At 70.1% G+C, this 56871-nt stretch carries 47 protein-coding genes (1 of these 47 only partly in view); 20 read left to right on the forward strand and 27 right to left on the reverse strand.

The window, feature by feature from the left end:
- The 5 genes from HV824_RS05660 to polA form a co-directional block, all read left to right on the forward strand.
- On the forward strand, positions 1-308 hold a 308-nt coding region (locus HV824_RS05660; RefSeq protein WP_368738025.1), incomplete at its 5' end, for a prepilin peptidase.
- Between the two features lie 35 nt (positions 309-343).
- Complete coding sequence (locus HV824_RS05665) at positions 344-1792, forward strand: type II and III secretion system protein family protein (RefSeq protein WP_163785805.1); 1449 nt, start codon at positions 344-346, stop codon at positions 1790-1792.
- Between the two features lie 163 nt (positions 1793-1955).
- A complete protein-coding gene (locus tag HV824_RS05670; RefSeq protein ID WP_176419615.1) occupies positions 1956-3737 on the forward strand; it encodes an ATPase, T2SS/T4P/T4SS family in 1782 nt (593 codons plus the stop codon).
- A 7-nt stretch (positions 3738-3744) separates the two neighbouring features.
- Positions 3745-5973, forward strand: coding sequence for an FHA domain-containing protein (locus HV824_RS05675; RefSeq protein ID WP_176422843.1), 2229 nt, complete (start codon positions 3745-3747; stop codon positions 5971-5973).
- Between the two features lie 45 nt (positions 5974-6018).
- Positions 6019-8745 carry a DNA polymerase I gene (gene polA, locus HV824_RS05680; RefSeq protein ID WP_176422844.1) on the forward strand — a complete coding sequence of 909 codons (2727 nt, stop codon included), beginning with the start codon at positions 6019-6021 and terminating at the stop codon, positions 8743-8745.
- Between the two features lie 330 nt (positions 8746-9075).
- Here the strand turns inward: polA and HV824_RS05685 are convergent, their stop codons facing one another.
- The 4 genes from HV824_RS05685 to HV824_RS05700 form a co-directional block, all read right to left on the reverse strand.
- Positions 9076-9618, reverse strand: coding sequence for a hypothetical protein (locus HV824_RS05685; protein ID WP_140790842.1), 543 nt, complete (start codon positions 9616-9618; stop codon positions 9076-9078).
- A gap of 163 nt (positions 9619-9781) precedes the next feature.
- The gene (locus HV824_RS05690; protein ID WP_176418407.1) at positions 9782-10981 is read right to left on the reverse strand and encodes a peptidase MA family metallohydrolase; all 1200 of its coding nucleotides are present in this window, start codon (positions 10979-10981) and stop codon (positions 9782-9784) included.
- Between the two features lie 77 nt (positions 10982-11058).
- Entirely contained in the window at positions 11059-11586 is a 528-nt protein-coding gene (locus HV824_RS05695) for a DivIVA domain-containing protein (RefSeq protein ID WP_163787238.1), read from the reverse strand.
- Positions 11587-11691: 105 nt separating this feature from the next.
- Complete coding sequence (locus HV824_RS05700; protein WP_176418406.1) at positions 11692-12213, reverse strand: HEAT repeat domain-containing protein; 522 nt, start codon at positions 12211-12213, stop codon at positions 11692-11694.
- 103 nt (positions 12214-12316) lie between these two features.
- Between HV824_RS05700 and HV824_RS05705 the strand changes: the two genes are divergently transcribed.
- Positions 12317-12826: a J domain-containing protein gene (locus HV824_RS05705; protein ID WP_176418405.1), complete on the forward strand. Its 510-nt coding sequence runs from the start codon at positions 12317-12319 to the stop codon at positions 12824-12826.
- On the opposite strand, the gene HV824_RS05710 is transcribed toward HV824_RS05705, so the two are convergent.
- Both HV824_RS05710 and HV824_RS05715 read right to left on the reverse strand, forming a co-directional pair.
- Positions 12760-13752, reverse strand: coding sequence for a stage II sporulation protein M (locus HV824_RS05710; protein ID WP_176418404.1), 993 nt, complete (start codon positions 13750-13752; stop codon positions 12760-12762). The genes HV824_RS05705 and HV824_RS05710 overlap by 67 nt on opposite strands.
- A gap of 1 nt (position 13753) precedes the next feature.
- Complete coding sequence (locus HV824_RS05715; protein ID WP_176422845.1) at positions 13754-14518, reverse strand: RDD family protein; 765 nt, start codon at positions 14516-14518, stop codon at positions 13754-13756.
- Positions 14519-15045: 527 nt separating this feature from the next.
- Here HV824_RS05715 and HV824_RS05720 point away from each other — a divergent pair.
- Entirely contained in the window at positions 15046-15735 is a 690-nt protein-coding gene (locus HV824_RS05720) for a response regulator transcription factor (RefSeq protein ID WP_002640682.1), read from the forward strand.
- Positions 15736-15829: 94 nt separating this feature from the next.
- On the opposite strand, the gene HV824_RS05725 is transcribed toward HV824_RS05720, so the two are convergent.
- The gene (locus tag HV824_RS05725; protein WP_176418402.1) at positions 15830-16045 is read right to left on the reverse strand and encodes an MbtH family protein; all 216 of its coding nucleotides are present in this window, start codon (positions 16043-16045) and stop codon (positions 15830-15832) included.
- A 111-nt stretch (positions 16046-16156) separates the two neighbouring features.
- Between HV824_RS05725 and HV824_RS05730 the strand changes: the two genes are divergently transcribed.
- Positions 16157-17167, forward strand: a complete 1011-nt coding sequence (locus tag HV824_RS05730) for a DUF4105 domain-containing protein (protein WP_176422846.1) — start codon at positions 16157-16159, stop codon at positions 17165-17167.
- A 13-nt stretch (positions 17168-17180) separates the two neighbouring features.
- Here HV824_RS05730 and HV824_RS05735 read toward each other — a convergent pair whose 3' ends face one another.
- From HV824_RS05735 to HV824_RS05745, 3 genes are all read right to left on the reverse strand, one after another.
- Positions 17181-17900: a hypothetical protein gene (locus HV824_RS05735; protein WP_176422847.1), complete on the reverse strand. Its 720-nt coding sequence runs from the start codon at positions 17898-17900 to the stop codon at positions 17181-17183.
- Positions 17901-17989: 89 nt separating this feature from the next.
- Positions 17990-18946 (reverse strand): ketopantoate reductase family protein, encoded by a 957-nt coding sequence (locus HV824_RS05740; protein ID WP_176418399.1) that lies wholly within the window; start codon positions 18944-18946, stop codon positions 17990-17992.
- A gap of 148 nt (positions 18947-19094) precedes the next feature.
- Entirely contained in the window at positions 19095-20417 is a 1323-nt protein-coding gene (locus tag HV824_RS05745) for a styrene monooxygenase/indole monooxygenase family protein (protein ID WP_176422848.1), read from the reverse strand.
- A gap of 212 nt (positions 20418-20629) precedes the next feature.
- On the opposite strand from HV824_RS05745, the gene HV824_RS05750 reads away from it, so the two are divergent.
- A complete protein-coding gene (locus HV824_RS05750) occupies positions 20630-21622 on the forward strand; it encodes a hypothetical protein (RefSeq protein WP_255207794.1) in 993 nt (330 codons plus the stop codon).
- A gap of 10 nt (positions 21623-21632) precedes the next feature.
- Here HV824_RS05750 and HV824_RS05755 read toward each other — a convergent pair whose 3' ends face one another.
- A complete protein-coding gene (locus HV824_RS05755) occupies positions 21633-22724 on the reverse strand; it encodes a D-TA family PLP-dependent enzyme (protein WP_176422865.1) in 1092 nt (363 codons plus the stop codon).
- 138 nt (positions 22725-22862) lie between these two features.
- On the opposite strand from HV824_RS05755, the gene HV824_RS05760 reads away from it, so the two are divergent.
- Both HV824_RS05760 and HV824_RS05765 read left to right on the forward strand, forming a co-directional pair.
- A complete protein-coding gene (locus tag HV824_RS05760; RefSeq protein ID WP_176422849.1) occupies positions 22863-23963 on the forward strand; it encodes a winged helix DNA-binding domain-containing protein in 1101 nt (366 codons plus the stop codon).
- 72 nt (positions 23964-24035) lie between these two features.
- Positions 24036-24398, forward strand: coding sequence for a hypothetical protein (locus HV824_RS05765; protein WP_255207796.1), 363 nt, complete (start codon positions 24036-24038; stop codon positions 24396-24398).
- A 69-nt stretch (positions 24399-24467) separates the two neighbouring features.
- Here HV824_RS05765 and HV824_RS05770 read toward each other — a convergent pair whose 3' ends face one another.
- Positions 24468-26678, reverse strand: a complete 2211-nt coding sequence (locus HV824_RS05770; RefSeq protein ID WP_176422850.1) for a prolyl oligopeptidase family serine peptidase — start codon at positions 26676-26678, stop codon at positions 24468-24470.
- 152 nt (positions 26679-26830) lie between these two features.
- On the reverse strand, positions 26831-28315 hold the full coding sequence (gene dacB, locus HV824_RS05775; protein WP_176422851.1) for a D-alanyl-D-alanine carboxypeptidase/D-alanyl-D-alanine-endopeptidase: 1485 nt from the start codon (positions 28313-28315) through the stop codon (positions 26831-26833).
- A 113-nt stretch (positions 28316-28428) separates the two neighbouring features.
- Here dacB and rdgC point away from each other — a divergent pair, with 113 nt between their 5' ends.
- Both rdgC and HV824_RS05785 read left to right on the forward strand, forming a co-directional pair.
- Positions 28429-29073: a recombination-associated protein RdgC gene (rdgC, locus tag HV824_RS05780; protein WP_176422852.1), complete on the forward strand. Its 645-nt coding sequence runs from the start codon at positions 28429-28431 to the stop codon at positions 29071-29073.
- Positions 29060-29749 (forward strand): hypothetical protein, encoded by a 690-nt coding sequence (locus HV824_RS05785; RefSeq protein ID WP_176418393.1) that lies wholly within the window; start codon positions 29060-29062, stop codon positions 29747-29749. Before rdgC ends, HV824_RS05785 begins: the two co-directional genes overlap by 14 nt.
- Positions 29750-29759: 10 nt before the next feature.
- On the opposite strand, the gene HV824_RS05790 is transcribed toward HV824_RS05785, so the two are convergent.
- Both HV824_RS05790 and HV824_RS05795 read right to left on the reverse strand, forming a co-directional pair.
- The gene (locus HV824_RS05790; RefSeq protein WP_176418392.1) at positions 29760-30464 is read right to left on the reverse strand and encodes a TVP38/TMEM64 family protein; all 705 of its coding nucleotides are present in this window, start codon (positions 30462-30464) and stop codon (positions 29760-29762) included.
- Positions 30457-30882, reverse strand: a complete 426-nt coding sequence (locus HV824_RS05795; RefSeq protein WP_176422853.1) for a GAF domain-containing protein — start codon at positions 30880-30882, stop codon at positions 30457-30459. Before HV824_RS05795 ends, HV824_RS05790 begins: the two co-directional genes overlap by 8 nt.
- A gap of 214 nt (positions 30883-31096) precedes the next feature.
- On the opposite strand from HV824_RS05795, the gene HV824_RS05800 reads away from it, so the two are divergent.
- Positions 31097-33298 carry an ATP-binding protein gene (locus HV824_RS05800; protein ID WP_176422854.1) on the forward strand — a complete coding sequence of 734 codons (2202 nt, stop codon included), beginning with the start codon at positions 31097-31099 and terminating at the stop codon, positions 33296-33298.
- Here the strand turns inward: HV824_RS05800 and HV824_RS05805 are convergent.
- On the reverse strand, positions 33286-33693 hold the full coding sequence (locus HV824_RS05805) for a hypothetical protein (protein WP_176422855.1): 408 nt from the start codon (positions 33691-33693) through the stop codon (positions 33286-33288). The genes HV824_RS05800 and HV824_RS05805 overlap by 13 nt on opposite strands.
- 290 nt (positions 33694-33983) lie before the next feature.
- Here HV824_RS05805 and HV824_RS05810 point away from each other — a divergent pair, with 290 nt between their 5' ends.
- Positions 33984-36284: a PQQ-dependent sugar dehydrogenase gene (locus HV824_RS05810; RefSeq protein ID WP_255207797.1), complete on the forward strand. Its 2301-nt coding sequence runs from the start codon at positions 33984-33986 to the stop codon at positions 36282-36284.
- Between the two features lie 43 nt (positions 36285-36327).
- On the opposite strand, the gene HV824_RS05815 is transcribed toward HV824_RS05810, so the two are convergent.
- On the reverse strand, positions 36328-37611 hold the full coding sequence (locus HV824_RS05815; RefSeq protein ID WP_176418387.1) for an endonuclease/exonuclease/phosphatase family protein: 1284 nt from the start codon (positions 37609-37611) through the stop codon (positions 36328-36330).
- A 253-nt stretch (positions 37612-37864) separates the two neighbouring features.
- Between HV824_RS05815 and HV824_RS05820 the strand changes: the two genes are divergently transcribed.
- Positions 37865-38668 (forward strand): hypothetical protein, encoded by an 804-nt coding sequence (locus tag HV824_RS05820; protein WP_176422857.1) that lies wholly within the window; start codon positions 37865-37867, stop codon positions 38666-38668.
- Positions 38669-38672: 4 nt separating this feature from the next.
- Here HV824_RS05820 and HV824_RS05825 read toward each other — a convergent pair whose 3' ends face one another.
- Positions 38673-39464 (reverse strand): hypothetical protein, encoded by a 792-nt coding sequence (locus HV824_RS05825; RefSeq protein ID WP_176422858.1) that lies wholly within the window; start codon positions 39462-39464, stop codon positions 38673-38675.
- A 136-nt stretch (positions 39465-39600) separates the two neighbouring features.
- Here HV824_RS05825 and HV824_RS05830 point away from each other — a divergent pair, with 136 nt between their 5' ends.
- The gene (locus HV824_RS05830; RefSeq protein ID WP_255207798.1) at positions 39601-40602 is read left to right on the forward strand and encodes an AraC family transcriptional regulator; all 1002 of its coding nucleotides are present in this window, start codon (positions 39601-39603) and stop codon (positions 40600-40602) included.
- A 30-nt stretch (positions 40603-40632) separates the two neighbouring features.
- On the opposite strand, the gene xdhB is transcribed toward HV824_RS05830, so the two are convergent.
- From xdhB to HV824_RS05850, 4 genes are all read right to left on the reverse strand, one after another.
- On the reverse strand, positions 40633-44454 hold the full coding sequence (xdhB, locus tag HV824_RS05835) for a xanthine dehydrogenase molybdopterin binding subunit (protein WP_176418383.1): 3822 nt from the start codon (positions 44452-44454) through the stop codon (positions 40633-40635).
- Positions 44451-45296, reverse strand: a complete 846-nt coding sequence (gene xdhC / locus HV824_RS05840) for a xanthine dehydrogenase accessory protein XdhC (RefSeq protein WP_176418382.1) — start codon at positions 45294-45296, stop codon at positions 44451-44453. The genes xdhB and xdhC overlap by 4 nt, the downstream gene beginning before the upstream one ends.
- Positions 45297-45358: 62 nt before the next feature.
- Positions 45359-46471, reverse strand: coding sequence for a spore photoproduct lyase family protein (locus HV824_RS05845; RefSeq protein WP_176418381.1), 1113 nt, complete (start codon positions 46469-46471; stop codon positions 45359-45361).
- 15 nt (positions 46472-46486) lie between these two features.
- Positions 46487-48346 carry a hypothetical protein gene (locus tag HV824_RS05850; RefSeq protein ID WP_368670952.1) on the reverse strand — a complete coding sequence of 620 codons (1860 nt, stop codon included), beginning with the start codon at positions 48344-48346 and terminating at the stop codon, positions 46487-46489.
- 55 nt (positions 48347-48401) lie between these two features.
- Between HV824_RS05850 and HV824_RS05855 the strand changes: the two genes are divergently transcribed.
- On the forward strand, positions 48402-49085 hold the full coding sequence (locus tag HV824_RS05855) for a hypothetical protein (RefSeq protein ID WP_217917132.1): 684 nt from the start codon (positions 48402-48404) through the stop codon (positions 49083-49085).
- A 19-nt stretch (positions 49086-49104) separates the two neighbouring features.
- Here HV824_RS05855 and HV824_RS05860 read toward each other — a convergent pair whose 3' ends face one another.
- The 3 genes from HV824_RS05860 to HV824_RS05870 form a co-directional block, all read right to left on the reverse strand.
- A complete protein-coding gene (locus tag HV824_RS05860; RefSeq protein ID WP_176418378.1) occupies positions 49105-50436 on the reverse strand; it encodes a DUF418 domain-containing protein in 1332 nt (443 codons plus the stop codon).
- 94 nt (positions 50437-50530) lie between these two features.
- Entirely contained in the window at positions 50531-51163 is a 633-nt protein-coding gene (gene nth / locus HV824_RS05865) for an endonuclease III (RefSeq protein WP_176418377.1), read from the reverse strand.
- 129 nt (positions 51164-51292) lie between these two features.
- Positions 51293-52180 (reverse strand): LysR family transcriptional regulator, encoded by an 888-nt coding sequence (locus tag HV824_RS05870; protein ID WP_176422860.1) that lies wholly within the window; start codon positions 52178-52180, stop codon positions 51293-51295.
- A 119-nt stretch (positions 52181-52299) separates the two neighbouring features.
- Here HV824_RS05870 and HV824_RS05875 point away from each other — a divergent pair, with 119 nt between their 5' ends.
- On the forward strand, positions 52300-52704 hold the full coding sequence (locus HV824_RS05875) for a RidA family protein (protein WP_176422861.1): 405 nt from the start codon (positions 52300-52302) through the stop codon (positions 52702-52704).
- A gap of 37 nt (positions 52705-52741) precedes the next feature.
- Here the strand turns inward: HV824_RS05875 and eutB are convergent, their stop codons facing one another.
- Complete coding sequence (eutB, locus tag HV824_RS05880) at positions 52742-55066, reverse strand: ethanolamine ammonia-lyase subunit EutB (protein ID WP_176422862.1); 2325 nt, start codon at positions 55064-55066, stop codon at positions 52742-52744.
- A gap of 250 nt (positions 55067-55316) precedes the next feature.
- Between eutB and HV824_RS05885 the strand changes: the two genes are divergently transcribed.
- Complete coding sequence (locus HV824_RS05885) at positions 55317-56210, forward strand: 1,4-dihydroxy-2-naphthoyl-CoA synthase (RefSeq protein WP_176418372.1); 894 nt, start codon at positions 55317-55319, stop codon at positions 56208-56210.
- 516 nt (positions 56211-56726) lie between these two features.
- Here HV824_RS05885 and HV824_RS05890 read toward each other — a convergent pair.
- A protein-coding gene (locus tag HV824_RS05890; RefSeq protein ID WP_255207799.1) for a hemolysin III family protein crosses the window boundary here: on the reverse strand, positions 56727-56871 show its end. The gene runs 530 nt beyond the window's last position; the window shows 145 of its 675 coding nt (coding positions 531-675); its start codon lies off the right edge, out of view; the stop codon is at positions 56727-56729.

Below are 56871 nucleotides of genomic sequence, written 5' to 3' on the forward strand. Positions count from 1 at the left end.
TTCGTGGGCGGATGGGGTGGGGCGACGTGAAGTTGATGGGAGGGGTCGGAGCCGTGCTGGGCTTCCCGGCGGTGCTCGCGGCCGCGGCCTTCATCTCACTGGTGGGAGCGCTTCAGGCGGTGGTGACACTGCTCTGGCAAGGCGCGGTTTGGGACACGCTGGCGGCAGTGGTGCGCCGGTGGGCGGTGCGGGTGCGTTTGGCCAGCGCGGACGCGCAGCCGGCGCCCCAGCGCCACATCCCCTATGGAGTAGCCATCGCGCTCGGCACCGTTTGGGCGCTGTGGTGGCAGCACGGAACGTTGGGTTAGCTCGGACTTCTGGAAGAGAAGAGGGGACACGGACGATGTTCACACGCATCACGCATGCCGCGGCGCTAGGCGCCCTCATCGCACTGGTGGCGGGCGGCAGCGCCCTGGCGCAGGATGGCACCACCGTCAGCCTCGGCGTGGGTTCCCAGAAGGTGATCACCATTCCGGGCCTCAGCCGCGTGGCGCTCGGTGATCCGAGCGTCGCCGAGGTGAAGACGCTCGGCTCCGGCCAGCTGCTCATCACCGGTCAGGCTGAAGGCAAGACGACGCTGCTCGTCTGGAAGTCCTCGGGCCAGCGCGTGAGCTACCTGGTGGCGGTGCGCAAGCAGGACCCCAACGAGGTCATCTCCGAGATCCGGCGCCTGCTGGGGGAGATTGAAGGCGTCTCCGTCCGCATGGTGGGTGATCGCATCTACCTGGACGGTCAGGCCTACACCACGCAGGACGCCGACCGCATCGAGCAGGTGGTGGGCCTCTACCCGAACGTGAAGTCGTTCGTGAAGATCGCCCCCAACGCCAAGAAGCTGGTGGCCCAGAACCTCAACGCGGCCTTCCAGAAGGCGGGCCTGAAGAACGTCCAGGCCAACGTGGTGGGCGCCACCATCTTCCTGGAGGGCTCGGTGGAGAGTCAGCAGGACCTCCAGAAGGCGGAGCTCATCACCAAGGCCATCGGTGAGAAGGTGGAGAACCTCCTCGTCGTCGGCATCAAGCGGATGATCCTCTCCGAGGTCCAGTTCGTCGAGATCCGCCGCAACAGCCGCGACCGGTACGGCATCCGCTACCCGACCGACATCACCGGTACGGCGACGGCCATCGCCAACATCTCCCAGGAGCTCTTCCCGGGCACCTTCGGCTCGGGCGTTTCGACGCTCGCGCTCAACGCGGGCGCGGACTTCTCCTTCGGCTTCCAGGGCAACGACGGTTACGGCCGCCTGCTCGCGCAGCCCAAGCTGGTGTGCGCCAGCGGTGAGAAGGCGGAGTTCCTCGCCGGCGGCGAGGTCCCCATCCCGCTCATCACGAACAACCAGTTCACGGTGGAGTTCAAGAAGTACGGCGTCATCCTGAACCTGCGCCCCACCGCGGACCGCAACGGCAACATCCAGACGGAGATTGAAGCGGAGGCCTCCGAAATCGACACCTCCGTGGCGGTGTCCTTCGGTGGTTCGGCCTCCATCCCCGGCTTCCGGACCCGCAAGGTGAAGACGAACGTCACCGTGCGCCACGGGGAGACCATCGTCCTGTCCGGCGTGTTCAGCCACGACGAGCAGAAGTCCGTGTCGAAGCTCCCCGGCCTGGGTCACATCCCGATTATCGGTGAGCTCTTCAAGAGCCGCGGTTTCGACTCCACCAAGCGCGAGCTGGTCATCTTCGTCACCCCGCGCATCGTCAACCCGGACTCCGACAAGGTCCGGACCATCATCGAGGACGTGAAGAGCCGCTACAAGCAGGCCCGGTCCGAGGTGAACTTCAACATCTTCGACTGAGGTGGGCGCCCCGGGCGCCGCCTGAGACGGGCCTTTGGGGCCCACGGCACGGGTCGGCTTCTTCCCTTCCAGGGGCGGTTGCCGGCCCGTCGCCTTGCGGGCAAGCATGCAACCCGGTTCTCACGCTTTGAGGACGAGGGGGGGCTTGCTAGCATCCGTCCCCATGTTTCTCATCACCCTCGCGGAAAAGGGCGGCGGGACCGAGCAGCGCGAGTATCACAAGAATGAAGTCACCATCGGCCGTCTGCCGGGCAATGACATCATCCTCGCGAAGGGCAACGTCTCCAAGTACCACTCGCGAATCGTTGCCAAGGACGGGAAGTTCATCATCGTGGACATGAAGTCCACGAATGGCACGTTCGTGAACGGCAAGAAGATTGCCGCGCCCCAGGTTCTCAAGCCGACCGACCAGGTCTACATCGGCGACTACATCCTCAACGTCGAGGCGCTCGCGGACGAGGGCCCGGTGATGACCCGGGCAGGGCAGCCCGAAGAGGAGTACTACGACGAGCAGGGCGAGGAGCCCTACGAGGACGAGGAAGGGGCTTACGACGAAGAAGAGCCCTATGAGGAGGAAGAAGAACCGCCTCCCGCGCCCGCGCCCAAGGGAATGCCGGCGTCGCTGGCGTCCGCCCTGGCGAAGAACAAGCGCAAGGTGGACCCGCGCCAGGAGCGCTACACCCGGCTCCAGAAGGAGATCCACGACCGGCTCATCGAGTACCTCGACCTGCGCCGCATGGACATGGACCGGCTCGGCGACGACGAGCTGTGGCGCCGCACCGAGAAGGCCATCCGCGACATCATCGACCAGATGGAAGCGGACGGAGAGCTCCCGGAGGACGTGGACCGCGAGGAGCTGCTCACCGACGTCATCAACGAGGCGCTGGGGCTCGGGCCCCTCGAGGCGTTCCTCGCGTCGGATGACATCAGTGAGATCATGGTGAACCACGCGAACCAGATCTACATCGAGCGCAAGGGCAAGCTGACCCTGTCGGAGAAGACGTTCTCCTCCAACCAGGCGGTGCTCGGCGTCATCGAGCGCATCGTGGCGCCCATCGGCCGCCGCATCGACGAGTCCAGCCCGCTGGTGGACGCGCGCCTCAAGGACGGCAGCCGCGTCAACGCCATCATCCCGCCGCTGGCGCTGAAGGGGCCCTGCATCACCATCCGCAAGTTCAAGAAGGACTCGCTGAAGATCTCGGACCTCATCAAGTACAAGACTGTCACGGCGCAGATGGCCGAGTTCCTGGAGATGTGCGTGAAGGCCCGGCGCAACATCGTCATCTCCGGCGGCACCGGCTCCGGGAAGACGACGACGCTGAACATCATCAGCTCCTTCATCCCGGAGGAGGAGCGCATCGTCACCGTGGAGGACGCCGCCGAGCTGCAGCTGCCGCAGGACCACTGGGTGCAGCTGGAGAGCCGGCCGCCCAACCTGGAAGGCAAGGGCGCCATCACCATCCGCGAGCTGGTGAAGAATTGCCTGCGCATGCGGCCCGACCGCATCGTCGTGGGCGAGTGCCGCTCCGGTGAGACGCTGGACATGCTCCAGGCCATGAACACCGGCCACGACGGTTCGCTCACCACGCTCCATGCGAACACGCCGCGTGACGCCATCGCCCGCTTGGAGACGATGGTGCTCATGTCCGGCATGGACCTGCCGGTGAAGGCCATCCGTGAGCAGATCGCCAGCGCGGTGCACATGATCGTGCAGCAGACGCGCTTCTCCGACGGGACGCGGAAGATCTGCTACATCACCGAAGTGTCCGGCATGGAGGTCGACATCGTGACCCTCCAGGACATCTTCTATTTCAAGCAGGATGGCTTCACGGAGGACCACAAGGTCCGTGGCCGCTACGTCGCTTCGGGCTTCGTGCCGAAGTTCTACGACGAGCTGCAGCGTAAGGGCATCCCCGTCAACATGAGCATCTTCCGCGAGGACTGACGCGCCCATGGCCACCCTGGTCGTCCGTCACCCTGACGGCACTGAGAACGAATTCGCCATCGCGGGCGAGCTGAAGATTGGCCGCCAGCAGGGCAGTGACATCCTCATCACCGAAGGGGGCGTGTCGCGGACGCATGCGCGCGTCTTCGACGAAGGCGGCACCGTCTTCATCGAGGACGTGGGCAGCGCCAACGGCACGTTCGTGGACGGCCAACGCATCATGGCGCCCACGGCCCTGACGCCGCAGTCGGAGGTCCTCCTCGGGGACTACGTGCTGCGGCTCAAGGCGGCCGCCGCGCGGGGCTCGGGTGCCCGCCGCGCGGCGAAGCCCGCGGCGGGAGGCGATGAGGCCATGCCGGTGGGCGGCGAGGGCGGCGGTGCACGCGCCACCCGGGCCATGCCCAGCATCAAGAAGGGCCCGGGCGCGGCGAAGGGCGCGCCCGGCGCCGCGCTGGCGAAGCGGCCCGCGCGGCCGGCTCGTCCCGCCCCGGGTGGCGGCGCACGGCCGCCGCCGGCGGGGGGCCCGGTGCTTCGCGGCATGGTCGGTCCGTGGGCCGGCCAGACGTATCCGCTCAAGGGCAAGGTGCTCGTGGGGCGGCAGCCGCCCGCCGGCATCATGCTGGATGACGACTCGGTGAGCCGCCGCCACGCGGAGCTGGAAGCGACCAGCGCGGGCGTGACGGTGCGGGACCTGGGCAGCGCCAACGGGACGCTGCTCAACGGCGAGCCGTTGGACCAGACGCCGGTGCCGCTCGAGCCGGGGGATCAGCTCCAGTTCGGCGTGGTGGAGATGTCCTTTGAGCCCGAACCGTCCGCGGTGCCCGTGCGCCGGGGCGCGGCGGGCGCGGCGCGAGGGGGCGCGGACGAGGATCCCGCCGCCAGACGCAAGAAGCTCATCATGGTGGCGGCGGGGTTGGTGGGCGTGCTGCTGATGGTGGGCATGGTGTCGTCCATCCTGAACCCCACGCCTGTGGATGTTCAGGGGCCGGGCGCGGGCGCGCAGATGGATCCGACGCAGAAGATCCAGGAGCTGCTGAGCGAGTGCCGCTCCTACGCGTCCAGCGAGCTGGGCGCCCCGAACTGGGAGAAGGCCAACGAGATCTGCACCCAGGCGCTGGACCTGGACCCCATCCACGCGGAAGCGAACACGCTCATCCGGCGCATCAAGCTGGAGCAGGAAGCCTTCGAGCACTACTCGCAGGGCGAGCGGCTCTTGCAGCGCCTCAAGCCGGAAGAGGCCCTGGAGTCGTTCCGGAAGATTCAGAAGGAGAGCGAGTACTTCCGCCGCGCCCGCTCCAAGGCCCGCGAGGCCGCCGAGTCGGTGACGAAGCGCGCGCTGGATGACTGCAAGCGGTACCTGGGCAACTCGCAGTGGAGCGCCGCCGTGTCTCGGTGTGAGGTGTACATGTCGGTGTGGTGCCAGTCGAAGACGCGCGAGGATCTGCAGCCGCCGCTGGGCTTCACGCTGAAGCTGCTGGGCCGGCTGCGCCGCGACGAGTGGCGGCCCAAGGATCCCCTGTTCGTGAAGTTCCTCATCGCGCGCCAGAAGATGGATGCCAACGCGGCGCCCTGGGAGTGCCCGGTGGCGGAGGTGCTGGCCGGAGACGAGCGGGTCGTGGACCCGCGCACCTTCGTCATGGAGGCGGCGAAGAAGCGCTTCCCCAACAAGCTGATGCAGGCCGCGCTCCTGGACTACTGGGGGGGCCGTGGCAGCGAGGCGCTGGCCACCATGCAGAAGCTGCGCGCCAACTACGAGTCCGCGCAGTACCACGCCGAGGCGGACGAGCTGATGAAGGTCATGTCCACCGTGGATCAGCTCTTCAAGGCGGGCCAGAGCTACCTGGCCGCCGAGGATCCGGAGAAGGCCGCGGAGCCCTTCCGCGAGGCGCTGGCCATGGACAAGGCGGTGATGATGGAGCTGGCCGAGTCCAAGCCGTCCTTCTACCGGCGCAACATCCTCCAGGACATCGCGGAGAAGTCGTACCTGCGCGGCAAGCAATGGGCCGACCGCGAGGACCGCCGCCGCGCCTGCCGCGTGTGGAAGCTGGGCTTCAGCTTCTACGCGGGCAATCCGAACCTGAACAAGGCCGCGGCCTTCTGCTCCTCGCGGGCCCTGGAGGCCTTCCGTGCCGCGGAGGGCTGCGGCGACATGGCGGTGGCGCTGGACTACGCCGTCAAGGGCGACGGCGTGGAGGAGATGGTCATCGCGAAGCAGGCGGAGCTGGGCTGCAAGTAGCACGCGCCGTGGACAGGGCCGGGCGGGCGCGCTAGGCACGGGGGCATGGCCGACACCAGCCCTTCGCGCCCCGCGCCCACCCTGGTCCTCATCGACGCGTCCGGCTTCATCTTCCGCGCCTACCACGCCATCCCCCCGCTCACGACGAGCAAGGGCGTGCAGACCAACGCGGTGCTGGGCTTCACGCGCATGGTGCTCAAGGCCCTGCGCGAGCTGAAGCCCACGCACGTGGCGCTCGCCTTCGACAAGGAGAGCCGCACCGAGCGCCAGAAGATTGATCCCTCCTACAAGGCGAACCGCGAGGGGCCCCCGGAGGACCTCGTTCCCCAGTTCGCCCTCATCCGCCGCGTGGTGGAAGCCATCAACGTGCCCGTGCTGGAGGTGGCCGGCTGGGAGGCCGACGACGTCATCGGCACCCTGGCCGTGAAGGCGAAGGAGGAGGGCTTCTGCGTCCAGGTCGTCACCGGCGACAAGGACTTCGTGCAGATTGTCGACGACGACGTGCGCCTGTACGACCCGATGAAGGACGTGCACACGCTGCCCGCGGACGTGAAGGCGCGGCTGGGCATCGACCCGGGGCAGATGCGGGACTACCTGGCCCTCATCGGCGACGCGGTGGACAACGTCCCCAAGGTGCCGGGCATCGGCCCGAAGACGGCCACCGAGCTCATCCAGCAGTTCGGTGACGTGGAGACGCTGCTCTCGCGCCTGGATGAGGTGAAGAAGCCGAAGATTCGCGAGAATATCGCCTCGCACCGCGAGAGCCTCCTGCGCGCCAAGGTGCTCGTCACCTTCAAGACGGACCTGGCGCTGGACGTGCGCATGGCGGACCTGGCCCGCCGGCCGGTGGACGCGCAGCGCTCGCGCGAGCTGTTCACCGAGCTGGAGTTCTTCGCCCTCCTCAAGGAGCTGCCCCAGCAGGACGGTGTCTCCGGGGCGCCCGAGGACGTGAAGGAGAAGCCCGCGCCGCTGACGGTGACGCCGCGGCTGGTGGGCGAGGACGCGGCGCTCACCTGGCTTGCCGGCGCCGTGCGTGAAGCGGGCGCCGTCACCCTGATTCCCGCCTATGAGGGCTCGCCCTTCGCCGCGAAGCTGGTGGGCCTGGGCGTGGCGCTGCCGGACGGACAGACGGCGTATGTGCCGCTGCGGCACGCGCAGCTCGGCGTCACCCAGGTGCGCCCGGAGGCCTTCACCGCGGCCTTCCGCGAGGTGCTGGAGGACGCGGCGGTGAAGAAGGGCGGGCACGACCTCAAGGCGCTCAGCCTGACGCTGGCCAACGACGGCATCACCCTGCACGGCGCGCACGACGACGTGGAGCTGCTCAGCTACCTGCTCAACCCGTCCCGTCGCGAGCACGCGCTGGTGGACCTGTCGCGCGAGCGGCTGAACACGGAGCTTCCGCCCCTGCCGCCCGCCGCGGAGGGCAAGCGCGGGAAGAAGGACCGCGCGCTGGCGGACCACACGGTGGAGGAGGTGGCCACCGGCTTCGCCATCCGCGCCGAGGCCGCGCGCCGGCTGGCCCCCGAGCTGTGGAAGGAGCTGGAGGCGGCGAAGCTGGCGGAGCTGGCCCGGGACATGGAGCTGCCGCTGTTGCCGCTGCTCGCGCAGATGGAGCGCCGGGGCGTGCTGCTGGACACCGCCGAGCTGTCGCGCACCTCCGTGAAGGTGGACGCCGCCGTCGAGGCGCAGGTGAAGGAGGTCTACCGACACGCGGGCCGCGAGTTCAACATCGGCTCCAACCCGCAGCTGGTCGACGTGCTCTTCAACGAGCTGAAGCTGCCCATCATCAAGAAGGGCAAGACGGGCCCCTCCGCGGACCAGGAGGTGCTGGAGAAGCTGTCCGAGGAGCACCCGCTGCCGGGCGCCATCATCGAGTACCGCGGCCTGTCCAAGCTGAAGAGCACCTACCTGGACACGCTGCCCACGCTGGTGGCGGCGGACGGGCGCATCCACACCACCTACCACCAGGCGGCCACCGCCACCGGGCGCCTGTCCTCCACCGACCCGAACCTCCAGAACATCCCCGTGCGCACCGAGCTGGGCCGGGAGATTCGCCGCGCCTTCGTGGCCGCGGAGGGACACCAACTGGTGAGCGCGGACTACAGCCAGGTGGAGCTGCGGCTGCTGGCGCACATCGCGCAAGACGCGGTGCTCATCGAGGCCTTCCTCCATGACGAGGACATCCACACCCGCACCGCGGCCGAGGTGTTCGGCGTGGCCAGGGAGCAGGTGGACCGCGAGCAGCGGCGCGTCGCGAAGATGGTGAACTTCGGCATCGCCTACGGCCTGTCACCGCACGGCCTGGCCGCGCGGCTCGGCATCGCCCAGGACGTGGCCCGCGACATCATCGAGCGCTATTTCACGCGCTACGCGGGCATCAAGCGCTACCTGGAAGAGACGGTGGAGCGCGCGCGCAAGACGGGCTACGTGGAGACGCTCTACGGCCGCCGCCGCTACATGGCGGACCTGAACTCGAAGAATCGCGGCGTGGCGCAGGCCGCCGAGCGCGCCGCCATCAACATGCCCATCCAGGGCACCGCCGCGGACCTCATCAAGAAGGCCATGCTGGCGGTGGACGCGGCGCTGACGGCCCAGAAGCTGCGCACGCGGATGCTGCTGCAGGTCCATGACGAGCTCCTCTTCGAGGCGCCCGACGCGGAGGTGGAGCAGGTGAAGGCGCTGGCGGTGAAGGCCATGTCCTCGGTGGCCGAGCTGAAGGTGCCGCTCAAGGTGGACGTGGGCGCGGGGCGCAGCTGGGCGGACGCGCACTGAGGCGCGGGCGGGGCGGCGTGGAAAAAACACGGGGGGAGCGCCCACCCCCGTAGGCGCCCCTCCCGCATGCTCCACCCACGGCCCCCACAGCCGCTGCTGCACTCCCTGCGACAAATGCGCCGACCCGTCCGACCGGCGAGTCGCGTGGACCCCCATCCACGCGTCTTGCCAGCGGCTCGCGGTGCGCGCTCACCACTCCCCAGCGGGAGCACGCCTTCCCACAAAGCGCGCCATGGGCCCCCACCCAGGCACACTCCCTCCCGCCGGTCTCGGACGCGCCCGTCTTCCGGGCACGTCAAGTCGAACGGGCCGGCCAACCCCTACACGCCCTCAGTGCATCGCCGTACGTCCATCTCCCGTGTCCGGGGACACGCGCCGCGTCCGGGAAGGACGCTCGAAGTACTCGACGACCAGCCCACCGAAGGGCACCCGCGGGCCATCGGCTCGCGGGTCCTTCATCCGTTGGAGGAGCGCCACCGCGGAGTCCACGGCTTCGTCCACGGCGCGGTTGATGCGCTCGCGCTCCCAATCCCCGCCACCGAGCACCTCGGAGGCATCCACCAGGCAGCGCCGCAGCGCCGCGAATTCGTCATAGAGCGAGCGGGCGCCCCGGTGCGCCGACAAGCGCAGCACCGCGCGCGTGCGGCTCCAGGGGCTGGACTCCTCGCCCGCCAGCGTCCGGCCCAGCTCGCGGATGAAGGGCTCCACCAGGTTGTCCAACTGGGTGGGCGCGCCCTGCGACGCGTCCGAATCGGGCGCCGCCAGCACCATCCGCCGCCACAGCGCGGAGATTCGATCCGGCTGCTGACGGAAGAACCGCGCCAGCACGGCTGCCTTACGTCCACGCTCGCTCATGTCCAGTGCCTTCCGCATCGCGTACGGAGGCCAAAGCAATCCGTCGGCCAACGCCCCTGGGATACGTCTTCCCAGTGAAATCAGCCATTTGCCTTGAAGGGATGGGGAGGCAGCGGAGCAGGGCGCCTGTAGAAACTACAGCCCCCGCCCTGTAGCCCTGGCAGGACGGAAAGGGCGGCGCTCAGTGGAGGGTGGGCTTCGGCGGCCGGCCATGGGGGTCGTCCTCGTCGTCCAGCTCACCCGGAAGGTCGCTGACGGCGCGGTCCGCGGGCGCCTCGCCGTCCTGGGCCTCCAGGTGGGCATCCGTGCCCTGCGAGCCCGCGGGCCAGTCCGGCCAGGTGGAGTCCCCGGCGCTCACGGCGGTGCCCTGGGCCTGGGCCTGCGCGGCCTGGGCGGCCAGCAGGCGCAGCGCGGCGTCCTCCGCGGCATCCTGGGCGGCCATCTCCGCCAGCTTCGCGGCCCGCTGCTGGCGGCGGCGGGCGTAGGCGGCCACGCAGAGGAAGGACGCGCCCAGCCAGACGAGCGCGGAGCTGGTGGTGAGCGGGAGCCAGCCGTAGCGCGCGGCCAGGCCTTCACGCCAGTCCGTCTCCTCCACCAGCAGGGAGGTGCGGAAGGCCTTGCCGAAGGCCGTCTCGAAGGGCTCGCCGCGCGCCACGCCGTCCACCAGCGCGGCCATGGCCTGGGGGCCGAACTTCGCCGACAGGTGCGCGACGAAGGCGGCGCTCTGCGCGTAGGCGATCTCCACGTCCGACGGCACGTCCGGCCAGGCCCTGTCGAGGTGCTCGAAGTGGAAGACGCGCTCCTGGGTGACGGCCCGGAAGAGGGCGGAGTAGTGCGTCAGGGAGTAGCGCTCCCCGGTGACGTACTGCGCAACGCCTTCCTGGAACCAGCGGGGCCACGACGGGGCCAGCTGTCCCAGGGCCACGTGGGCCAGCTCGTGCCGGAGCGTCTGCTGGCCCTCCGGCTCGTGGAGGCTGCGCGCGTCCAGCAGGATGATCTGGTGGGCGGGGTAGGCCAGCGCCACGGCCCAGCCCGGGGGCTTGCCGCCGGGCAGCGCCAGGGCCTCGAACTCCGCGCGGCCCACGCCCAGGCGAACCTCGGTGACGCCCGGCCAGTCCTTGCCGAGGATGGTGCCGAACCTGTCCCGCACGCCTTCAATCTGCCGGGACAGCTCGTGCGCGGCCGCGGTGGCGGCGGCGGTGTGGAGGATGCGGAAGCGCTCCGTCGTCACCTCCCCGCTGACCTGGGGCGGACGCGTCCGGGGCACCAGCGCGGCGTCATTCACCACGTCATGGGCGTGGGTGCCATGAGGGCCGCCCGGCTCCTGGGCCCAGGCCCCGGAGGCGGCGAGCAGCAGGAGCAGGACAGGCAGGTGGCGCATGTGCGGCGGCCTCACGTTCCCACTGACATAACAGCCTCGCCCCAGGTTGCCGCAACCTCACCGCGCGGCGCGGCGCGTCAGGAGTCGCCGTTGGCCTTCTTCTGGGACAGGTAGGCCACGTTGTCCTCGACGCGCGCGTAGTCGCGGTCCGCGAACGTGGGGCTCTTGAAGGTCTCCAGCAGCTTCTGGTGGGCCTCCAACACGGAGCGGACCTGCGACTCGAACTGGGTGCGCTGGCGCTTCAGCTCGTTGATGTCCTCCACCACCTGCACCAGCCGCTGGTGGGCGCCGTGGACAATCTTCTCCGCCTGGTGCTCGGCGTCCGCGATGATGATTTCCGCTTCCTTCTTCGCGGCGTCCTTCAGGTCCTCGCTGATGCGCTGGGCGGTGACCATGGTCTCCTGGAGGGTGCGCTCCCGTTCCTGGTGTTGCTCCACCTTGAACTGGGTGCGCTTCACTTCCTCCTTGAGCGCGATGTTCTCCTTCACCACCTCCTCGAATTCACCGGCGATGAGCTCGAGGTAGGCCTCCACCTCACGGCGAGAGAAGCCGCGCAGGGCCGTTTCGAACCGCTTCTGCCGGATGTCGAGCGGAGTGATTTTCATGACGCCGCAGTGTAGCCCAGGGGCGTCACATCTCCAGGAATCAGCCCTTGACCTGGGCGCCGGCGCTGGCGGGTGGTGCCCGCATGGCTGCCCGGCGGGCGGGCGTCAGCGGCGCGGCGCGTCCCACTGAGACACGACGGCGCGCGCGGCGCTCTGCACCCCCGCGGTGAGCCGCGAGTCCACGGCGGCGTCCTGGACGGCCCGGCGCGCGGTGGGCGTGCGCTGGAAGACGAGCCCGTTGAGCGCCTGGATTTTCAGCGCGTCCGGCAGCCGGGGGTGGCGCACCACGTTGGCGAGGAGCTCCTCCGCCCGGGGGTGCTGGAACAGCGTGACGGCCCGCAGCGCCGCCTGTTGGATGCGAGGGTTGGGGTCCCACAGGAGCGTGGCCAGCGCATCCAGGGCGCGGGCGTCCCCCAGCAGCGCCAGGTCTTCAATGGCGATGGCGCGAATCTCCGCCGGCGCCGGCCGCACCGCCCCCAGGAGGCCCCGCAGGAGCGCGGCGTCGTCCGTCGCGGGCGCCGGGGCGGCCTCCGCAGGGGGCGTGGGCGCCGGACCCGAAAGGGCCACCGGGGCCTGGGCGCGGGCGGTGGCTGCGAGGAGCAGGCCAGCGAGAAGCAGGGGACGCATGGAGGCCCTTCTAACCCGAGGCGGAGCGATTTTCTTGACGCGATCTCCCATCGTGGGAGCTTCCCCGCTGCTACATGCGTGTTGCAAACGGGAGCAAGGTTCGATGAACGCGGCGGCAGCGAACTGGCAGACACTGGAAAACGTCGATGTGGAGTGCACCCACTGCGGCATCCGGATGACCCAGCAACCGGGGACCCGGGTCCGCTACTTCCGGTGCTCCGGGTGCCACCGCTGGGTGTCCAGCGTGTACTCCGACGTCTTCCGGGCGGACGCGAAGGTGCGCACGCACCCGGTGAAGGACACCGGCGCCCAGGACGAGCAGTTCATCGAGGTCAAGGACCGGCTGGACAAGTGGCTGTCCGCGCTGGAAGAGCAGGACCCCTACCGGCTGCTGGGTGTGTCGCCGCTGGACTCGGCCGACACGGTCCGCGCGCGCTACCACGCGCTGGCCATGGAGCAGCACCCGGACCGCGGCGGCTCCGCGGAGAAGATGCGCGAGCTGAACGCGGCCTATGAGCGCATCCTCCGTCACCGCCAGCGCAAGCGTCAGGAGGCGCTGTCGGCCGGCGCGCCCGTGGCCTCGGCGACGGTCCTCCCCGCGCGCAGCAGGTAGGCCCAGAAGAGCGCCCCCAGGAGCAGGCCCAGCCCCGCCTTCAGCCAGGTGGGGAACAAGTCCCCTGGGGAGACGTAGCCCTCCACCACGCCGATGAGGGCGAGGAAGGGCGCGCAGCCCAGCACCAGCTTCACCGCTTCCCGCCCGCGCGCCGCCAGCGCCTGTCCCCGGGGCAGCTCCCCCGGGTCGATGAGCGCCTGGCCCACCATCAGCCCCGCCCCGCCGGCGATGACCAGGATGGACAGCTCCACCGGGCCGTGCGCGGCGATGAAGTCCAGCAGGCCTCCCAGCATGCCCTCGCGGGCGCACAGCGCGCTGATGGCGCCGATATGCACCCCGTTGTTCACCAGCAGGAACAGCGTGCCCAGGCCGCCGGTGAGGCCCAGGGCGAAGGTGACAATGGTGACGGTGAGGTTGTTGGTGGCGATGCCGGACGCCACCGAGTTGGGCGGCGCCACCGACAGGATGTCATCCGTCCACATGCGGCCCTGGGCCACGTAGTGGCGCACGCCGGAGGGCACCAGCAGCTCGGCGCCCCGGGGCTCCCACAGCACCACCAGGGCGCCCAGCAGGATGCCCAGGAGGAACACCACGGCGCTGGCGCCCACGAAGCCGCGCTCGCGGCGCAAGGTGGCGGGGAACTCGCGGCGGAAGAAGTCCCGCACCGCGGGCCAGCGCTCACGCGGCGGCTGGTAGATGGACGCGTAGGCCTGGCCACACAGCTGGTTGAGGAAGCGGTGGACATCCGTGTCGGCGTAGAACGTCTGCGCGTGCGCAAGATCGGCGGACGCGCGGCGGTACAGCGTGTCCAGCGTGCGCAGCTCGCCCAGCTTCAGCGCGCCGGAGCGCTGCTTCGCCAGCAGGGCCTGGAGCGCATCCCAGTCCGCGCGGCGTTGGGCCACGTAGGCGGGCAGGGGCGTGGCCATGTCAGCGCTCCCCCTGGACGCGGTCCCGCAGGAAGGCCTCGGTGCGCTCCGCGGACGCCAGCACCGCCGCGCGCGCCTCCGCGTCCTCGGGCCCCACGCGCTCCACCAGCCGCGCGCCCAGCCGCTGCCGCACCTCCGGCGCCAGCCTGGGCGCGCGTGAGAGGAAGGACAGCACCAGCTCCACGTCCTCCGGCGACAGGGGCCTCGCGCCCGTGCCCTGTGGCGCTCGCTCGGACGTGGCCGGAGCGGCGGTGTACTTGTCCAGGTCGATGCGCTCCTCGCGCACCAGCAGCGTGCCGGCCAGCAGGTCTCCCAGGCGCCGGTGCTGGCGGGTGAGGAGCATGCTGACGCAGGCGGCGGCGTACAGCATGGGCAGGAAGTCCACCGCGCGGCAGAGGTTGCGCACCGCGCTCTCGTAGACGCCCACGGGCGAGCCGTCCATGCGCACCACCCGGATGCCCAGCACCCGCTTGCCTGGCGTCTGGCCGTGGAAGAAGACCTCGCTCACCGTCCAGTACAGCCACTGCGTGGCGAAGACGCCCACCACCAGCAACGTCTGCCCCACGCCCGACAGCGCCTGGAAGGCGCCCAGCACGTCCGACACCAGCAGCGTGAAGACGAAGTAGGCCACCAGCCAGAAGAAGAACAGCAGGCTCGCGTCCACCAGCCACGCGAGGCACCGGTAGCCAATGCCCGCGACGGGGAGCGTGAGCGCGACGCGCTCGGGGGTGGCGACGTCGAGATGGGGAGTCAGAGCGGAGCGCATGCGGGAGCGGCAGCATACACGTCTGCCTTCCTCCCACGCCGCCTATGTCGCACCCTCTTTTCTGCTTGGACTTGCGGGATATTCAGGTCCCAGGCGCGTGTGTCACGGTCGACAGTCAGCGCGGTGCGGGAGGGGGCTTTCATTGACTTGTGGACGCCAGGGCGTGTCCGGCGGCGGACAGCGATGACGAACCAACGGATGAAACCCCCGTAATGGGCTCTGATTCATGCACACTGGACACTCCCGTTAGGGCTGGTTCGCGTCTGCGCTTCCCCGGTGATAGGGTTTCCGCGTTGGACCATGAACCTGGGCCGAAGGAGGTGCGGCCCGCAGGGACGTCAGGAGTAGCTGAAAGTCAAAAACAGTCAGGAGTCGAGTCGTACATCGGTAGGTCGACTCCGGAGTGGCTCAGCGGACACGCTCGTTCTTCCCTGTCATGCAACCCACTGGCCCAGGTGGTACCGGAGCCGGCTGTGGTCAGTTGTCTGTTCATGCAGTTTTCGCCATGACGGCTGGGGGGCCTTCGCATGGCAACCAATCAAGCAGCGATTCGTGTATCAATTCTCGAAGGACCGTGGGCGGCCTGGCAGGGCCTGGCCGACGGGCTCCGTGGTGAAGGCGTGCAGATCTCCTCGGTGACGAGAGACGTGCGCCTGTTCCTCGACAGCCTGGGGACAGACCCGCCGCAGGTCGCGGTGATGGACGTGGAGGGTGACAGCGAGGCAGCCGTGGGTTGCTCCGTCACGGAAGGCATCAACCTCCTGCGGGAGGCGCGCAAGCGCCGGCTGGAGGTGAGGATGCTGCTGCTCTCCGCGGTGAGCACCCCGGAAATCATCTCGCAGTGCTTCGACGAGGGTGCCTCCGGCTACCTGTTCCGCGCGGGGCTGGGCACGACGGCGGTGGCGTCCGCCATCAACTCCCTGGTCCGAGGCGAGCGGCTGTTCCCGGTGCAGCTCCTGAGGAACGACTTCGAGCATCCACCGGTGACGTCACCCACCGCGAGCGTGCTGCTGGCGCTCACGCAGCGGGAGCGCGAGGTGCTGGCGTATGTCGCGGGCGGCGCGGACAACCTGAAGATCGCCGCGCACCTGCAGATCGCCGAGCGCACCGTGAAGTCCCACGTCACGCAGCTCTACCGGAAGCTGGGCGCGGAGAACCGCACGCAGCTGGCGCTGAGGGCGTGCCACCTGGGCGTCCGGCCGCCGCCGGACCTCTAGGCGTCGCTGCCGGTTCCGCTCATGCAGCACGCCCCCCGGACCCTGGCGCCGTTGCCAGGGTTCGCGAGGGGCGTGCGCACGGGCGGTGCCGTGACTACGACTTCAGCTCTTCCATCTTCTTGCGGAGGCTCAGCGGACGCATGTCCGTCCAGACCTCCTTGATGTACTCCAGGCACTCGGCCTTGAGTCCCTGCTTGCCTGCGTCCTTCCAGCCGAGCGCATTCTCGCGGTCGGCCGGCCAGATGGAGTACTGCTCCTCGTGGTTCACCACGACCTTGTAGATGGTCGTGTCCTCTCGCTCATCCGCCATTGATGTCTCTCCTGGAACGGGCCGCATTCTGGCCACAATCCAGGAAAAAGGGTCAAGCCACGGGAGGCGTGGGTGCGGTCGGCGTCTGAAGCCCGCATATACTCGCCGGCCATGCAAAGTGTCTTCCGTGTCATCACCGCGCTGGTGTTCGCGCTGGGCGTCACCTGGGCCGCCCTGGCCCTGGCGCTGACGGGGGCGGGCCCCCAGGGCGCGAACGGGCTCAGGGCGCTGGGGGCGGCGGTGCTCGCGGCGGGCGCGGTGGTGGCCTGGCGGCGCCATTCACGGTGGGCCGCCGTGTCCGTCATCGGCGTCGGGTGTGTGTCCATCTGGGGGTGGACCCAGACGGTGCGGCCCGCGACGCAGGCGGACTGGGCGCCGGACCTGGCGCGCTCCGCCCGGGCGGTGGTGGAGGGCCCCCGGGTGACGTTGCATGACGTCCGGGACTTCCGCTACCGCACCCCGTCGGACTGGGATGCGTCGTGGTACTCGGCCACGTATGACACGCGTGAGCTCACGGGGGCGTGGTTCATCGTGGAGCCCTTCTCCGGTGTCTGGGGCGCGGCCCACACCATGGTGAGCTTCGGCTTCGCGGATGGGCGCTACCTCGTCTTCTCCGTGGAGGTCCGCCGCGAGAAGGGGGAGACGTTCTCCGCGCTGGGCGGCCTGTTCCGCCAGTTCGAGCTCACCTACGTCGTGGGGGATGAGCGAGACCTGGTGCAGCTGCGCTCCAACCACCGCAAGGATGACGTCTACCTCTACCCGGTGGATGCGTCGAAGGAGCGCATCGTCAGCTTCTTCCTCGACATGGTGGCGCGGATGAACGCGCTGCACGAGAAGCCGGAGTTCTACGACACGCTCACCAACAACTGCACCACCAACCTGGTGCGGCACCTGGAGAAGGTGAGCCAGAGCCAGGTGCCCTACGACCACCGCACCTTGCTGCCGGCGTTCTCGGACGCCCTGGCGTATGAGCTGGAGCTCATCGACCGGGACGCGCCGCTGGAGCAGGTGCGCAAGCGCCACCACATCAACGCGCGCGCGCAGGCGGCGGACGGGCGCCCGGACTTCTCGCGGCGCATCCGCGAGCCGCTGGCCGCCACCACCACCGACACCGTGCCGTGACACGCCAGGCCCCCTACGGGGCGTGGCGCGCCTTCAGGTGCGTGTCGTAGTGCTGTTGCAGCGAGGCGAAGTAGCCGCGCTCCTCCCAGAGCGCGGCGATGAGGCGCTCCGTCAAGGTCTTCACCTCGGCGCTCTCGCCCGGCTCGGGCGTGCGGGGGCCGGGGGCGCCGGAGCTGAAGAAGGCGCGGGTGGCCTCGGCCATGAGCAGGCGGCTGCCCGCGAAGAGCCGGCGCAGAGCCTGGTTGACGGGGCGCGGGTCCAGCTCCGAGCAGGCGGCGACGATGGCGTCGTGGAGCTTTCCGGGCAGCGGGCCCTCCAGGTCCTCGGGCCTCAGGTCGCCACGCTCCAGGGCATGGTTGAGCAGGTAGCCGTGATGCAGCGCTGACGACGCCACGTCCACGCAGTCCTTCACCCACAAGACGAAGAAGAGCTTGCGGAACACCTTGCGCACCGGGAAGAGCGCCAGGGCCTTCAGGGATCTCATCAGGCGCCCGCCCGCCGTCCGGCCGAGGTGGGAGCCGGCGAGGACCTCCACCGCCCGGGCCGGCCTGGGGAGGCCGTGCTCGGAGAGGAGGGTGAGGACCATGCTCTCGCGGGCCTGCCGGAGTGCGTAGTCATCCAGGAAGGGAACGGGGATGAGCGGCGTCAGGCCGGACACGACGGCGAGAAAGGCCACGCGGCCCAAAACGGGGGGCAGCTCGTTCTCGGGGGGACGGGGCTTCGGCTCGGTCATATGACGCTCATATGCCCATCCGGCCCGGCGATTGCGCGGGCCCTGAAGGCGGGGAGGGTGTTGGCTGTCCTCCAGCCGGGCGTCGTGGCTCAGGCCTTCCGTTCCCCCTGGGCGTGCGGCATCAGCAGGACATAGAGGGTGCTCATCACCGGCGTGGGGACGCCCCGCGCGCGGCCCCGGCGCACGACCGCGCCCTGGAGGTATTCGACCTCCAGCGGCTTGCCGTTCTCCAGGTCGCCCAGCATGGACGGCCGCATGTGGGCGGGCAGCTCGTCCATGTACCGCACCAGCGCGTCCGGCGTGCGGGTGGTGGTGACGCCCTCCGCGGCGGCGACGCTGAGCACCTCGGCGGCGGCCTGCCGGAACACCTCGCGGAAGGCCGGACTGTCCCGGAGGGCGCCCACGGGCAGCCGGGACGCGGTGCTGAAGGCGGACATGCAGCCCAGGAAGGAGAGCTTGTCCCAGAGGGCGCCGCGCGCGTCCGGCACTGCGTCCACGGTGACGCCGGAGCTGGCCAGCGCGTCCCTCAGGGCCTGGGCCCGGGCGGAGACGCGCGAGGTGTCTCCGAACACTTCGCCCAGCACGACGCGGTGGTTCGTGCCCGCCTGGGTGATGACGCCCGGCTCGCTGATGGCGGCGGAGATGTACGTGGTGCCGCCCAGCACGGCGGCCTCGCCCACGGCGGCGGCCACCTCCAATGGGCTGTCCACGCCGTTCTGCAAGGTGAGCACGAAGGGCGGCGTTTCGTCCGGCGCCGGTGTGCCTCGCGCGGAGAGCAGCGTCTTCACCGCGGGGAGCACGGACGCGACGTCATAGTTCTTCACCGCGAGGACCACGACGTCCACGGGACCGAAGCGCTGGACGTCGTCGTCGGCCTTGACGGCGACGGTGAAGGCTCCGTCAGCGCCGTGGATGGTGAGCCCGTGTTCCCGCATGGCGCGCAGATGTGCTCCGCGCGCGAGGAACGTCACGTCATGCCCGGCGCGGACCAGCTTCGCGCCGAAGAACCCACCGACGCCTCCAGAGCCCAAGATGGCGAATCGCATGGCGCGGAAGATAACCGCGCGTCCCCAGCGGGGCAGGGCTGAATCACGCGCACGCCTCGCATCAACAAGCCAGACCGCTGTGTTGGAGCACAGTCGCGCGACGAGGAGGCCTGCTCGCGTCGCCTCGTCGCGACGACTTCAACGGTGCTCAGCGGGTCAGCGACACAGGGGCCTTTGGCTCCTCGGGAGGCGGGTGCCACGCCAGGGGGCTGGACGGCGGCGCGGCCTCGCGGGCGAGGGGACGGTGCCGCGCGATGAACGCCGCGGTGCTCTCCGGGCTGGCACATGCGGAGAGGATGAGCTCGGGCGTCACGAAGGCGGTGGCGATGGCATCCGCGACCCGGACGTCCTTGCTTCCCGCCGCCAGCAGCTCAATCACGTGCGGAGGCGGCGGCTGCAGCAGCGCGTTGGTCCAATGCGTCGCCGGCGCGGTGGCGGCCCACGAACCGGCTTCGGCCTCGCGACAGAAGGCCGCGTCGAAGGGCCGGTTCTCCGCCAGCGCGGTGACGATGTGCTCCGCCAGCGCGAACGCGGAGGCGGACCCCGCGTTGGCGCCCTGGCCCGCGACGGGGTCGTTCGTCACATGCGTGTCGCCCACCGCCAGGACGAAGCGGCCACCCGGAAGAGGCGCCCAGCCCTGGCGCACCGTCGGCGTGAAGGAACCCTGGAGGTAGTCGAGTGGCCCGAGCACGCCGAAGCTCGCCGGGTCCACGCGCTCGTAGGTGGCGGGGGCGAAGCGGCGCAGGAAGCCCATCAGCATCGCCTCGAAGGCGCGCGGGTCTTCGTCGTAGCGCTGCGTGCTGAGCCGGGACAGCTCGCTGCCGGGCAGCGCCTCGATGAGCACGCTGGGCACGCGCCCGTTCGCGGTGACGACCTGGGACTCGAAGATTTCGCCCTGACCGGGAATCAGGTGGGCGTTCATCCCGATGGGCTCCTGCATCCGCACACCCTTGAGCAGCGCGGCGAAGAGCATGCGCGGCGGCTGCGTGTGTGGCGACAGCTCGGGCACGCGGGGGAACAGGCGCGTGAGGCCATTGCGCCCGGTGGCGACCACCATCAGCGCGTGCTGTCGCGCCAGGCGCTCCAGCACGTCGACGTCCACGGGGAGCACCTCCAGCTTGCCGCCGCGCGCGACGAAGTCGTCCGCGAGGCGCGGCTGGTACTGGCGGTAATCCACGAAGATGGAGGGGGAATCCACGCGGCCCCGGAGGCTGAACGGCTGAGAGCCGCCGTTCACATGGATGCCGATATAGAACATGTCGGCGTTGGGGCCGCTCCAGTGGTCCACGCCCAGGGCGCGCTCGCGCATGCGCGTGGGGGCATGGTGCGCCACCGTGTTGAGCAGACGGGAACCCCGTAGCCTGCTCGGCTCCTGCTCCGTGAAGAGCGTCACGGGCACACCGTGGGACAGCAGCTTCAGACCCAGGTGAAGTCCCGCGGTGCCGGCGCCAACAATTCCAATGCGCTCCATATGACTCTCCTCCGTGCCCCGCGCCGTCATGGCCGTGTCGGGATGGACCCCCCAAGGGTCGGGGTGGTTCCTTAACACAACACAAACGGAGATCTTCAGACGGGACGTACTTGATAGCCGAGAAAAAGAGAGGCGCATTGCGTCATGCCCTGATGGGCAGACGTGGACGTCGGGTTGGGAACAGCAGGCGCAAGGCTTTACAGTGGGGCTCAATGGCCCAGTTCCTCGACGTGGCGTTGAAGGTAGGAGACCTGACCGAGTTCACCGCGGACGCGGTGCTGTTCAAATACGCACAGAGCCTCTATGGCGCGACGGGTCAAGCAGCGCGGCGCCTGGAGCTGGCGGGGGTTCCCTTGGCGCAGCTCACGCTCGCGCCCGGTGCGAGCCGCCTCGTGGAGACGCGGGGGGCCCTGACGGCGCCACTGGCGCTCTTCCTGGGCACTGTTCGTCTGGGAGAGTTCGGCTACCACGAGATTCGCCAGTTCGCGGTGCGTGCGCTGGCGGCGCTGGAGCACCACTCGGGCCTCGCGCATGTCGCGGGCACCGTCCATGGCCCCAACTACGGCTTGGATGAAGACGAGGCCGTGCTCGCCTTCGTGGGCGGGCTCGTTGAAGCCTTCCAACGTGGCGCCGGGCCTCAATCCCTGACGCGCTTCACGGTGGTGGAGCGGGACGCTCGCCGTGCGCAAAGACTTGCCAAGGCCTTCACGCGGGGCTTGAGCGCGACGCCTGGCGTGGAGCCGCTGCCGGAGGGTGGCTTTCGGGTGCGGCGAATGTCAGCCGTGACGCAGGCGCCGTCCCTGGCGACGGCGGGCACTGTGTCCATGGCAAAGCCTCACGCCTTCGTGGCCATGCCTTTCGCGGCCGAACTGGAGGACACGTATCACTACGGCATCCAGGGCCCGGTGAAGGCCGCGGGCATGCTGTGCGAGCGCGTGGACCAGGAGCTGTTCGACGGCCCCATCATCCAGCGCATCCGCGAGCGCATCGAGACGGCGAAGGTGGTGATCGCCGACCTGTCCCTGGCCAATCCGAACGTGTACCTGGAGGTCGGCTATGCGTGGGGGCGCGGGCGGCCCACGCTGTTGCTGGTGCGTGACGTGAACGAGCTGCGCTTCGACGTCGCGTCCTATCGCTGCATCGTCTACCGCAACATCCGTGAGCTGGAGACGCTGCTGTCGAAGGAGCTCCAGCGCATGGAGTGAGCGGCGCGCGTCACCAGCCGCGCGCGGTGATGGCGTGCGTGCCGGCCCAGGTGCCCTGGCGCAGCAGGTGCAACCGGTCGTGCAGGTTGACGGAGGCACAGGCGTGGTTGGGTACCACGCGCACGCGGTCGCCCACGCGCGGCCGCCAGGCGGTGCTGGAGAGGTCGAGCAGGCCGTGCTCCTCAGACAGGCCGCGCACCAGGATGTCCGGCAGGTCGAGCAGGGCGCCGTACACGCCCGTGTCCGTGAAGCCATCCTCCTTGGCCAGGGCCTTGGAGCCCGCGTCGATGACGGCTTGCCCCGGCACCGAGGTACTCACCACCGTGGCCAGCACGGAGTATGCGCATTCGTTCCACGCGCATGCGCCTATCGACACGGAGTTGCGGTCGTTGAAGATGTTGATGCCCGGCCGAATCTCCGTGAGCCCGGTGACTTCGTGCGACCGCCACAGCGTCGGCGTGGAGCCTCCGCTCACCGTAGAGGGCCGCAGCCCCGCGGCAGTCAGCGCCTCCACGTAGGTGGCGAGCCGCGCGGCTTGCTCGCGCATCGCGGGGCCCAGCTCCGCCTGGGGTATGCGCAGGTGTCCGGCGTAGAAGGTAATGCCCCGGTACTCCAGGCCACTGCTGTAAGTCACGGCGAGGGCCAGGGCGACCGCGTCCTCGGGGGATTGGACGCCCACGCGCCGCATGCCCAGGTCCAGCTCCACCAGCACGCCCACGGTGCGGCCGGCCCGACGGGCTTCGCGGCTCAACAGCTCCAGCGCTTCGCCCGAGTCCAGGGCCACGGTGAGCCGGACCTGAGGTGGCAGCCGCATGAGCCGGACGAGCCGCTCCGCTCCCACGGGAGGATAGGCGAGGAGCACGTCGTCGCAGACGGCGGCCATGATCTCGGCTTCGCGCACGGTGGCCACGGTGACGCCCTGGGCTCCGGCGGCGAGCTGAAGCGCGGTCAGCTCCGGCGTCTTGTGCGTCTTCGTGTGCGGTCGCCACCGCAGGCCGTGCTGGCGGGTGTACGCGGCCACTCGCTTCAGGTTGGCGTCCACGCGGTCCAGGTCCACGAGGGCGGCGGGCGTCGTCATCATGTCCAGCGAGGTCACGTCCATGCCTCGCATGGTGGCACCCCGAAGTGCCCGGCTCCAGGGTGTCTGGGGGCGTTCGTCTCGCGTTCGTGAAGTGCTACACCTCCGCGACCCGCGAGGTGAGGCGGCACATTCCATTGCTCGCCACGCGGGAGAGGCCACATGCCAGACACCTCGTTGACCCTCAGGGCCCTCAACCGCGCGACGCTGGCGCGGCAGATGTTGCTGACGCGTGAGCAGACCTCCGTGCTCGGCGCGGTGGAGCAACTCCTGGCGCTCCAGGCCCAGCAGGCGAAGCCGCCGTTCATCGGCCTGTGGTCGCGTGTCGAGGGCTTCGAGCGAGCTGCGCTCCAGGCATTGCTTCATCGTAGGGAGGTGGTCCGGGCCACGTTGATGCGCGGCACGCTGCACCTCGCGAGCGCGAAGGACTACCGGAACCTGCGCGCCAGCTTCACGCCGCTGCTCGAGGCCTCGGTGGCCTCAGTGCTGCGCGAGCGCGCGAAGGGGCTGGAGGTCGCGCCGCTCGTGAAGGAGGCGCGCGCCTTCTTCGAGGAAGCCCCGCGCACCTTCGAGGCGCTCCGCGACCACCTGGTGGCCCTCCATCCGCAGATCGACGAGCGCGCCATGGGCTTCGCGGTGCGCATGTTCCTGCCGCTCATCCAGGTCCCCACGGAGACGGAGTGGGGCTACCCCGGCACCACGGACTTCGCGGTCGCGGACGCGTGGCTGGGGGCGCCCCTACGAGCCGAGGCGGATCTGCCCACGCTGGTGCGCCGCTACCTCGCGGCCTTCGGTCCGGCGTCAGTGGCGGATGCCCAGACGTGGTCCGGCCTCAAGGGCCTGAAGCCCGCCTTCGAGGCGCTTCGGCCTTCGCTGCGCACGTTCCGGGATGAGAAGGGGCGGGAGCTGTTTGACTTGCCCGAGGCGCCTCGGCCGGACGAGGACACGCCCTCGCCCCCGCGCTTCCTCCCGGAGTTCGACAGCCTGGTGCTCGGCCATGATGACCGGGCCCGGCTGGTGGAGGAGGCGTACCGCTCCAAGCTCATCACCAAGAACCTGCGCATCCCCGCGACGTTTCTCGTGGACGGCTTCGTCGCCGGGACGTGGACGGTGGAGCGCAAGCGCGCGGTGGCCGCGCTCGTCGTCGAGCCCTTCGCGCCGCTCAAGAAGAAGAAGGACCGCGAGGCCCTGGCGAAGGAAGGTGAGGCGTTGCTGCGCTTCGTCGAGCCCGAAGCTCGCGCGGTCGAGGTCCGGGGGCTTTAAAGGACGTCGTTCTTTTCCGCTTTTCCTCGGGTTAGGCTGGTAGCGCAGCTTGCTCAGGAAAGGTGGTTTCGCATGCGTGGTTCACTGAAGCGGTTCGCGCTCCATGGCGCTGTGTTGCTGGCCGTCGCGGGCCTCACGGCTTGTGGCGTGGTGGATGAAGACGGCGCGGCGTCCGACGGCGTGAGCGAAGAGGCGGCGCTCAACACGGGGTGCTGTACGGCGCAGGGGGGGACGACCCAGGCCTTCTGTGACTCGATTCCCCAGACGCCCGGGCGCTGTAATGAGGTCAACCAGGGCACCTCCTGCATCTGGACGTGCACGGGGTGCTGCCAGGCGCTGCCTGGGACGACTCAGGCCTTCTGCGACTCGCTTCCCCAGACGGAAGGGCGCTGCAACCAGGTGTGGGGCGGCACGGCCTGCACCTGGACCTGCTGAGTCGCACCGCCGTACCGCGTCCACCGCCGCGCCAGTGTCCGGGCGGCGGTGGATGCAGTCCTCACGCGGCTACTGCGGCTTGGGCGCCGCGACCTTCTTCGCCGGGGGCTGGTACTTCATGCCCAGGGCGTTGAACACGAATGAGTACACATCGACCTCCTCCTCGATGCGCGCGTTCAGTGGCGTGCCGGCGCCGTGGCCCGTCTCCGCGTTGGCGCGCAGCAGGATGGGGTTCTTCGCCTTGGTGGCCTCCTGCATCCGGGCCACCATCTTCCGCGAGTGGAACGGATCCACGCGCGGATCGTTCGCGCCGGACGTGAAGAGCACGGAGGGGTAGGCCGTGCCGTCCTTCACGTTGTGGAGCGGCGAGTACGCGTGCAGCGCCTTGAACTGCTCCGGGTTCTTCACGGTGCCGTACTCGGTGATGTTGAACTGGCCGTTGGGCGTCAGCTCCACCCGGAGCATGTCGTAGATGCCCACGCGCGCCACGACGGCGCCGTACATCTCCGGGTGCTGGGTGACGGACGCGCCCATCAGCAGGCCGCCGTTGCTGCCACCCTGGATGGCCAGCTTCTTCGGCTGCGTGTACTTCTGGTCCACCAGCAGCTTCGCGGCGGCGTAGAAGTCGTCGAAGACGTTCTGCTTGTTCGTGAGCGAGCCCTCGGCGTGCCACTTCTCGCCGAACTCCGAGCCGCCGCGCAGGTTGGCCACCGCGAACACGCCCCCCTGCTCCAGCCAGAAGCCGGCCAGCACGTTGAAGTTCGGGCTGATGGAGATGTTGAAGCCGCCGTAGCCCGTCAGCAGGGCCGGGTTGTTGCCGTTGAGCTTGGTGCCCTTCTTCTTGAGGATGCTGACCGGCACCTTCGTGCCGTCCTTGGACGTGGCGAACGCGCGCACCACCTCTACGTTGCTCAGGTCCAACGGCGACGTGCGGGCCAGCGCCGTCTTCTTCACCGTGTTGTCCTTCGCCGAGTACCGGTACCAGGCCATCGGCTGGGTGAAGCTGGTGTTGATGAAGAGCACGTCGTCACCGCCCTGGCTCACGAGCCCGCCCACGGAGGACACGGGCAGGGTGGGCACCGTCCCCAGCGCCTTGCCCTTCAGGTCCACCATGCGCAGCTGCGAAGGCCCGCCGAGCTGCTCACTCACGTAGAGCCGTGACTTCGTGGGGAAGAAGCCCTGGATGCTGGCCTCGCCCTCCGGCACCACCACCGTGGCCTTGTCCAGCGTGGGCGTGGCCAGCGGCAGCCGCAGCACCTTGCCGCGCGGCGCGTCCTTGCGGCTGAGCAGGTACATCGCGCCGTCGTGGCCGAAGCGCGCGCGGATGACCTTGTCCTCGAACTTCGACACCTGCGACCACTTCCCGGCGGCGTCGCGCAGGTACACCATGTACTCGCCGCCATCGCCGTTGGCCACGACGGCGGAGATGTGCTTGCCGTCGTGGGACGTGTCCAGCTCCGTCATCGCGATGCGCGGGAAGTCCTTCCCCAGCACATACGTGTCCTTCTGGGTGGGCGTGCCGAGCTGGTGGAAGTAGACCTGCTGGAAGAAGTTCCGGTCCGCCTCGGGGCGCTCCTCGCCGCGCGGGTGGCGCGTGTAGAAGAAGCCCTTGCCGTCCGCCGTCCACGTCAGGCTGCCGCCCGCCGTACCGCTGTTCACGCGGGGCACGGTCTCATTCGGCAGTGGCTTGCCGGTGGCCACGTCATAGACGGTGACGTCGCCGCTCTCCGTGCCGCTCTTCGACATCGACACTGCGATTCGCTTGCCGTCCAGCGTGGGGACGTACCAGTCGATGGTGGTGTGGCCCGACGGGTCCACCACCATGGGGTCCAGCAGCACGCGCTCCTTGGACGTGTCATCCACCGAGCCGAGCACGACCAGGAAGGCCTGCTGCTTGGGCGGCTGGTACTTCACGGCGAACAGCGTGCCGCCGGCCTCGTGCAGCCCGCCGTAGCCAGGGGACTTCCAGCTCAGCAGCTCGGAGACGCGCTGGCGGATGGACTCGCGTCCGGGCAGCTTGTCCAGCAGCGCGCGGGTGTACGCGTTCTGCGCGTCGTTCCACTGCTTCACCTGCGCGTCGGACGAGTCCTCCAGCCACTGGTACGGGTCCTTCACCGCCGTGCCGTGGTAGGTGTCCACCTGCTCCTTCTTCGGCGTCGCGGGCGCCTTGGCGGCGGCCTTGCGGGGCGCCGCCGCGGTGGGCGCGGGGGCGGGGGCGGCCGGCGCAGCCAGCGGCAGGGTCAGCACCGCCGCCGCCGTCAATGCGGTCTTCAGCTTCACGGTTCACCTCGGGGTTGGAAAACGCGCGGCAGCCTGCCACGTCCCTCGGGACGGGAAACGGCTTCGTTGCGTCGGGAATGCCGCCGCGCGCCGGGTGTTCGCTCGCGCCTGCGCCGTGCGACCGTTGAGAATGAGACGGTGCGCCCTGGCCGTCAGCGCAGCGGCAGCGTGACGAGCCCCGCCGCGAACCGGTCGAACGCCTCGTTGGCGGGCAGGGCGGTGCCGTCGTCCATGTTCCCCAGCATCAGCGCGAAGACGACGCGCGGGTGCCGCGCGTCTGTCGGCCGGTCCACCACCCCCACGAAGCACCGCTGGCCGGACAGCGTGCCCGTCTTCGCGCGGATGTGGCCCGCCGTGTCGGCGGTGACGGGGCGGGCCACGAGCGTGCCGTCCTGGCCGGCCACGGGCAGGCTGTCCAGCAGCGCGGCACCGTAGGCTTCGCGCAGGCTGGTGAAGAGGACGCGCACCAGTCCCCGCGCGGTGGCCAGGTTGTACCGGGACAGGCCGCTGCCATCCACCGGGCGCAAGTCACGCGAGGGGATGCCTCGGCGGGCCAGCTCCTCCGTCAGCGCGGCGCGCAGGGCGCCATAGCTCTCCGTGCCCGTGAGCTCGCGCGCGAAGCGCAGGCCCAGGCGCTCCGCGTACAGGTTGAGGGACTCCTTGTTCGTCACCTTCACCAGCGCGGACAGCGGCGGGCTGATCAGGGTGACCAGGGGCGCGGGCACGGAGGGCCGCGGCGGCGTGGGCGCCTCCAGCGTCATGGGCAGCCGGGGGATGCCGCGCTCCAGCAGGGACGCCTCCACGCAGGCGGCGAAGAGCTGCTCGGGGTCGTCCACCGACAGCCTCACCGCGGCGGAGCGGGGGCAGGTGTCCGCGGCGGAGCGCCACAGGCAGCGCACGCCGGGCCCGCCACGCTGGCGCACGCAGGCCAGGGAGGGGCGCTCCGCGTTCGTGTCCACGCCCACCACGGCCGTCAGCGTCGCGAAGGCGGGCGTCACCTGGAGGGTGGGGGGCTGCGCGCAGTCCGCGCCCGCGGCCCGGGACAGCGCCACGTCCACCACGTTCTCCCGGAAGACGAAGGCCGTGGGCGCCGCGCTGTAGGCATAGGCGGCGTCATCCCAGGCCCAGCCAGGGCCAAACGGGAGCTCCGCCTCCTTCGCGCCGCGCACGCGCACCTTCCCGCGCCACTGGCGGACGCCGCGCGCCTGGAGGGCCTCCGCCACCTGCTCGCACGCCAGGGCCGTCTCGGGGAAGCGCCACGAGCCCAGGGACGGGTCCCCGGTGGGGTCCACCACGATGTCGCCCAGGAAGAGGCCGCCCTCCAGCGTGCCCTCCAGGGCCACCGGCGTCTGGAAGCGGAAGTCCGCGCCCAGCGCGGAGAGGACGGACGCGGTGGAGACGACCTTGAGCGTGGAGGCGGGCAGGAGCCGGACGTGCTCGCGGTGGGTGAAGAGCGGCTCGCCCGTCCGCGCATCCACCACGTAGGCGCTGGCCAGGGCGCCTTCGGCCTCCAGGGTGTCGAAGAGCGCGCGGGCCAGGGAGGGGAGGGTGTCGCCCTCGGGCCGCGTCTCTCGGAAGCAGCCGGAGAGCACCAGGGGGGCCATGAGCAGCAACGAGGCGGACAGGACGCGGCGCATGTCGCCCGCCACGCTACCGCCGTGGGGCGGACCTGTCATGGGGCCGAGGTGGGCCGCCACCCACGCCGAGTGCCTTGACGGCACGGCGCTCGCCCCCCATCCTGCCGCGCCCCATGCCTGTCCTTCGTGGTGCTGTCACGCTGTCGCGCTTCCGGGTCGAACCGGCAAAGGAAGCGCCCTCGGATGTCAAACGCTGGCTGACGCGCGGCCTCAAGGCGCACGCGTTCGAGCCCATCGACCGCCGCTCCGAAGAAGAGCGCGCCGTCGGCTTCGTGGAGCTGGAGACCGAGGAGTCCAGTGAGTTCTCCGCCGGCCGTCTCTACTACGGGGAGTACGCCCTGTTCGCCTTCCGCATCGACACCATCAAGGTGCCGGCCGCGGCGCTCAAGGCGGAGCTGGCGAAGTGGGCCGCCGCCTTCGAGAAGGAGAATGGCCGTCCGCCCAGCCGGGGCGAGAAGACGCAGAGCCGCGGCGAAATCCGCCAGATGCTCCGCAACCGCGCCACGCCCCGCACGTCGACGGTGGACGTGAGCTGGAACCTGAAGACGCAGCAGGTGCAGATCTGGTCCGCGTCGCGCAAGGTGGTGGACGAAATCACCGTCGCGCTGGAGGGCGGGCTGAACGTGAAGTTCTTCGGCATGACGCCGTCGGCCATGGCGCAGACGGCGGGCATCGACGAGTCCCTGCTGGGGCCCACCACGGAGCTGATTGGCATGGACCTGCCGACGACGGCGGAGGTGGCACATGGCGAGGCGTGACGAGGCGCGGGCCGAAGCGGCCTTCATGCGCGGTGATGTCGGCGTGGACGGCGGCGCCACCGAGGAGACGAAGGACGAGGCCGAAGCCGAGAAGGGCAAGGCGCAGGACCAGCTCCTGCGTGGCCGCGCCTACCTGGGCCGGGAGTTCCTCACGTGGCTCCTGTGGCGCACCGAGGCGGGCGGGCCGCTCGTCGAGGTGGAAGGTGAGGGGGTCAGCGTCCTCTTCATGGGCCGCGTGGTGCTGCGCGGCGTGGCGGGCGACGTGACGGAGATGAGCGCCAAGGGCACCCTGGCGCCGTACTCCGAGCAGGTGAAGCACTCGCTGGACCGCGGGCTGCTGGTGGCCCAGGCCCGCCTGCGCTTCACCCAGGGCGAGAAGGAGTTCGAGGCCACGGTGGACTCCGAGTTCCTCGACATCCGCGCGGGCAAGCTGCCGGCGCTGATGAGCGAGGAGGAGGATGACCAGCTCTCCGAGCGGCTCTTCCTGATGGAGCAGCTGTCCGCCATGGTGGACGCGCTGGTGAAGGACTATCTGTCCGTGCGCGCCGGCAAGGGCTGGAGCAAGAGCATCGTCCCCGCGATGAAGGAGTGGATGCGCGGTGACGAGAAGGGCGCGGACGCGCTCGCCAAGGCCGCCCGCGCCCGGGGCCGTGACGCGCGCGCGGCGCGGAGCTGAGCAGGCCGCCCTAGCGTGGCGCCGGGGCCGGATGCGGTGGTGTCCTTCGCCGCATCCAGGCCAGCGCCAGGCCGGGCAGCAGCACCATGCCCGCGAAGAGCAGCAGGAACGACTCCAGCCGCGCGGCGCTGGCGCCCAGCGCGGCATAGGTCACCGAGACGCCCAGGTTGGCCAGGGCGCTCACGGTGAGGAACGTCCGGGGGCGCATGCGGCTGGTGCCCGCGAAGAGCACGGACGTCTCCGCCAGCACCGGCACCGCGCGGAAGGCGAGCAGGAACCAGGGCCCCACCCGGTCGGCGGCGCGGGCCAGCCGGTTCAGCTCGGCGTCACCCACCATGCGCCGCAGCGCCGCCGTTCCGGCTCGCGCGCCCAGGCCATAGCCCACCGCGCAGCCCGCCATCATCCCCAGCCAGGACGTGGCCGCGCCGCCCCAGAAGCCCAGCAGGCCCCCGGCCGCGGTGCCCACCAGGCTGGAGGGCACGGGCAGCACGGCATCGCAGGCCAGCAGTCCCCCGAGCAGCAGCGCGACCTGCCAGGACGGTGGCCGCATGGCCAGGAAGTCTCCAGCCGCGGTCTCCAGGCTGGCGCCGAACCAGGCGAAGGGCACCAGGATGGCGGCCAGCAGCAGCCCGCTGAAGGCCGCCCAGCCCATGACGGCGCGGCCGGACAGCCCGCCTTCACCCGCCGCCGTCAGGCCCGGCGTGGGCTCAGCCATCCGCGATGGGGAGTCGGGACGCCGCGGCCATCAGGGACGTCTCGCGCTCGACGGCCAGCGAGCCTTCCTCGGTGAAGGCGATGCCCACCACCGCGCGCACCCGGCCTGTCGCGTCGAGCACCGGAATCGCCACCGCCGCGCGCGCGTCCACCGCCTTCGCGCCCGGCTTGATGTCGCTGGACGTGTCCTCCTTCAGGTTGCACGTCTGCACGGGCTGCTTGCGCACCTGGGCGAGCCCCGCCATTCCCTTGCCGTGTGGCACGTGCTGGACGGCCGTCATCAACGGCGGCGGGATGTTGAGGGCGGCCACGAGGAAGAGGTCATCTCCCCGCTGAAGGTGGATGGTGCCCGCGGTGGCGCCGTGCTCGCTGGCGAACGACTCCAGCCACGACTGGTAGGACGCGCTCTTTTCGTTCATGGCGCGGAAAACTGTGCGCTTTTGCTTCACCCGCAGTCAACGCGACCCTGGCCCTGGCCTCGTGATGGGAGGCGAGCAGGCATCCGCAAGTCGACGCTTGAGCTCATCCTCCGCGAGACTGTTCAGGTCACGTCATTCCAGTGTACTGGAGGGCACCTCGTGCTCCCGTCCGTGCAGGATGCGGCGCGATGCTTCCCTGGAAGGTCGCCGGTCGATGAAGCCGCGTTCGCTTCGCTTCTATCTCGGGTTGCTCGCGCTCGGCCTGCTCGTGCCGCTCGTGCTCTTCGCGGCGGGGGCGGTGAGCCGCTTCGCGGTGTCGCAGCGGGAGGCGCGGGCGCAGGGCATGCGTGAGACGGCCCGGGCGCTGACGCTCGTCGTGGAGCGGGAGCTGGGGCAGTCGGTCCGGGCGCTGGAGGTGCTGTCGCATTCAGCCCCGCTGTCGCAAGGCGACCTGGAGACCTTCCATGCCACCTGCCAGGCCGTGGTGGCGTCCCAGGCACAATGGGGTTCGCTCTTCCTGCTGGATGTGGAGGGCCGGACGATGTTCTCCACGGACCAGCCCTTCGGAACCGACCTGACGGCGCTCGTGGATGAGCGGCCCTACGTGCGCGAGGTCGTGGAGACGGGGCGCGTGGTCATCTCCGACTTTCCCTCCCCGCGCCTCCAGGGGGCGCCCACCGTGGCGGTGGCGATGCCGGTGCGGCGTCAGGGCGTGCTCGCGGGCGTGCTGGTGGCGACGTACGCCATGCAGCACTTCGACAAGCTCTGGGACGAACAGCGCGTCCCGGGGGACTGGCTGGGCGCGCTGGTGGACGAGGAGGGCGTCATCCTCTCGCGCAGCCGGGGCCGCGCCCGGTTCGTCGGAACGAAGGCCCGGCCCGAATACGTCGAGAGAATCCGCGCGAGCCGCGAGGGCTTCTTCGCGACGCAGACAGTGGATGGGATGAAGTCGTTCACGGCCTACTCGCGCTTGCGGTTGGTGCCCTGGACGGTGTCGTTCTCGGGGCCGCGCGAGGTGTTCGCCGCGTCGGTGAACCAGTCCCTCTTCGCGCTGCTCATCGCGGGGCTGGGGTGCTGTGCCGTCGCCACCGCCTGGGCCGCCTGGGTGAGCCGCCGCATGACGCGTCCGCTCCGCGCCCTGGCCCGCGCGGCCCGGGAGCGCCCGGATTCGGCGGATGCCTTCACCAACGTGGGGCCCACGGGCATCTCCGAGCTGGAGGACCTGCGGGCGACGCTCGCGCTCACCGCGGCCATGGTGATGGAGCGCGAGGCCGCGCTGCGGACGAAGATGACGGAGGCCGAGGCGGCCAACCTCGCCAAGGACCAGTTCCTGGCCATGCTGGGCCATGAGCTGCGCAACCCGCTGTCCGCCATCACCAGCGGCGTGAAGGTGCTGTCGGTGACGGAGGGCGCCGCCAGCCGCGAGCGGGCGCGCGCCCTGGTGGAGCGGCAGGCCCTCCATCTGGCGCGGCTGGTGGACGACCTGCTCGACGTGGAGCGGGTGAGCAGTGGCCGCATCCTGCTCCAGAAGCAGACCATGGACTTGTCGGAGTGCGTGCGGCGCGCCGTCGCGGCGCTGGAGTCCTCCGGACGGACGCAGGCGCACCAGGTGGAGGTGGAGGCCCCGCGGGCCTGGCTGGAGGGGGACGCGAGCCGCCTGGAGCAGGTCGTGACGAACCTCGTGTCCAACGCGCTCAAGTACACGCCGCACGGCGGCCGCGTCCGCGTGGTGACGCGGGAGGAGCCCGGCCACGTGGTGCTGGAGGTGTCCGACACCGGAGATGGCCTGTCACCGGACCTTCAGGAGCGCGTGTTCGAGCTCTTCTTCCAGGCCGAACGCACCCTGGACCGCGCGCAGGGAGGCCTGGGCATTGGCCTCACGCTGGTGAAGCGGTTGGTGGAGCTGCATGGCGGCTCCGTGCGCGCGCACAGTGACGGGCTCGCGAAGGGCAGCACCTTCACGGTGCGGCTGCCGCGCGGCCAGGTCGAACAGGCGCCTGTGCTTCAAGACGCGCCCGTGGCGCCAGCCTCCGGACGTCACGTGTTGCTGGTGGATGACCACACCGACAGCAGGCAGCTCGTCCGCGAGCTGCTTGAGATGGAAGGGCACACCGTCAGCGAAGCGGAGGACGGCCCCTCGGGGCTTGCGCGGGCGCGCGAGCTCCGTCCCGAAGTCGTATTGCTGGACATCGGCCTGCCCGGGCTCGACGGCTACGAGGTGGCCCGCGCGCTCCGTTCGACGGACGAAGGGCGCGACCTGGTGCTCATCGCCGTGACGGGCTACGGCCTGGAAGAGGACCGGCGCCGCGCGCTGGAGGCAGGCTTCGACGAGCACCTGGTGAAGCCGGTGGACCTCGCGCGCCTGCGGGAGTTGCTGCTACCGACGAAGCGAGCCGCGCCGGCCTACTCCACGTAGCCGGGACAGCTCTGGACCGCGGGCTGGCACAGTTGCAACACGCGCGCTGGGTCCGTGAAGGTCTGCTCCCGGGCCTGAAGGTAGCAACCCGCGGGGTCTTCGTCGGGCGCGGCGAACTGGCACAACTGGACGGCCTGGCTTTGCGTGAGTGAGCCTTCATCCTGGGCGCGCACGAAGCAGTCGGCGGGCGTGGATGAACGAGCGCCGCGGCAGAGCTGGGTGGCCAGGGAGTCGCCGAGTCCGCCGTCGGTCGCGCGCTGGTAACAGGACACCTGGGGCACGACGCCCTGGGCGACCGCCGCCGCGGGCACTCCCATGAAGGCGAGCACGGCGGCGGTGAGCGCAGCGCCCGCGAACGGACGAACGAAGCTGGATGTCCCACTGCCTGTCTTCATGAGGCCTCCTCCCCGAGCAATCTAGGGGCTTGCGCGCGGTGAGGCCGGCCCCCGCAGGGCCGTCCGCCCCGGGACGGCGCGACACGGGAAGGGGTCGCTCCGCTGTCTGCCTTTTTCAGCGGGACCGTCAGGCAGCGCGCCGTGTCCGGGGGAAGACGTCCCAGGGACGATGCGCGGTCCTACTTCACGACGCCTGCCAACCACGAGGTCCGGCATCCGGCAGAGGCCGCCCCAGCCGCGAGGTCCAGTCCCTGGCGTTTCGCCCCATGCCGAACCACCACAGCAGCGCCATGAAACAACGACGACCGTCTGTCCTGATGCTGCTGGGCGTGGTGGCGCTCGCGATGGGCCTGCTCGGCATTTCGCTCGCATGTCCTGGCTCCTCGGGTGACCGCTCCGATCGCCCTGGGGACGAAGATGAAATCATCGACCCACAAGCAGACGGAGGGCCAGGCACGGATGGAGACGGGAGCACGCCGACGGCGCCAGATGGTGGGGGCCCGGATGCCCATGCGCTCTTCGGGCTCGACGTGCGCCCCGCGAACCCGACGTGTGTCGCGCCTCCCCGGCCCCCGGACCCCGCGGGGGCCACGCTCTCGCGCGCGTTCCCGGAGCTGAGCTTCACCCAGCCCTTGTTCGCCCTCCAGGCGCCGGGGGACAGCCGCCGCATCTACGTGGTGGAGCGGGGGGGAAGGGTGCGCATGTTCGACAAGGACGCCGCGCCGCCCACCAGCTCCGTGGTCATCGACCTCTCCGGACAGGTGAACATCGAGCATGACGAGACGGGCTTGCTCGGGATGGCCTTCCACCCGGCGTTCGCCACCAATGGCCAGGTGTTCCTCTCCTACGTGGGGAACAACGCGATGGGGGGACTCCGCTCGTACATCGTCCGCTACCTCAGCCCGGATGGTGGGGCCACCCTGGACCCGGCGAGCGCGGAGGTCGTGCTCGAACAGGACCAGCCGTTCTCCTTCCACAACGGCGGCCACCTCGCGTTCGGACCGGATGGCTTCCTCTACTTCGCCTTCGGTGACGGCGGCGGACGGGTGGACCCGAACCAGACGGCCCAGAATCCGGAGCTCCTGCTGGGGAAGATGCTGCGGCTCGACGTGGACAGCGCGCGGCCCTATGCCATTCCGCCCACCAACCCCTACGCCACCAGCGGTGGGCGGAAGGAAATCTACGCCACCGGCTTCCGCAACCCGTGGCGCTGGAGCTTCGACCGGAGCACCGGCGCGCTCTGGCTGGGCGACGTGGGCGAGAAGCTCCTCGAGGAAATCAACCGCGTCGAGCTGGGCGGAAACTACGGCTGGAGCATCCTGGAGGGGACCGAGTGCGCCCGTGGGAGCGGCTGCGGCACCGCCGGGTTGACGCCGCCCGTGGCCGTCTATGGCCGGACCGAAGGCGTCTCCATCACCGGCGGCTACGTGTACCGCGGCGCCGCCGTGCCGGCGCTCTCCGGAAAGTACGTCTTCGGTGACTTCGGCTCGGGCCGCATCTGGACGTTGCCGGGCGACGCCGTGCCTGGCGCCGCCGCGGTGCCGCAGGTGCTCGTCACCACGCCGCTCAGCATCGCCTCGTTCGCCGAGCTGAACGACGGCGAGCTGTTGGTGGTGGACTTCGCCGGGGGCGGACTGCACCGCATCCACGCGTCCACGCCCCCCGCGCCCGGCGGCGAGGCGTTCCCCGCGCTGCTGTCCGTCACGGGCTGCGTGGACCCGGCGAACGCCAACCTCCCCTCGGCGGGCCTCATCCCGTACGGCGTGAATGCCCCGCTCTGGTCGGACGGCGCGCAGAAGGAGCGGTTCCTCGGCGTGCCGGACGGGACGGTGATGACGGTGGGGCCAGAGGGCGTGCTGGACGCGCCTCCCGGCACCGTGACGGTGAAGACGTTCCTCCTGGGCGGCAAGCGCGTGGAGACGCGCCTCTTCATGCGCCATCCGGACGGCACCTGGGCGGGCTACACGTATGAGTGGAACGAAGCGGGGACCGACGCGACGCTGCTGGAGACGGGCAAGGTGAAGACGGTGGGGGCGCAGACGTGGACATACCCCAGCCGGGGCGAATGCATGCAGTGTCACAACGCCACCGCGGGCTTCGTGCTGGGCCTGGAGGTCGCGCAGCTCAACGGGGACTTCGAATACCCAGGCGGGCGCATCGCGTCGCAGCTCCGGACCCTGGAGCACATTGGCGTGCTGACCCTGCCGGCCCCGGTGGAGCAGCTCCCCCGGATGCCGACGTACACCGGGCCGGAGCCCGTGGAGGCGCGCGCGCGGGCCTACCTGCACGCCAACTGCGCCGTCTGTCACCGGCCCAATGGCCTGGGCCGCGGTGAGTCGGACCTGCGCTACGCCACGTCGCTCGCCGCCGCGAAGATTTGTGGCGTGGCGCCGCAGCAGGGCGAGCTGGGCGTGCCCGGCGCGATGCTGGTCACACCGGGAGACCCGTCGAAGTCGGTCCTGTCGCGGCGCATGCACTCGCTGTCGATGACGCGCATGCCGCCGCTGGCCAGCGCGGTGGAGGACACGGAGGGCGCGGGGCTGGTGGATGCGTGGATTACGTCCCTGCCCGCGTGTCCCGCGGGGCCATGAGGCCTCGCGGGACGGGGGCGCCAGCGCCGGTGCGGCTGGCGCATCAGGTGGGCCGCTGGACGGTGCCGGAGGCGGGCTTGCCGTCCTTCAGCCCCGGGGTGCGCACGTCGTAATGCGCCACCACGGGCTGGTGGTCGGAGGACTCGGTGCAGCGGTCCACCTCGAAGAGGCGGGGGACCAGTCCAGGGCTGGCGTAGAGGTTGTCGAAGCGCTTGCCCGTCGCGGGCACCACGCCATTCTCATCCGGCAGCGAGGTGAGGGTGGCGCTGTCGGCGATGTCCTGGAGCCGCAGCCAGTGTTCGCTGCCGCGCTGCACCCGGCCGGAGCGCAGCTCGGCGCACGCCTGCTTCGGCGTCATGAGCGCCCCCCCTGGCAGGCGCACCTGCGCGGTGGTGGCGTGGGCGATGGTCTCCGGCAGGCTCTGCTCCAGCACGTGCAGCTCGTGCCGCAGGCGCGGGTCGGCGATGTTGCCCACCCCTTCGTCCCCCACGCTGGCGTGGGGTTCGCCGTAGCGCACCTCGTATTCCTCCACCGTGTCGGTGTCGTCGTACGTCCTGAGGTGCGCCATCAGCCAGGAGCCGCCCGTCTTGATGGCGGTGTTGGCGTTGAAGTCCCCCAGCACCACCGCGTGCATGACCTCACGGTGGTGCAGCAACGCGTTGAGCTGGCGGAGGTTGCGGGCGTTGATGCCGGAGTCGCCCAGGGTGTGGTGCACGTTGTAGAGCACCACCGGGTGGCCCTCCACCTCCAGGCGCACGTACAGCGCGCCCCGGTCCTCGGGAATCTCGCAGGGGTCGCCGCCGCGCCGCATGATGGCCGCGTCCCGCTCCGCGTCGGGGGTGGCGTACGTGAAGTGCGCCGCGTCCACCAGCGGGTGCCGGGTGAGGAAGGCCTTTCCGTTCACCAGCCGCGCCCCGGGACCGCCGTCATGCCCCTGGTACGCCAGGTGGAAGCCGTAGCGCTCCGCCAGGAGCACGGAGCTGGGGACGTTGGCCTCCTGCAGGCCCAGCACGTCCGGCAGCCGCCCCTGGGCCTCCAGGTCGTCGAAGTAGCCCAGCAAGGCCTCGCGGCGCTGTCCACCGAGCAGGATGTTGTACGTCATCACCGTGAGCCCTGGACCGCGAGGCGAGCGCACCGCCGGGTTGCGGACCACCAGCGTGCGGCCGTCGCCCAGCGCCCGCTCTGTCTTCGGTAGGGGTACGGCGGCGAAGTCCGGAAGCGTCACGGTGGTCTCCCGGCGCGGCACGGCGTCCTCGTGCCCGTGCGCAATCCGGCCAATCAGGGGGCCGACCCCCGGCAGGTGCTCCAACATCTCCGGAACCTTCATCGGGGCTCCTGCCGCGGGAGCGGCTGCGCGGGTTGAGGGCGGAAGGTGTCTTCGTGAAAGGCAACTGGCGCCACAGGTCCTCCTCCATGCCCTCAAGGTCTGTGCTCGCCCTCCCCATGACCAGGGGGCTCCCAGGGAATGGAGGGCTGGCCGGGCTGCCCCGTTCGGGTGGAGGGCGACCAGGCACCCGGGCGCGGCGTCCCGGGCTTGGAGACCGAGGAAGCCCGGGCGCGCTTGTGGTTGAATACCGGACATGCGGCAACTGGCGTTCCTGGCGGTGATGTGTCCTCTCCTGGTGGCGTGCGTCACGACCCAAGCGTTGCCCCGCAGCACCTCCTGCGAGAAGGGCCACCTGTGGGCCTGCAACGAGTGGGGCGAGCAGCTCCTCCAGGACGGCGACCGGAGCCAGGCGGAGACGGCCTTCTCCAAGGCCTGTGACGGTGGCTCGGAGCAGGGGTGCCTGGCCCTGGGGCGCCTGCGCATGGCGGACGGCAACCTCGCGGGCGCCGAGGCGCCGCTCGTCACGGTGTACGAGACGGACAGCGAGGAAGGCGCCCTGGCGCTCGCGGACCTCTACGACGCGCGGGGGGGCGAAGCGCACGCCCTGGCGGCGGCCCGGCTCCGGTGGGAGGCGCCGGCGCTGGACAAGCCGCCCTTCGACTTCGCCATGCAGTACCGGGTGGGGGCGTGGCGGCCGACGGCGGACCTGGCCCTCACCATCCAGCCCATGGCCTTCCTGAGCCGGCGGCTCAACATCGGCTCGAACCTGGCCTACACGAGCCGGGGCATCTCCGAGTTCAACGGCTTCGTCGGCTACCAGCACTTCGTCAATACCTGGGTGGTGCCCTACGGCCGCTTGATGATGGGCACCGCGACGCGCGCCTCGCGCGACCCGGGCTTCAACGTGGGCGCGGAGGTGGGCACGCGGCTGGCCCTGGGGTACTTCGGCCATGTCAACGTCGCCGCCGGCCTGTCCCGGGCGAGCGGCAACTACATGTCCGTGGGCGTGGGCCTCAACGGCCTCTTCGTGCTGCTGGCGCTGCTGCACGTGCGCTGACGCCTCAGCGCGAGGGCCGCCCCAACACGTAGGTGATGGCGGCCTTGCCCGGGGCCTTCGCCTCGCCCACCTCCCAGGTGTATCCCTCGCGCGCCAGGGCCGCCGTCATCCGCCGGAGCTCGTCGGGCTGGTGCGTCCTCAGCGCGGACACCAGCCCGTCCCAGAAGATGATGAGCGGGGCCACGGGCACCACGTAGGTGAGCAGCAGCCGCAGCGGCGTCAGCGGCCTCACCAGGGGCGTGAAGAGCAGCACCAGCAGGGGCACCAGCAACATGGACAGCAGGGCCGGGGGCGTGCGGCGCACCGTCTCGAACGCGGCGATGGGAACGCCGCGGGCCTGGGCGTCCACCAGCACCGCGCGGGCCTCGTCCGGCCGGAAGTGGTGCAGGGCGTTGAAGAGGGTGCGCATGCCCCGCAGGTCCGTTGGAACCTGGAGCGCGTCCACCGAGCGCTCCAGGTACTGCACGCCCTCTGCCCGCGCCCGTTCGGCGGCCTGGGCGTTGGGGAACTTGTCGGTGAGCACCACGCGCGCGTCGATGCCGTGCTTCTCCGCGAGCAGCTGTCGCAGGCGGGGCAGGGGGCCTCGGCCGCCGGAGCCCAGGTCCACCAGCTCAGGGCCCTGTGCCGCATTCAGCCCGCGCGCCAGGACTTCCGCCGCGGCGTCGAACATTCCCAGGCGCGTGCTGACAGTGTGGAGGTAGTCGGTCGTCAGGTCCCGCAGCACGGCGGGGAACCACGCCTGGTCGGTGAACTCGAAGAGATGCAGCCGGGGGAGCAGCGAAGGCGTGTCGTCCATGAGAATCCAAGCGTGCGCGCCCCCCGTCACCCGCGCACTGACGGATGGCGACAGAACGGCTTGCTGTCCGCGCCACCGCGCCATTAACGTCCCGTTCGTGGCGCGGCCGCCTCCGTCCTCATCCTCCGAGCCGTCCTTGTCAGCGCGGATGGCGCGGCAGGCGCTCCGGCTCGCGGCGACGCGAGGCTTGCCGGTGGAGGCGCTCTGCCGGGAGGCGGGCTTCCGGATGGAGGACCTGGAAGACCCGGAGCTGCGAATTCCCTACGCCGCGCTGGACGGACTGCTGGAGCGGGCGGAGGCGCTGTCCGGGGACGCGAACCTGGGGCTGCACATCGCCCGCGTGGACGTGGTGGACCTGGATGACCCGGCCACCTTCGTCGTTCTCACCTGCGCGACGCTGCGGGACGCCATGGAGCGGGGCTGCCGCTACCAGCGCGTCTGGGGAGACGGGGAGCGCTTCCTGCTGGAGGAGACGGAGCGTGGGGTGCGCATGCGCTTCACGCCCGTGGGCGCGCCCCGGCCCGCGCACCGGCACCTGGTGGACGCGGCGCTGGTGCAGTTCGCCACCGGGGTGAGGGCCTTCACGGGCGTGGAGGTCCGGCCGCTCGTCGTGCGCTTCACCCACACCGCGCCCGCGGACCTCCGCGAGCACGAGGCGCTCTTCGGGTGTCCCTTGGAGTTCGGCGCGCCCTTCAACGCCATCGAGTTCTCCCACGAGGACGCCCAGCGGCCCTTCCTCCACGCGAACGCGCTGCTCAACGCCATGTTCCAACGTCAGGCGCAGCGTGCGCTGGAGCGTCTGCCGGACGTGTCCACGACCACCGAGCGCGTCCGGGAGCAGGTCCGGCGCGAGCTGGCCGGCGGGGACTTCTCCTTCGTGGCTGTCGCCCGGGCTCTGCGGCAGCCGCCGCGGACGCTCCAGCGGCGGCTCGCGGCAGAAGGGCAGCGCTACGCGGCCATCGTCGAGGCCCTGCGCCGCGAGCTGTCCGAGTCCTACCTCCAGCGCCGCATGTCCATCGCCGAGGTGTCCTTCCTCCTCGGCTACGCGGACCCGGTGGCCTTCCACCGCGCCTTCAAGCGCTGGTGGGGGCTGAGCCCGGAGGGCTTCCGGCGGGAGCGGCTCCAGGCCCCACGCTGAGCCATGGCCGCCGTCCGTCCGAGCGGCGGCTCAGGCCGCCTCGCGTCCGCTCTCCGCCGCCGCGCGCGCCAGCCGCTTCTGGATGGCGAGGAACAGCGCCTCGTGCGTGGCGGGGGAGGCGAGCTCCACGTCGCCACCGGCCTGTCCGAAGGCGGCCACCGCCTCACGCAGGGCCTCGCGCGCGGACATGGCCAGCATCAGCGGCGGCTCACCCACGGCCTTGCTGCCGTGGATGGTGTTGTGCTGCTGCGCCCGCTCCAGCAGCCGCACCCGGAAGTCGATGGGCGCGTCGCTGAAGGCCGGCACCGCGTAGGTGCTGGCGGAGTGCGTGAGCAGCCGGCCATTCGCGTCCCAGCGGAGCTCCTCGCCCGTGAGCCAGCCCAGGCCCTGGACGAAGCCGCCTTCAATCTGCCCGCGGTCCACGCCGGGGTTGAGCGAATCACCCACGTCCTCCAGCAGGTCCACGCGCAGCACGCGCTTGATGCCCGTGTGGCCGTCCACCTCCACCTCGCACACCGCCGCGCCGTAGGCGAAGTAGAGGAAGGGGCGTCCCCGGCCCTTGGCCTTGTCGTAGCCGATGCCCGGCGTCTGGTAGTAGCCCGTCGAGGACAGGCCCACGCGCGACAGGTACGCCGCCTCCACCACGTCCGCGAAGGGCAGGGCGACCTCGGGCTCCCCGCGCGGGCCCACCTTCCCGTCACTGAACAGCAGGGCGTCCGGCGCCACGCTCCGCCCGTGCCGGTCCGACAACAGGCGCACAGCCACCGGGGCCAGCCGCTCCCGCAGCGTGACGCAGGCCACGCGCACGGCGGCGCCGTTCAAGTCAGAGCCGCTGGAGGCCGCCGTGGCGGAGGTGTTGGGCACCTTGTCCGTCGCCGTCTTCGCCATCCGCACCGCGTCCGCCGTGACGCCCAGCTCGCGCATGACCACGCCCAGCACCTTGGTGTGCAGGCCCTGGCCCATCTCCGTGCCACCGTGGGACACCATGACCGAGCCGTCCCGGTACACGTGCACCAGCGCGCCGGCCTGGTTGAGGAAGGTGGCGGTGAAGGAGATGCCGAACTTCATGGGGGTGATGGCGAGCCCCCGCTTGATGAAGGGGGACTGGGCGTTGAACGCCGCCACGTCGCGCCGCCGGCGCTCGAACTCCGACGACTGCTTGAGCTCCTCCCACACGCGGAGGATGCGCTCGTCCTCCAGCTCCTGGCCGTAGTGCGTGGTGTTCGTCTCTCCGGCGCCGCGGTAGAGGTTGCGCTCGCGGACCTCGTCCGCTGGCAGCCCCACGGCCCGGGCCACGCGGGCGAGGACCTCCTCCGTCACCAGCATGCCCTGTGGACCACCGAAGCCGCGGAAGGCGGTGTTGGAGACGAGGTGCGTCTTCGCCACCCGCCCGGAGTACGCCAGCGCCGGCACGTAGTACGCGTTGTCCAGGTGGAAAAGCGCGCGGTCCAGGATGGACTCGGACAAGTCCAGGGACCAGCCGCCATTGGACACCAGCTGGACGCGCAGGGCCAGCAGCCGCCCCTGGTCGTCGAAGCCCACCTCGTAGGAGGCCTGGAACGGGTGGCGCTTGCCCGTCACCGCCATGTCCACGTCGCGGTCCAGCATCCACCGCACTGAACGCCCCGTGTGCCACGCGGCCAGCGCGACGAGCGCGGCGGGCGCGTTGCCCTGCGTCTCCTTGCCGCCGAAGCCGCCGCCCATGCGCGGCGACTTCACCACCACGCGGCTGCGCGGCAGGTGCAGCACATGGGAGATGATGGCCTGCACCTCGGACGGGTGCTGGGTGGAGGACACGACGGTGATGTCGCCGTCGTCACCGCGCTCGGCGAAGGCGGCCTGGGTCTCCAGGTAGAAGTGCTCCTGCCCGCCAATGGCCAGCGTGCCCGACAGGCGGTGGGGGCTGCTGTCCAGCGCGGCGTCCACGTCGCCCCGGCGGATGACGTGTGGCTCGGTGTGGTAGCTGCTCCGCGCCACGGCGTCCTCCACCGTGAGGATGGCGGGCAGGGGCTCGTACTCCACCTCCACGGCGCGGGCGCCCGCGCGGCAGGCCTCCACGGACTCGCCCACCACCAGCGCGACCATCTGCCCGTGGAAGAGCACCTCGCGGTCCGCCAGCAGCGGCTCGTCGCGGCGGATGGGGCCGGTGTCATTCATGCCGGGGATGTCCTCGGCCATGAGCACCTTCACCACGCCGGGCACCTTGCGCGCCGCCGTGGGGTCTCTCTTGAGGATGCGGGCGTGCGCATGGGGCGAGCACACCGGCCAGACCTCCAGCATGGGCCGCTGCTGCGCCTGGTCGTCCACGTACCGCGCGCTGCCCGTCACGTGGCCCAGCGCGCTCTCGTGCCGCAGCGCGCGCCCCGCGTCCGCGGGGGCCTGAACGTCACCCGCGTCGAAGCCCGGCGCGGCGTCCAGGGCCGGGCTGTGCGAGCCGGAGAAGAACTTCTCCAGCAGGCTCGCCACCAGCCCTCGCCGGTACTCCGCGCTGCCGCGCAGGTCGCTGATGGGCGTGAGCTCCTCCGCGAGCACGGGCAGCGCGCGCGCCACCGTCTCGGCCGTCCAGGGCTGCCCGGTGAGCACCGCCTCCGCGCGGCGCGCACGCACGGGCGTGGCCGCGACGCCGCCGTAGCCCAGGCGCGCCAGCGTCACCACGCCGCCCGCGTCCAGCTCCACGCGGAAGCCCGCGGCGACGATGCTGATGTCCAGCTCGCGCCGCTTGGACACCTTGAAGGAGTCGGAGAGCCGCCGTCCTCCCTCGGGCACGGCGGCGTGGGGGATGACGATGTGGCGAACCACTTCGTCCGGCTGGAGCGCCGTCTTCCGGTAGGCGAGGAAGAAGTCGGACAGCGCCACCGTGCGCTCGCCGCGCACCGAGCCCAGGACGAGCGAGGCCTCCAGGGCGAGCAGCACCGGCGCCATGTCGCCAATGGGCGACGCGGTCACCAGGTTGCCCGCCAGCGTGGCGCGCTGGCGAATCTGCCGGGAGGCGAAGACGTTGAGCATCTTCTTCACCTCGGGCAGCTCGTCACCCAGGGCCTCCTCCAGCGCCACCAGCGAGGCCGCGCCGCCCACATACCAGCCGTCATGCTCACGGCGGACGGCGCGCAGGGACTCCACGCCCTCGGTGGAGATGAGGAAGGGGTAGCGGCGGGCCTTCTTGGTGATGTCCACCCCCAGCTCGGTGGCGCCCGCCACCAGGTGGGCCTCCGGGTGCTTCGCGCGCAGGTCGAGCAGCTCCTCCCACGACGTGGGGCGCAGGAACGTCTGTCCACCGGCCTCGTAGCGCAGCGGGGACAACGGCTCGGCGGGGCCTTCGAGCGGCGCGGAGGGAATCGCCGTGGCGGGCGCGGGTCCTTCGTCGCGCTGGGCCAGCGCCTCCATCATCGCGTCGCGGATGGGGCGGTAGCCGGTGCAGCGGCAGAGGTTGCCACAGAGCTGGTCCGCCACGGCCGACGGGGTACAGACGTCCTTGCGGGAGTACGCCTCCGCCATGGAGACGATGAAGCCCGGCGTGCAGAAGCCACACTGCGAGCCGTAGTGCTTCACCATGGCCTGCTGCACCGGGTGAGGCTTCTCGCTGCTGCCCACGCCTTCCACCGTCACCAGCTCACGGCCGGCCACCATGGGCACCAGGGCGATGCACGCGTTGAAGGCGCGCAGGCAGCGGTTGCCCTGGGCGTCCCGGTCCACCAGGGCCACGGTGCACGCGCCGCAGTCGCCCTCGGCGCAGCCCTGCTTGGTGCCGGTGAGGCCGCGGGCCCGCAGGAAGTCGAGCAGCGTGGTGTTGGGGGAGACGCCATCGACGTGGACCGTCGCGCCATTGAGCCGGAACTCGAACATGTTGCTCATTCTCCTGACGAGACCCCGCGCAGGCGGGGCGTCTCCGAGGACGGGGCCCCGGCGGTAGTTTCGGTGTCTTCACCCGGGGCGCCCAGGTGATGGAGCTGGAGGAGGCCGGCGGCGATGCTCACCGCGACCTCCTGGGGCGACTTGCCGCCAATCTCCAGCCCCATGGGGCAGCGCACGCGGGCCAGCTGCGCCGCCGTCGCGCCCCGGGCCTCCAGGCGCTGACGGAAGCGGGCCCACTTGGTGTTGCTTCCAATGAGGCCCACGTAGCGCGCGGGCTTCTCCAGAGCGAAGGCGATGATGTCCTGGTCCAGGTCATGCCGGTGCGTCATCACCGCGAGGTACGTGCGGCGGGCGTCCCAGACGGCGCGCGAGGCGAAGATGTCCCACGGCTCCTCGTGGCGGATGACGGAGGCGGGGATGCGCTCGCCGTGGACCCACTCGGGGCGCTCATCCACCAGGTGGACCTGGAAGGGCGTGCCGTCCAACGTGCGGCACAGGGCCTGACCCACGTGGCCGGCGCCGAAGAGGTACAGGCGTGGGCCGTGGTTCACCGGCTCCATGAAGACGTCCACCACGCCGCCACAGCACTGGCCCAGCTTCGAGCCCAGCGGATACCGGTAGGCACGGGCTTCCCCTTTCTCCAGGCAGGCGCGGGCGTCCGCGAGGACGAGCTGCTCCAGGTGGCCACCGCCCACGGTGCCGTGGAACGTGCCGTCCGCGCGGACAAGCAGCTTCGCGCCGGGCTCGGCGGGGGTACTTCCCTGACACACCGTCACGGTCGCCACGGCGAACGGAACTTCGTCCCGCGACCACTCCGCCAGTTGGCGGACCCAATCCCACATGGTCCGGCCGAGTCTGCCACAGGCCGGGCCGCCCACGTCACGCCCATGACGCGGAGTCCGGCTCAAAACGCGTAGCGCACCTGGCAGTAGGGCAGGCGGCGGGCCAGCAGTTCCTTGAATTCAGCGACCAGGCGGCCCTTGAGGCCGGTGCGGTAGCGCACGTTGTGGCCGCCGCCCTGGGACACCTTGGCCTCCTGGGTGTCCGGCGTCCACAGCAGGGACTCCGCCTTCGGGTGCCAGCGGAGGTTCACCTCGTGGAGGCCCGGGTGGTGGGTGAGGAAGATGACCTCGGCGGCCAGCTGCGCCTTCGCGGCGGGGCCCAGGCCCGCGTCCACCTGCTGGAACAGCGCGTCGTACTCCTCCTGCCACCCCTCGTAGACGACGACGGGGGAGAAGTTGAGGTGGACCTCGTAGCCGGCGGCGACGAACGCGTCGATGGCGGCGATCCGTTCGGCGATGGGGCTGGTGCGCACGTCGAGCAGCTTCGCCTTGGCCGCGGGCATCAGGCTGAAGCGGAGGCGTGTCTTGCCCTTGGGGGCGTAGCGGAGCAGCTCGGGGTTCACCAGCTTGGTGGCGAAGGTGCCCATGGCGTTGGGCAGCGTGGTGAACAGGCGCACCAAATCCCGCACGTTGTCGCTGAGGGCGGCGTCCGCGGCGCAGTCGCTGTTGCAGCCGATGTCATAGGCCCAGTAGCGCGGGTCCACGCTGTTGGGCTCCGTCTTGGGCCCCAGCTTCCCCGCGTGCCGGCGGATGGCGGCGACAATCCGGTCGATGTTGACGAAGACGGTGACGGGGTTGGCGTAGCCCTTGTGCCGGGGGACGTAGCAGTAGGCGCAGCTCATGACGCAGCCGTTGGCGGCGGAGGGCGGGATGAAGTCGCAGCTGCGCCCGTTGGGTGTGAAGGACATCGTCTTCTTCACGCCCAGCACCAGGGTGCTGCCCTTGATGCGGTTCCACGCCTCGGCGTTGCCCGCGTTGCCGAACAGCCCGGGGATGCCCTGGTGCGAGGCCACGGGGATGCGCTCCGCGTCCGGGAAGCGCGCGAGGAGCTCCCGGCCCCGCAGGTGCTCCTCGACGCCCGTCTCCACGTAGATGCGGGACACCTTGAGCAGCCGGTCCAGCGGGCCGGGCTCCGAGGGCGGCGGGGCCGGGGGGAACAGGTCCAGGTTCGACATGGGCCGTGAAAGTGCTCACTGCTCGCGCAGGGGGAAACTCCAGGCTGTCGCGCGCGTCAGGTAGGGCTGCTGAGACTTGAGCTCTGCGACGTACGTCCCGGACGATTGGGCCGTGAAGGTCTGGTTCTCCGTTCCCGCCTCGTACGCCAGGGGGGCCTGCGCGCCATGGGGATCCAGGATTCGGAGGGTCGTTCTGCTGCCACTCACGACGTAGCTCCGGCCCGCCTCCAACTCGAAGGAGAGGACGTCCACGTCCGAGCCCAGCTCGAAGACGCCGGCCGTGCTCATGGGAACGGCCTGCGGCGTGGCGTGTCCAGCGTCGTCACCGTGGTCATCCGTGCTCGTCGGGTCCAACCGGAAGGTGAAGGTGTAGGGAGTCGACCTCGCGCTGACGATGAACGTGACGAGCCCCGAAGTCAGCGTATGGACGTGCCACAAGCCGTCCTCGGCCTTCAGCATGTAGAGGGGGGCGCCGGAGGTGCGCGTCGTCAGCGTACAGTCCCGGGTGCAGGACAGCCGGTAGAACACATTCGCGTCGAGCGGAACCGAGATGGCGTCCAGGTCCGGCACCTTGTGGATGAGCCCGGTGACGGTCTCCCCTACGTCGGCGAGGGTCGCCGTCTGGGGCGTGTCGCCATGGTCATCCATCCCCAAGTCGTCGACCCGCATCTCGATGTCGCTCCCCCAGGATGGATTCGGCAGCAAGTGCACGTAATACGTCCCCGTCGCCGCCGCTTCATGGACGATTCGGTTCCACTGCGTCTCCGCCAGCGTTTCGCCGTCCGCGTCCGTGAGTTTGAAGCGCCGCTCATACACGGCGGGGAGGAAGCGGAGGTCGTAGATGTGTCCCGCGGTGGCGAAGAAGGAGAAGACGTCCGCGTCGTTGGGGCCGTGGAGTCGTACGGCCATGGGGCTTCCCACCGTCAGCGGCGTCGCCCCCTGAAGCGCATTGGCGTGGTCATCCTGGCCCAGGTCGTCCAACTGGCACTGGGTGGCCAGGGTCGCGTCGAAGCTGCTGTAGACCCTGACGAACCAGGTGTTCGCGTCCGGGCGCAGCTGGCCCGCGCTGACGCGTGACGCGTCCCTCGTCACCCCATTCACCGGGGTGCCCTCGGCGTCCATGAGGTGCACCGAGACACTCTGGCTCTCGCAGGAGAACCGGAAGCCCTGGTTCGGCTCGGTGCGGAAGGTGAAGACATCCGCGTCATCCTGGAACTCGAGGGCGAGCGGGAAGGGGGTGTTCATCAGCGCGAGCGGCGTCGCCGTGGCGAGCGTATCGCCGTGCGAGTCCCGGCCCAGGTCCTCCAATCGGTACGCATACGTCCCCGAGGCACCGCTGCCTTCCGGGGCGGCCACGGTGATGAACCGCGGGGCCTCCTCCGTGGAGACGAACTCCACGCGGGTGCCTTCATTCGTCTGGAGGGACCACGTCCGCACCTCGCGCCCCGATGTCTCTACGAGGCGCACGTCCACGGAGGCCAGCGTTCCGGACCGGACGATGATGCGATAGCCGTGCCCAGCCGCGGTGGGCATGGCGAAGACGTCCCGGTCCGCCTTCGCTCGGAAGGGCGGGTGGATGATGCCCTCTTGGAAGTCCACCGAAGGGGCCAACGCCGTGGCGGTCTCCGGGGTGTCACCATGGTCGTCCGACTGCCGGTAACCGACGATGGCGCAGGTGAGGCCCGCGGCCTGCTCCCAGGCGCCGCAGCGGCAGACGGGCGCGCTGTTTTCGGCGACGCAGCGCCCCGCGCTGCATTCCACGTTGGCACAGACGCGTGCGTCCTCTTCAGCGGAGGGGCCACCACAGGCGGCGAAGAGGCCAACGGCCATCAGCGCGAGCAGGGGCGTGAGGTTGTCGGAGCGATTTCGGGGCACTGGGAAACCTCGGATTGACGCCGGTCGAGCGACCGTCATAACCGAACGCGTGCCCATGCAAACGCTCTCTCGTCCCGCCGCGCGGACCCTGGTCTTGCTGTCACTCCTGGTGTCGTGGCCGACCTTCGCGCAGCAGCCCGAGGAGCGGGACCCGGGCTTTCCTCGCTGGCTCGCCCTCTCCGCGCGAGGGGGCTACCTCATGCCGGGCGGGCGCATGGACGGCGCCGCTGAGCCGCTCTATTTGTATGAGGTCTACAAGGGGCTCTTGGCCGCTATCGTGGAGCCCACCATCCGGCTCGGCTCCAGCATCGAGGTGGGACCCTGGGCCCAGTTCTCCCATGCGCAGATGCGCATTCGCTGCTCCGCTGAGCGGGCGTGCAAAGGCAGCAACCTGCGCTTCGGCCTCCAGGGGAACTACCACTGGAACCCATCGGGACCCATCGACCTCTGGTCGGGGGTGGCACTTGGATACGATACGAGCTCGTTCTCGGTGCCCGCGGCGGAAGTTACCTACTCGGGGCCTGACGTCACGCTCCAGGCCGGGTTCGACAAGAACTTCGGCGGGAACTTCTGGGCCGGGCTCTTCGTCACCGGCACAGGTGGCCAGTACAACAAGCTGGAGGTGCGCCTGCTCAATGGCGCGGGGAGCGAAAGCCTCCGCGAGCGCGCCTTCCATCTGTGGCTCGGCTTCGGTTTCCGGGTGAGGGTGGCCGTTCCTCACCCGGCGGCCACGAACTGACGTCGCCAGGTCGAGCCCGTCACGCCGCCAGGGGCGCGGGCGGTGGGGCGGACACGGCGCGCCGCATGGGCTGTGCCTTTCCGTACGTCAAAGAGCGCCACGCCCACTCCACGGGCCCGAAGCGGAAGCGTGACAGCCACAGGTGGCTCCACAGCACCTGGACGCAGAAGACGCCCACGCAGATGACGACGCACGCGAACGGTCCCCTCTTGCCCGCCTGTCCCAGGCCATAGCCGTAGAAGATGAGCAGGCTGATGACCGTCTGCGCCAGGTAGTTCGTCAGCGCCATGCGCCCGGCGGGCGCGAGCAGCCCCAGCGCCCGCTGCCAGGTGGCGCGCTGGAAGAGCAGGGTGATGCCCGCCACGTACACGCCCGCGAGCCCCACCTGTGCCAGGTTGCGCAGCGGCGCGAGCACCAGGGGCAGCCACACGGGCATCGTCTCCGGCGTGAGCACCTTGTTCTGCATGAGCACCGTCACCGCCAGGCCGGGCGCGGAGCCCACCACCGCGGCCACCAGCCCCCAGCCGAGCAGGCGACGAAAGAACCCCAGGTGCGCGGGGACGTCCTGGAAGATGCCGCGTCGTCCCGCCCAGAGCCCGAGCGCGAAGCGGCCCAGACAGGTCAGCAGTCCGGACAGCATCATCAAGAAGAACTCATCGCGGTAGAACCCGGCGCTGGTCTTCGTCACCTCCCACCAGCTCCCCCCGGTGATGGCCGTCAGCATCCGCGCTTGAAGGGCGGTGGACTTCTCGCGGGCCGCGGCCATGGCCGCGGCACCGGCCTCGGGTGACTCCGCCAGGAGCTGCGGCAGCCGAAAGAGGAGGTTCGTGAGCACCGGCAACAGCAATACGAGCACCGCCGCGATGATGAGCACCGTCCGGTCCGAACGCCGCCGCAGGAGCAGCAGGGCGAAGCCCATCAGCGCATACGAGGAGAGGATGTCGCCGTACCAGAGCAGGAACAGGTGCAGGACACCCAACACCAGCAAGACGGTCAGCCGCCTCGCGTAGAGCGGGACGAACCCGCCACCGCGCGCTTCGGCCCGGCCGAGCTGCACCGCGAAGCCCAGGCCGAAGAGGAAGGCGAACAGGGTGATGAACTTCCCGGAGACCAGCACCTCGAAGGCATACCGGGTGACGGTGTCCAGGAGCGAGGCATTGGCGATGGACGCCTCGGCTTGTTCCCGGGGCAGGAACACCCTGCCGCTGAACCACATCTGCACGTTGGAGATGAGGATGCCGAAGAGCGCGAAGCCACGCAGCGCGTCGAGCAGCTCCAGTCGCTCACCCGCCTCGACTGGGCGGGCTTCGGCGAGCGGCGCGGATGCAGCGGAGGAAGGGGCGGTGGGCATGATGGCGTAACAACGTCATACAGCGACCGCCATTGCGAATTCCTTCGCTTTTGATGCGTGTCTTTCCGCGTCCCAGAAGCGGACAGGGATTGGGTTACACGCCGATACGCGGACATACATCCTTCACGAGGCAGTCATCGCATTTCGGTTTCTTTGCGGTGCAGGTGTAACGCCCATGGAGGACGGTGGCGGGGCCAAAGAAGGTCCACTGTTCCTGGGGCACCAGCTTCATCAGGTCTTCTTCAATCGCCTCGGGTTTGTCTTTCTTCGTCAGGCCCAGGCGCTGGCTGACGCGCGCCACGTGTGTGTCGACGATGATGCCGGACGGGAGATTGAAGGCGGTGTTGAGGACGACGTTGGCCGTCTTCCGCGCCACGCCTGGGAGCGTCACCAGCTCGGCGATGGTGCGGGGGACTTCACCGCCGAACGTGTCGAGCAGCGCGCGGCTCATGGCCTGCACGGACTTCGTCTTCTGCTTGAAGAAGCCGGTGGGCTTGAGGTCCTCCTCCAGCGCGGCGGTGTCCGCGTCGGCGAAGGCCTGGGGACCTGGGTACTTGGGAAAGACAGTGGCGGTGACGCGGTTGACGCGCTCGTCGGTGCACTGCGCGGCCAGGATGGTGGCGACGAGCAGCTCGAAGGGTGTGGACCAGTTGAGTTCGTAGCGCGCATCCGGATGGGCTTCACGGAGGCGCTCGAGGAGGAGGGCGGCTTTCTCGGCGGGATTCATGGTGGCGTGAGTGAGCGCCACCCTACCTGGAGCGTCTGACAGGAGCCACGGTGAGTTGGGGGTCGCGCCCGGCGAACTCGTCCGGTGCGAAGGTGCGGAGTGTGAGTGTTGGCCACCTTTGCGGTGGCGCTACGACGCGACCAGCAGGTCAATGAAGCGCCGCACCTTGGCTGGCAGGTGACGCCTGCTCGGGTAGAACGCCATGATGCGGACGACCTCCGTCTCGCATGACGGCAGCAGCGCCTTGAGCCGTCCACGCGCCAGGTCCTCGCCGACCAGGAAGGCGGGAAGAAAGGCGATGCCCAGTCCGGCGACCGCCGCGTCCCGGAGGGCCTCGCCACTGTCGAGCCGAAGGCGGCTTCGTCCCTCCACCGTCGCATAGGCGCCCCCCTTCGGGCGCAGTCGCCAGCGCTGCCGGCGCGACCGGCTGCTGAAGAGCAGGCAATCATGCGTCGCGAGCTCCTCCAGCGTCTGGGGTTCGCCGCGCGCGGCCAGGTAGGAGGGGGCGGCGCAGACGAACACCCGATGCTGCGCCACGAGCCGGGACACCAGCCGCGTGTCGGTGCTGGTCACATTGATGCGCACGGCCAGGTCGTAGCCCTCCTCGATGATGTCCGCGACGCGGTCGGTGAAGCTCACCTCCACCTGCACGTCAGGCCAGGTCTGCAGATATTTCTTCAGCACAGGCAGGACATGCAGTCTGCCGAATGCGTCGGGCACGGTGATCCGCAAGACGCCCCGGGGCGTGCCCGTGCGATCTCCAACGCTGGCTTCCGCTTCATCCAAAGCCGCCAGGACCTGCTGGCAATGCTCATGGAAGACACGGCCATCGTCGGTGAGGCTCACGTGGCGCGTCGTGCGATTGAGCAGGCGCACCCCGAGCCGTGATTCCAGCCGGGCCAGGGCCTTGCCCGCCGCGGAGCGCGTCAGCCCGATGGCCCGGCCACCGCCGACGAAGCTGCCCGCGTCCACGACAGCCATGAAGGCGAAGATCTCATCCAGGTGGGCGCGTTTCATGGCGGACGCTCGATTGTAGCCCTCGGGTCGCTGGAGTGGGGAACGCCGTTCGTCAGTGGGCTCGGTATACGCATCCGGCAATCGCTCCGTTCCTCAACCCCGCCATTTGGAGAGCACCCATGCCTGTCACCCTGATGAACCCCGAAGGAATGATGAAGCCCGACGTGTACCGACAGGTGGCGATCGCCATTGGCAGCCGGCAGGTGCACATCGCCGGGCAGGTCGCGTACGACGCGGATGGGCAGCTCGTCGCACGCGGGGACCTGGCTGGGCAGGTGGCGCAGGCCTACCGCAACGTCGCCATCGCCCTCGCGGCGGCCGGGGCGACGTTCAACGACGTCGTTCGACTGACGATCTACGTGGTCGACTGGAAGCACGAGCGGATGCCCGACTTCCTGGCCGGCATCGAGCAGGTCTCCAAGGAGTTGAACATCGCGCCGGCGCCAGCCTCGCTGATTGGCGTCTGTGTACTCTTCGAGCCGGGCGTCCTCGTCGAGATTGAAGCCACCGCGGTCGTGGACTGACCCGCGCACGAGCGCCGCGCGCCGTCGCCCCCGGACGTCACCCGCCCAGGGGCGCCATCTGCTGGAGCAGCCGCACGGTCTCCGGCGCGGCCAGTGTGGGCGCATACGCCGTGAGCGCGACCCCGGACACCACGCGGGTGATGTTGTGGTCCACCTTTCCAGCCTGGGACCAGACCGCCCCGGGCGGCGCGGTGATGTACGCGGAGAAGGTGTGGTGCCCTGTACCGGGCCGCTCGCCAATGACGTGGATGAGGGCCCGGCGACGGGCCGCGTCCTCCAGGCCCGCGTACAACGCCTCGCCCACGCGGTAGCCCGCGCGAACGCGCCCGGACGTGAGCACCAGATGCTCCGGCGCGGGCTGGTACCCCGCGTCAATCAGCGCCGCGCGCAGCGCCTCCAGATAGGGCGCGAGTTGTCCCTCGTCCATGATGGCCAGCGCGTTGAGTCCATCGGACACCATCAACTGCACGTCATACCGTCCCGCGTGCCGTGTCCTCAGCGCGCGCACGACCTCCAGCGACGCGGCATCGAGCTGCTCTCCGGTCTCCGGATGAAGGATGTACTCCGTCCGGTCTTGCGACTTCGACACCAGCCGCACGCCCTCCGGCACGGTGGTGATGAACGCGGGCGTCAGCTCCGTCCACAGGCTCTTCTTCGAGTCCGCATAGACACGGCGCAGCTCCGCGTCCAGCGTGGGCTCCAGGTCCCAGGGGTGCGCGCCGTATCCACGCGCCATGGGCACGCCGCGCGCGCGAATCGCGGAAAGCTGCTGCTCCGCGTCCGCCCGGATATCCGCCTCCGGCCGGGCATCGCCCTTCGCGCGCAGGTACTGGAGGTAGACCCAGATCGGATCTCCGAAGTGAGAGGTGGGTTTCCCCTGTGCGTCGATGACGCCCAGGCGCTGGAAGAAGGCCCACATCCGGTCATCCACCTTGTAGCCGAACTGCTCGCGGACGCGGACGTGGTCCTGGAACCCGGTGGTGAGGTAGCCCAGCATCGGGTCGTTCTTCGTGGGCAGCGCCATGAGGTACGCCGGATTCGCCGGCATGATGCGCTCGATGCACCAGTCCAGGTCGTCCAGTGACACGTCCATGTGCAGCGTGGAGCAGATGTCCAGGCCGATGGTGAGCCCGTGCAGCTTGCCCATGGCGATGTCTTCCAGGCAGCAGCGCACCAGTTGCTCGCGGGTGCGGAACACCTCCGGTCCAATGAAGCCCGCCACGTCGTTGAGGTGCACCCACGGCGCCGCGCCCTGCCGCGCACGGGCCACGCGTTGGGACAGGGCCCTCGCGAAGCCGTACTTGCGCGACTCATGGAGGACCATGTCGTAGCCATGGCCGTGGCCGTTGGTGAAGTCCGCGCCCTGGCCCGTCTCGAAGTAGAGCCCATAGGGGCCGGTGCGCGCGTCCGCATAGGCGAGCATCTTCTCCACGGAGATGTCGAAGGTCGCGTTGGCGCTGTCGCTGCCCGCGATGCTCTGGAACCAGACGCCCGTGGTGCCGGGCTGCCGCCGCTCCACCTCCGCCTGCACGTCGATATGGGACAGCACGCAGTGGGGCAGCACGTCCGTCAGCCCGAAGGTCACCAGCACCTCGAGCAGCGCGGACTCGATGGCGGCCACGGACTCCGGCGAGGAGGACACCGGGTTGCACCCGAGCACCACGTCGCCCACCGCGTATGAGAAGCCGTCGAACACCTGCCAGCGGATGTCGTCCACGTTGTCGGTGGGCGAGTTGGGCTGGATGCGCGCTCCCATGTAGCCGCGCGCGCCCACGTTGCTGCCCGGCAGCGGGTTGAACACCTTTCTTCCCAGCGCGATGAGCTCCGCGTCGCTCATCAACTTGACGACGCAGCCAATGGCGTCGCTGCCCAGGCCGGGACTGATGGCATGAATGGCGGCCTCGTCGGACTCCAGCAGGAATCGCCGCAGCCGTCCCAGCGTCCAGTCCGCCGTCCGCGCCGTCGCCTGAGGGTCCTCGGCCTCCAGGCTCAGCGCGTGCAACGCGTCCTGGAGCAATGGGTGTCGCCGCACGTCCGCCAGCCGCGTGTGCCCCAAGAGCCTGCGCGCATTCGCACGCGAGTGCTCATCCGCGGCGGCGACGCCCACCAGCGAGTCGCCTTCCTTGAAGGTATTGGCCGCGCCCAGCACCTGCTTGTAGAGCGTGTCGTCGAAGCCGCCCCGGAGCCGCTGGACGTAGCCGAAGACGTCCTCGCCCGACTTCACGTCGGGGATGTAGACGCCCTCCGGCGTGGGGGTGGGCGTCGGCTTTCTCCGGCAGCCCAGGACGGAGGCGGCCGCGCCTCCCACCATCGCGGTCAGCACTGCGCGCCGGTGCAGCAGGAACCTCGGGTCCAGGTGCATGGTTCTCCCTCGCTCAGGACTCACCTGGCGGCAGGGAACACCCGTCTTCCCGCCGCGCACAAGCAGGGCCCTGGCGCTGCCGCGTGTCGCTGTAGGGCGCCCAACGGAGCGCTACGGCTGGGGTCTGAGCACTCCCGCGAGGTTCGGACAATTGGCCCCCGTGCGGGCTGCGCGCGCATCCCTGGACGGGCGCTGCCGCTGCGCCTAGGGTCCGCGCGCATCCACTTCTCTCCCCCCGAGTGAGAACACCATGGTCTCGGACATCTTCAATCCAGCGCGCTGGAAGGCCGTCGAGGGCTTCAAGTGCAAGGACATCACCTTCCACCGCGCGGTGGACCAGGGCACGGTCCGCATCGCGTTCAACCGCCCCGAGGTGCGCAACGCCTTCCGGCCTCGCACCGTGGACGAGCTGTCCCGGGCGCTGGAGGCCACGCGCTTCATGACGGACGTGGGGTGCGTGCTGATCACCGGCAACGGGCCGTCGCCCAAGGATGGCGGTTGGGCCTTCTGCTCCGGCGGTGACCAGCGCATCCGCGGCAAGGACGGCTACAAGTACGAAGGCGAGGAGGGCGAGTCCGACCCCGCGCGCCTGGGCCGGCTCCACATCCTGGAGGTCCAGCGGCAGATTCGTTTCCTGCCCAAGGCCGTCATCGCCGTGGTGCCGGGCTGGGCCGTGGGGGGTGGGCACAGCCTCCACGTCGTCTGTGACATGACCATCGCCAGCAAGGAGCACGCGGTGTTCAAGCAGACGGACGCGGACGTGGCGTCCTTCGACGCGGGCTACGGTTCGGCGCTGCTGGCGCGGCAGATTGGCCAGAAGCGGGCGCGGGAGATCTTCTTCGTGGGCGCCAACTACTCGGCGGAGGAGGCCTTCCAGATGGGCATGGTCAACGCCGTGGTGCCCCACGCGCAGCTGGAGGAGTTCGCGCTGGAGTGGGCCGCGGAGATCAACACGAAGAGCCCCACGGCGATCAAGATGCTGAAGTACGCGTTCAACCTGCCCGACGACGGACTGGTGGGCCAGCAGCTCTTCGCGGGCGAGGCCACGCGCCTGGCCTACGGCACCGACGAGGCGCAGGAAGGCCGCGACGCCTTCGTCCAGAAGCGCAAGCGCGACTTCAAGCGCTTCCCCTGGTCCTACTGAAACGGCGGACGCCGAGGCGGCGCGGACGCCCTGGCCATACCCATCCAGGGTGATGGTCGGCGGAGGGGGCCTCGTGTTCTAGGCATCTTCCATGCCGAACCTCTCCGCGTCCCTCCTCGTCGCGCTCGCGAGCCTGGCGCTGGGCTGCTCCAGCGGCGCCACGGGCCCTGTCAGCCGTCGCGCAACCTCCGCGCCCGCTCCGGCTTCCACCACGGCGTGTCTCGACACCACCTCATGTTGCCTCCAGCGTCATCCGACGCAACCTGAGCTGTGCGGCCTCTCCGCCTCGGAAGCTGTCGTCTACCTGTCGGAAATCCGGGCCGTGACGAAGGAGCGCGAGGTGAATCGGGACGACGGCGCGAATGCCGGATGGAAGCGGCGCTGCGTGGACACCCATGCCCATTGCAGGGAGGCGGGGAGGGGACGATGGGCGGGAGACTGCTACGCCTGTTTCGTCCGCTGCGAGCGCGAGCGGGAATGGCCCTACGCCAGCTGTCACCGGAGATAGCGCTGGCGTCAGGCGCCGCCCACGATGTCCAGGATGACGGCGTAGTGCACGCCCGCCGCGGCCACGACGAGCAGGTGGAAGATTTCGTGGTAGCCGAAGACGGTGGGAATCGGGTCGGGCCAGCGGCGCGCGTAGATGACCGCGCCCACGGCG

This window comes from Myxococcus sp. AM009, from assembly GCF_013372605.1.
Lineage (GTDB): Bacteria > Myxococcota > Myxococcia > Myxococcales > Myxococcaceae > Myxococcus > Myxococcus vastator.

Excerpts from the sequence above, each read along its gene's own strand:
- HV824_RS05665 (WP_163785805.1), top strand. The coding sequence starts at position 344 with ATGTTCACACGCATCACGCATGCCGCGGCGCTAGGCGCCCTCATCGCA.
- HV824_RS05670 (WP_176419615.1), top strand. The coding sequence starts at position 1,956 with ATGTTTCTCATCACCCTCGCGGAAAAGGGCGGCGGGACCGAGCAGCGC.
- HV824_RS05675 (WP_176422843.1), top strand. The coding sequence starts at position 3,745 with ATGGCCACCCTGGTCGTCCGTCACCCTGACGGCACTGAGAACGAATTC.
- polA (WP_176422844.1), top strand. The coding sequence starts at position 6,019 with ATGGCCGACACCAGCCCTTCGCGCCCCGCGCCCACCCTGGTCCTCATC.
- HV824_RS05685 (WP_140790842.1), bottom strand. The coding sequence starts at position 9,618 with ATGCGGAAGGCACTGGACATGAGCGAGCGTGGACGTAAGGCAGCCGTG.
- HV824_RS05690 (WP_176418407.1), bottom strand. The coding sequence starts at position 10,981 with ATGCGCCACCTGCCTGTCCTGCTCCTGCTGCTCGCCGCCTCCGGGGCC.
- HV824_RS05695 (WP_163787238.1), bottom strand. The coding sequence starts at position 11,586 with ATGAAAATCACTCCGCTCGACATCCGGCAGAAGCGGTTCGAAACGGCC.
- HV824_RS05700 (WP_176418406.1), bottom strand. The coding sequence starts at position 12,213 with ATGCGTCCCCTGCTTCTCGCTGGCCTGCTCCTCGCAGCCACCGCCCGC.
- HV824_RS05705 (WP_176418405.1), top strand. The coding sequence starts at position 12,317 with ATGAACGCGGCGGCAGCGAACTGGCAGACACTGGAAAACGTCGATGTG.
- HV824_RS05710 (WP_176418404.1), bottom strand. The coding sequence starts at position 13,752 with ATGGCCACGCCCCTGCCCGCCTACGTGGCCCAACGCCGCGCGGACTGG.
- HV824_RS05715 (WP_176422845.1), bottom strand. The coding sequence starts at position 14,518 with ATGCGCTCCGCTCTGACTCCCCATCTCGACGTCGCCACCCCCGAGCGC.
- HV824_RS05720 (WP_002640682.1), top strand. The coding sequence starts at position 15,046 with ATGGCAACCAATCAAGCAGCGATTCGTGTATCAATTCTCGAAGGACCG.
- HV824_RS05725 (WP_176418402.1), bottom strand. The coding sequence starts at position 16,045 with ATGGCGGATGAGCGAGAGGACACGACCATCTACAAGGTCGTGGTGAAC.
- HV824_RS05730 (WP_176422846.1), top strand. The coding sequence starts at position 16,157 with ATGCAAAGTGTCTTCCGTGTCATCACCGCGCTGGTGTTCGCGCTGGGC.
- HV824_RS05735 (WP_176422847.1), bottom strand. The coding sequence starts at position 17,900 with ATGACCGAGCCGAAGCCCCGTCCCCCCGAGAACGAGCTGCCCCCCGTT.
- HV824_RS05740 (WP_176418399.1), bottom strand. The coding sequence starts at position 18,946 with ATGCGATTCGCCATCTTGGGCTCTGGAGGCGTCGGTGGGTTCTTCGGC.
- HV824_RS05745 (WP_176422848.1), bottom strand. The coding sequence starts at position 20,417 with ATGGAGCGCATTGGAATTGTTGGCGCCGGCACCGCGGGACTTCACCTG.
- HV824_RS05750 (WP_255207794.1), top strand. The coding sequence starts at position 20,630 with ATGGCCCAGTTCCTCGACGTGGCGTTGAAGGTAGGAGACCTGACCGAG.
- HV824_RS05755 (WP_176422865.1), bottom strand. The coding sequence starts at position 22,724 with ATGGACGTGACCTCGCTGGACATGATGACGACGCCCGCCGCCCTCGTG.
- HV824_RS05760 (WP_176422849.1), top strand. The coding sequence starts at position 22,863 with ATGCCAGACACCTCGTTGACCCTCAGGGCCCTCAACCGCGCGACGCTG.
- HV824_RS05765 (WP_255207796.1), top strand. The coding sequence starts at position 24,036 with ATGCGTGGTTCACTGAAGCGGTTCGCGCTCCATGGCGCTGTGTTGCTG.
- dacB (WP_176422851.1), bottom strand. The coding sequence starts at position 28,315 with ATGCGCCGCGTCCTGTCCGCCTCGTTGCTGCTCATGGCCCCCCTGGTG.
- rdgC (WP_176422852.1), top strand. The coding sequence starts at position 28,429 with ATGCCTGTCCTTCGTGGTGCTGTCACGCTGTCGCGCTTCCGGGTCGAA.
- HV824_RS05785 (WP_176418393.1), top strand. The coding sequence starts at position 29,060 with ATGGCGAGGCGTGACGAGGCGCGGGCCGAAGCGGCCTTCATGCGCGGT.
- HV824_RS05790 (WP_176418392.1), bottom strand. The coding sequence starts at position 30,464 with ATGGCTGAGCCCACGCCGGGCCTGACGGCGGCGGGTGAAGGCGGGCTG.
- HV824_RS05795 (WP_176422853.1), bottom strand. The coding sequence starts at position 30,882 with ATGAACGAAAAGAGCGCGTCCTACCAGTCGTGGCTGGAGTCGTTCGCC.
- HV824_RS05800 (WP_176422854.1), top strand. The coding sequence starts at position 31,097 with ATGAAGCCGCGTTCGCTTCGCTTCTATCTCGGGTTGCTCGCGCTCGGC.
- HV824_RS05805 (WP_176422855.1), bottom strand. The coding sequence starts at position 33,693 with ATGAAGACAGGCAGTGGGACATCCAGCTTCGTTCGTCCGTTCGCGGGC.
- HV824_RS05810 (WP_255207797.1), top strand. The coding sequence starts at position 33,984 with ATGAAACAACGACGACCGTCTGTCCTGATGCTGCTGGGCGTGGTGGCG.
- HV824_RS05815 (WP_176418387.1), bottom strand. The coding sequence starts at position 37,611 with ATGAAGGTTCCGGAGATGTTGGAGCACCTGCCGGGGGTCGGCCCCCTG.
- HV824_RS05820 (WP_176422857.1), top strand. The coding sequence starts at position 37,865 with ATGCGGCAACTGGCGTTCCTGGCGGTGATGTGTCCTCTCCTGGTGGCG.
- HV824_RS05825 (WP_176422858.1), bottom strand. The coding sequence starts at position 39,464 with ATGGACGACACGCCTTCGCTGCTCCCCCGGCTGCATCTCTTCGAGTTC.
- xdhB (WP_176418383.1), bottom strand. The coding sequence starts at position 44,454 with ATGAGCAACATGTTCGAGTTCCGGCTCAATGGCGCGACGGTCCACGTC.
- xdhC (WP_176418382.1), bottom strand. The coding sequence starts at position 45,296 with ATGTGGGATTGGGTCCGCCAACTGGCGGAGTGGTCGCGGGACGAAGTT.
- HV824_RS05845 (WP_176418381.1), bottom strand. The coding sequence starts at position 46,471 with ATGTCGAACCTGGACCTGTTCCCCCCGGCCCCGCCGCCCTCGGAGCCC.
- HV824_RS05855 (WP_217917132.1), top strand. The coding sequence starts at position 48,402 with ATGCAAACGCTCTCTCGTCCCGCCGCGCGGACCCTGGTCTTGCTGTCA.
- HV824_RS05860 (WP_176418378.1), bottom strand. The coding sequence starts at position 50,436 with ATGCCCACCGCCCCTTCCTCCGCTGCATCCGCGCCGCTCGCCGAAGCC.
- nth (WP_176418377.1), bottom strand. The coding sequence starts at position 51,163 with ATGAATCCCGCCGAGAAAGCCGCCCTCCTCCTCGAGCGCCTCCGTGAA.
- HV824_RS05870 (WP_176422860.1), bottom strand. The coding sequence starts at position 52,180 with ATGAAACGCGCCCACCTGGATGAGATCTTCGCCTTCATGGCTGTCGTG.
- HV824_RS05875 (WP_176422861.1), top strand. The coding sequence starts at position 52,300 with ATGCCTGTCACCCTGATGAACCCCGAAGGAATGATGAAGCCCGACGTG.
- eutB (WP_176422862.1), bottom strand. The coding sequence starts at position 55,066 with ATGCACCTGGACCCGAGGTTCCTGCTGCACCGGCGCGCAGTGCTGACC.
- HV824_RS05885 (WP_176418372.1), top strand. The coding sequence starts at position 55,317 with ATGGTCTCGGACATCTTCAATCCAGCGCGCTGGAAGGCCGTCGAGGGC.